The sequence below is a fragment of the Blautia faecis genome (assembly GCF_020554845.1).
In the GTDB taxonomy this organism is placed as follows: domain Bacteria; phylum Bacillota; class Clostridia; order Lachnospirales; family Lachnospiraceae; genus Blautia_A; species Blautia_A faecis.
Genome location: NZ_JAJCIA010000002.1, coordinates 1 through 56,205 on the forward strand (window position 1 = coordinate 1; position 56,205 = coordinate 56,205).

General features: G+C 43.6%; 55 protein-coding genes, 3 tRNA genes, 1 rRNA gene and 8 pseudogenes (1 of these 67 only partly in view). 49 read left to right on the forward strand and 18 right to left on the reverse strand.

The features are described 5' to 3' along the window. The 5 genes from LIZ66_RS01160 to LIZ66_RS01180 all read left to right on the forward strand — a co-directional run. Positions 1 to 756: ribosomal RNA gene (locus tag LIZ66_RS01160) — 23S ribosomal RNA — on the forward strand; the annotation flags it as partial. Positions 757 to 843: 87 nt separating this feature from the next. Continuing rightward, positions 844 to 916, forward strand: a tRNA-Asn gene (locus LIZ66_RS01165). 31 nt (positions 917 to 947) lie between these two features. After that, positions 948 to 1,019: transfer RNA gene (locus LIZ66_RS01170), tRNA-Glu, on the forward strand. 28 nt (positions 1,020 to 1,047) lie between these two features. Next, positions 1,048 to 1,118, forward strand: a tRNA-Cys gene (locus tag LIZ66_RS01175). A 164-nt stretch (positions 1,119 to 1,282) separates the two neighbouring features. Then, positions 1,283 to 2,623 carry an MATE family efflux transporter gene (locus LIZ66_RS01180; RefSeq protein ID WP_227201141.1) on the forward strand — a complete coding sequence of 447 codons (1,341 nt, stop codon included), beginning with the start codon at positions 1,283 to 1,285 and terminating at the stop codon, positions 2,621 to 2,623. Between the two features lie 70 nt (positions 2,624 to 2,693). Here the strand turns inward: LIZ66_RS01180 and LIZ66_RS01185 are convergent, their stop codons facing one another. From LIZ66_RS01185 to LIZ66_RS01225, 10 genes are all read right to left on the reverse strand, one after another. Then, positions 2,694 to 3,494, reverse strand: coding sequence for a hypothetical protein (locus LIZ66_RS01185; protein WP_173717580.1), 801 nt, complete (start codon positions 3,492 to 3,494; stop codon positions 2,694 to 2,696). Positions 3,495 to 3,751: 257 nt separating this feature from the next. Then, positions 3,752 to 5,401: an ABC transporter substrate-binding protein gene (locus tag LIZ66_RS01190; RefSeq protein ID WP_227201142.1), complete on the reverse strand. Its 1,650-nt coding sequence runs from the start codon at positions 5,399 to 5,401 to the stop codon at positions 3,752 to 3,754. Further along, complete coding sequence (locus LIZ66_RS01195; RefSeq protein WP_118583645.1) at positions 5,398 to 6,276, reverse strand: carbohydrate ABC transporter permease; 879 nt, start codon at positions 6,274 to 6,276, stop codon at positions 5,398 to 5,400. Before LIZ66_RS01195 ends, LIZ66_RS01190 begins: the two co-directional genes overlap by 4 nt. Before the next feature lie 161 nt (positions 6,277 to 6,437). Beyond that, on the reverse strand, positions 6,438 to 6,575 hold the full coding sequence (locus LIZ66_RS19695) for a DUF6783 domain-containing protein (protein WP_368357454.1): 138 nt from the start codon (positions 6,573 to 6,575) through the stop codon (positions 6,438 to 6,440). Next, positions 6,559 to 7,452 (reverse strand): carbohydrate ABC transporter permease, encoded by an 894-nt coding sequence (locus tag LIZ66_RS01200; RefSeq protein WP_173735907.1) that lies wholly within the window; start codon positions 7,450 to 7,452, stop codon positions 6,559 to 6,561. The genes LIZ66_RS19695 and LIZ66_RS01200 overlap by 17 nt, the downstream gene beginning before the upstream one ends. A gap of 12 nt (positions 7,453 to 7,464) precedes the next feature. Beyond that, complete coding sequence (locus tag LIZ66_RS01205) at positions 7,465 to 8,559, reverse strand: ABC transporter ATP-binding protein (protein WP_226838161.1); 1,095 nt, start codon at positions 8,557 to 8,559, stop codon at positions 7,465 to 7,467. 371 nt (positions 8,560 to 8,930) lie between these two features. Beyond that, entirely contained in the window at positions 8,931 to 10,187 is a 1,257-nt protein-coding gene (locus tag LIZ66_RS01210) for a DHHW family protein (RefSeq protein ID WP_148463142.1), read from the reverse strand. Between the two features lie 49 nt (positions 10,188 to 10,236). Then, positions 10,237 to 11,625, reverse strand: a complete 1,389-nt coding sequence (locus tag LIZ66_RS01215; protein ID WP_227201143.1) for an MBOAT family O-acyltransferase — start codon at positions 11,623 to 11,625, stop codon at positions 10,237 to 10,239. A gap of 13 nt (positions 11,626 to 11,638) precedes the next feature. Continuing rightward, entirely contained in the window at positions 11,639 to 12,217 is a 579-nt protein-coding gene (locus LIZ66_RS01220) for a DUF4358 domain-containing protein (RefSeq protein ID WP_227201144.1), read from the reverse strand. After that, the gene (locus LIZ66_RS01225) at positions 12,214 to 12,996 is read right to left on the reverse strand and encodes a GDSL-type esterase/lipase family protein (RefSeq protein ID WP_227201145.1); all 783 of its coding nucleotides are present in this window, start codon (positions 12,994 to 12,996) and stop codon (positions 12,214 to 12,216) included. The genes LIZ66_RS01220 and LIZ66_RS01225 overlap by 4 nt, the downstream gene beginning before the upstream one ends. 231 nt (positions 12,997 to 13,227) lie before the next feature. Between LIZ66_RS01225 and LIZ66_RS01230 the strand changes: the two genes are divergently transcribed. From LIZ66_RS01230 to LIZ66_RS01240, 3 genes and pseudogenes are all read left to right on the forward strand, one after another. Then, positions 13,228 to 14,070, forward strand: coding sequence for an HdeD family acid-resistance protein (locus tag LIZ66_RS01230; RefSeq protein WP_227201146.1), 843 nt, complete (start codon positions 13,228 to 13,230; stop codon positions 14,068 to 14,070). Further along, positions 14,058 to 14,852, forward strand: coding sequence for an arginase family protein (locus LIZ66_RS01235; protein WP_227201147.1), 795 nt, complete (start codon positions 14,058 to 14,060; stop codon positions 14,850 to 14,852). Before LIZ66_RS01230 ends, LIZ66_RS01235 begins: the two co-directional genes overlap by 13 nt. Positions 14,853 to 14,868: 16 nt before the next feature. Beyond that, positions 14,869 to 15,588 (forward strand): annotated as a pseudogene (locus tag LIZ66_RS01240) (prolipoprotein diacylglyceryl transferase); the annotation flags it as partial. Here LIZ66_RS01240 and LIZ66_RS19700 read toward each other — a convergent pair. Next, positions 15,474 to 15,710: pseudogene (locus tag LIZ66_RS19700) on the reverse strand (DUF6783 domain-containing protein); the annotation flags it as partial. The pseudogenes LIZ66_RS01240 and LIZ66_RS19700 sit on opposite strands and share 115 nt — an antisense overlap. On the opposite strand from LIZ66_RS19700, the gene LIZ66_RS18880 reads away from it, so the two are divergent. Continuing rightward, positions 15,648 to 15,794 (forward strand): DUF6783 domain-containing protein, encoded by a 147-nt coding sequence (locus LIZ66_RS18880; RefSeq protein WP_313717922.1) that lies wholly within the window; start codon positions 15,648 to 15,650, stop codon positions 15,792 to 15,794. The pseudogene LIZ66_RS19700 and the gene LIZ66_RS18880 sit on opposite strands and share 63 nt — an antisense overlap. 44 nt (positions 15,795 to 15,838) lie before the next feature. Further along, positions 15,839 to 17,551: a S8 family peptidase gene (locus LIZ66_RS01245; protein ID WP_118583664.1), complete on the forward strand. Its 1,713-nt coding sequence runs from the start codon at positions 15,839 to 15,841 to the stop codon at positions 17,549 to 17,551. Here the strand turns inward: LIZ66_RS01245 and LIZ66_RS18885 are convergent. After that, a pseudogene (locus LIZ66_RS18885) lies at positions 17,527 to 17,745 on the reverse strand (DUF6783 domain-containing protein); the annotation flags it as partial. The gene LIZ66_RS01245 and the pseudogene LIZ66_RS18885 sit on opposite strands and share 25 nt — an antisense overlap. On the opposite strand from LIZ66_RS18885, the gene LIZ66_RS18890 reads away from it, so the two are divergent. From LIZ66_RS18890 to LIZ66_RS01260, 4 genes are all read left to right on the forward strand, one after another. Further along, complete coding sequence (locus tag LIZ66_RS18890) at positions 17,662 to 17,841, forward strand: DUF6783 domain-containing protein (protein WP_334301196.1); 180 nt, start codon at positions 17,662 to 17,664, stop codon at positions 17,839 to 17,841. The pseudogene LIZ66_RS18885 and the gene LIZ66_RS18890 overlap by 84 nt on opposite strands. A 28-nt stretch (positions 17,842 to 17,869) precedes the next feature. Next, positions 17,870 to 18,172, forward strand: coding sequence for an STAS domain-containing protein (locus tag LIZ66_RS01250; RefSeq protein ID WP_173735902.1), 303 nt, complete (start codon positions 17,870 to 17,872; stop codon positions 18,170 to 18,172). Between the two features lie 196 nt (positions 18,173 to 18,368). After that, positions 18,369 to 18,779 carry an ATP-binding protein gene (locus LIZ66_RS01255; RefSeq protein ID WP_173770848.1) on the forward strand — a complete coding sequence of 137 codons (411 nt, stop codon included), beginning with the start codon at positions 18,369 to 18,371 and terminating at the stop codon, positions 18,777 to 18,779. Between the two features lie 145 nt (positions 18,780 to 18,924). Further along, positions 18,925 to 20,313, forward strand: coding sequence for a uracil-xanthine permease family protein (locus tag LIZ66_RS01260; protein ID WP_173735900.1), 1,389 nt, complete (start codon positions 18,925 to 18,927; stop codon positions 20,311 to 20,313). A 267-nt stretch (positions 20,314 to 20,580) separates the two neighbouring features. Here LIZ66_RS01260 and LIZ66_RS01265 read toward each other — a convergent pair whose 3' ends face one another. Next, the gene (locus LIZ66_RS01265; protein ID WP_226837590.1) at positions 20,581 to 21,810 is read right to left on the reverse strand and encodes a 6-phosphofructokinase; all 1,230 of its coding nucleotides are present in this window, start codon (positions 21,808 to 21,810) and stop codon (positions 20,581 to 20,583) included. A 47-nt stretch (positions 21,811 to 21,857) separates the two neighbouring features. On the opposite strand from LIZ66_RS01265, the pseudogene LIZ66_RS19705 reads away from it, so the two are divergent. The 10 genes and pseudogenes from LIZ66_RS19705 to rpsR form a co-directional block, all read left to right on the forward strand. After that, positions 21,858 to 21,938 (forward strand): annotated as a pseudogene (locus tag LIZ66_RS19705) (DUF6783 domain-containing protein); the annotation flags it as partial. Positions 21,939 to 21,951: 13 nt separating this feature from the next. Then, the gene (locus tag LIZ66_RS01270; protein WP_226837588.1) at positions 21,952 to 22,395 is read left to right on the forward strand and encodes a hypothetical protein; all 444 of its coding nucleotides are present in this window, start codon (positions 21,952 to 21,954) and stop codon (positions 22,393 to 22,395) included. A 100-nt stretch (positions 22,396 to 22,495) separates the two neighbouring features. Then, complete coding sequence (locus LIZ66_RS01275; protein WP_227227629.1) at positions 22,496 to 23,791, forward strand: vWA domain-containing protein; 1,296 nt, start codon at positions 22,496 to 22,498, stop codon at positions 23,789 to 23,791. Continuing rightward, positions 23,788 to 25,308: an ATP-binding protein gene (locus tag LIZ66_RS01280; protein WP_226837584.1), complete on the forward strand. Its 1,521-nt coding sequence runs from the start codon at positions 23,788 to 23,790 to the stop codon at positions 25,306 to 25,308. The genes LIZ66_RS01275 and LIZ66_RS01280 overlap by 4 nt, the downstream gene beginning before the upstream one ends. Positions 25,309 to 25,605: 297 nt before the next feature. Further along, a complete protein-coding gene (gene srtB / locus LIZ66_RS01285) occupies positions 25,606 to 26,472 on the forward strand; it encodes a class B sortase (protein ID WP_226837582.1) in 867 nt (288 codons plus the stop codon). A 139-nt stretch (positions 26,473 to 26,611) separates the two neighbouring features. Next, a complete protein-coding gene (locus tag LIZ66_RS01290) occupies positions 26,612 to 27,340 on the forward strand; it encodes an NAD-dependent protein deacylase (protein ID WP_187565727.1) in 729 nt (242 codons plus the stop codon). A gap of 55 nt (positions 27,341 to 27,395) precedes the next feature. Then, positions 27,396 to 27,590 carry a DUF951 domain-containing protein gene (locus LIZ66_RS01295; protein ID WP_173715669.1) on the forward strand — a complete coding sequence of 65 codons (195 nt, stop codon included), beginning with the start codon at positions 27,396 to 27,398 and terminating at the stop codon, positions 27,588 to 27,590. Between the two features lie 109 nt (positions 27,591 to 27,699). Beyond that, positions 27,700 to 27,987: a 30S ribosomal protein S6 gene (gene rpsF / locus LIZ66_RS01300; RefSeq protein ID WP_117851485.1), complete on the forward strand. Its 288-nt coding sequence runs from the start codon at positions 27,700 to 27,702 to the stop codon at positions 27,985 to 27,987. 74 nt (positions 27,988 to 28,061) lie between these two features. Further along, positions 28,062 to 28,514 (forward strand): single-stranded DNA-binding protein, encoded by a 453-nt coding sequence (locus tag LIZ66_RS01305; RefSeq protein WP_118583680.1) that lies wholly within the window; start codon positions 28,062 to 28,064, stop codon positions 28,512 to 28,514. A 42-nt stretch (positions 28,515 to 28,556) separates the two neighbouring features. Beyond that, entirely contained in the window at positions 28,557 to 28,823 is a 267-nt protein-coding gene (rpsR, locus tag LIZ66_RS01310) for a 30S ribosomal protein S18 (RefSeq protein ID WP_118583682.1), read from the forward strand. Positions 28,824 to 28,864: 41 nt separating this feature from the next. Here rpsR and LIZ66_RS18895 read toward each other — a convergent pair whose 3' ends face one another. After that, positions 28,865 to 29,002 (reverse strand): DUF6783 domain-containing protein, encoded by a 138-nt coding sequence (locus tag LIZ66_RS18895; protein WP_306797036.1) that lies wholly within the window; start codon positions 29,000 to 29,002, stop codon positions 28,865 to 28,867. Here LIZ66_RS18895 and LIZ66_RS18900 point away from each other — a divergent pair. The 5 genes and pseudogenes from LIZ66_RS18900 to LIZ66_RS01330 all read left to right on the forward strand — a co-directional run. Further along, a pseudogene (locus LIZ66_RS18900) lies at positions 28,940 to 29,131 on the forward strand (DUF6783 domain-containing protein); the annotation flags it as partial. The gene LIZ66_RS18895 and the pseudogene LIZ66_RS18900 overlap by 63 nt on opposite strands. Positions 29,132 to 29,141: 10 nt before the next feature. Further along, positions 29,142 to 31,196 carry a DHH family phosphoesterase gene (locus LIZ66_RS01315; protein WP_118583686.1) on the forward strand — a complete coding sequence of 685 codons (2,055 nt, stop codon included), beginning with the start codon at positions 29,142 to 29,144 and terminating at the stop codon, positions 31,194 to 31,196. Then, complete coding sequence (gene rplI, locus LIZ66_RS01320) at positions 31,193 to 31,642, forward strand: 50S ribosomal protein L9 (RefSeq protein ID WP_118583688.1); 450 nt, start codon at positions 31,193 to 31,195, stop codon at positions 31,640 to 31,642. The genes LIZ66_RS01315 and rplI overlap by 4 nt, the downstream gene beginning before the upstream one ends. Positions 31,643 to 31,706: 64 nt before the next feature. Beyond that, positions 31,707 to 33,035: a replicative DNA helicase gene (gene dnaB / locus LIZ66_RS01325; protein ID WP_118583698.1), complete on the forward strand. Its 1,329-nt coding sequence runs from the start codon at positions 31,707 to 31,709 to the stop codon at positions 33,033 to 33,035. A 188-nt stretch (positions 33,036 to 33,223) separates the two neighbouring features. Next, entirely contained in the window at positions 33,224 to 33,778 is a 555-nt protein-coding gene (locus tag LIZ66_RS01330) for a MerR family transcriptional regulator (RefSeq protein WP_173715668.1), read from the forward strand. Positions 33,779 to 33,846: 68 nt separating this feature from the next. Here LIZ66_RS01330 and LIZ66_RS01335 read toward each other — a convergent pair whose 3' ends face one another. After that, a complete protein-coding gene (locus LIZ66_RS01335; protein WP_118583690.1) occupies positions 33,847 to 34,017 on the reverse strand; it encodes a DUF362 domain-containing protein in 171 nt (56 codons plus the stop codon). Positions 34,018 to 34,314: 297 nt separating this feature from the next. Here LIZ66_RS01335 and LIZ66_RS01340 point away from each other — a divergent pair, with 297 nt between their 5' ends. Further along, a complete protein-coding gene (locus tag LIZ66_RS01340) occupies positions 34,315 to 34,518 on the forward strand; it encodes a DUF1858 domain-containing protein (RefSeq protein WP_117851487.1) in 204 nt (67 codons plus the stop codon). Here the strand turns inward: LIZ66_RS01340 and LIZ66_RS19710 are convergent. After that, a complete protein-coding gene (locus LIZ66_RS19710; RefSeq protein ID WP_368365937.1) occupies positions 34,480 to 34,686 on the reverse strand; it encodes a DUF6783 domain-containing protein in 207 nt (68 codons plus the stop codon). The genes LIZ66_RS01340 and LIZ66_RS19710 overlap by 39 nt on opposite strands. Between LIZ66_RS19710 and LIZ66_RS19715 the strand changes: the two are divergent. Then, positions 34,661 to 34,825, forward strand: a pseudogene (locus LIZ66_RS19715) (hypothetical protein); the annotation flags it as partial. The gene LIZ66_RS19710 and the pseudogene LIZ66_RS19715 overlap by 26 nt on opposite strands. On the opposite strand, the gene LIZ66_RS01345 reads toward LIZ66_RS19715, so the two are convergent. Next, entirely contained in the window at positions 34,785 to 35,564 is a 780-nt protein-coding gene (locus tag LIZ66_RS01345; protein ID WP_118581522.1) for an adaptor protein MecA, read from the reverse strand. The pseudogene LIZ66_RS19715 and the gene LIZ66_RS01345 sit on opposite strands and share 41 nt — an antisense overlap. 705 nt (positions 35,565 to 36,269) lie before the next feature. Here LIZ66_RS01345 and LIZ66_RS01350 point away from each other — a divergent pair. From LIZ66_RS01350 to LIZ66_RS01410, 13 genes and pseudogenes are all read left to right on the forward strand, one after another. Continuing rightward, positions 36,270 to 36,437, forward strand: coding sequence for a hypothetical protein (locus LIZ66_RS01350; protein WP_227200025.1), 168 nt, complete (start codon positions 36,270 to 36,272; stop codon positions 36,435 to 36,437). 418 nt (positions 36,438 to 36,855) lie between these two features. After that, positions 36,856 to 38,514: a glycosyl hydrolase family 18 protein gene (locus tag LIZ66_RS01355; RefSeq protein WP_148463157.1), complete on the forward strand. Its 1,659-nt coding sequence runs from the start codon at positions 36,856 to 36,858 to the stop codon at positions 38,512 to 38,514. A 191-nt stretch (positions 38,515 to 38,705) separates the two neighbouring features. Continuing rightward, positions 38,706 to 39,392: an N-acetylmuramoyl-L-alanine amidase gene (locus LIZ66_RS01360; RefSeq protein WP_226815392.1), complete on the forward strand. Its 687-nt coding sequence runs from the start codon at positions 38,706 to 38,708 to the stop codon at positions 39,390 to 39,392. A 109-nt stretch (positions 39,393 to 39,501) separates the two neighbouring features. Beyond that, the gene (locus tag LIZ66_RS01365; RefSeq protein ID WP_227200027.1) at positions 39,502 to 41,484 is read left to right on the forward strand and encodes a hypothetical protein; all 1,983 of its coding nucleotides are present in this window, start codon (positions 39,502 to 39,504) and stop codon (positions 41,482 to 41,484) included. Then, the gene (locus tag LIZ66_RS01370) at positions 41,468 to 43,741 is read left to right on the forward strand and encodes a DUF2298 domain-containing protein (RefSeq protein ID WP_226837578.1); all 2,274 of its coding nucleotides are present in this window, start codon (positions 41,468 to 41,470) and stop codon (positions 43,739 to 43,741) included. Before LIZ66_RS01365 ends, LIZ66_RS01370 begins: the two co-directional genes overlap by 17 nt. Before the next feature lie 63 nt (positions 43,742 to 43,804). Continuing rightward, positions 43,805 to 44,869, forward strand: a complete 1,065-nt coding sequence (locus LIZ66_RS01375) for an L-threonylcarbamoyladenylate synthase (RefSeq protein ID WP_148463160.1) — start codon at positions 43,805 to 43,807, stop codon at positions 44,867 to 44,869. Next, entirely contained in the window at positions 44,866 to 45,300 is a 435-nt protein-coding gene (rpiB, locus tag LIZ66_RS01380) for a ribose 5-phosphate isomerase B (protein WP_173770842.1), read from the forward strand. Before LIZ66_RS01375 ends, rpiB begins: the two co-directional genes overlap by 4 nt. A gap of 82 nt (positions 45,301 to 45,382) precedes the next feature. Next, positions 45,383 to 45,868, forward strand: a complete 486-nt coding sequence (locus LIZ66_RS01385; RefSeq protein WP_118581740.1) for a deoxycytidylate deaminase — start codon at positions 45,383 to 45,385, stop codon at positions 45,866 to 45,868. A 16-nt stretch (positions 45,869 to 45,884) separates the two neighbouring features. Then, positions 45,885 to 48,041 carry an LTA synthase family protein gene (locus tag LIZ66_RS01390; RefSeq protein ID WP_226837576.1) on the forward strand — a complete coding sequence of 719 codons (2,157 nt, stop codon included), beginning with the start codon at positions 45,885 to 45,887 and terminating at the stop codon, positions 48,039 to 48,041. A gap of 11 nt (positions 48,042 to 48,052) precedes the next feature. Beyond that, positions 48,053 to 50,095, forward strand: coding sequence for an LTA synthase family protein (locus LIZ66_RS01395; protein WP_226837574.1), 2,043 nt, complete (start codon positions 48,053 to 48,055; stop codon positions 50,093 to 50,095). 506 nt (positions 50,096 to 50,601) lie between these two features. Next, positions 50,602 to 52,041 carry a proline--tRNA ligase gene (gene proS / locus LIZ66_RS01400; protein ID WP_148463164.1) on the forward strand — a complete coding sequence of 480 codons (1,440 nt, stop codon included), beginning with the start codon at positions 50,602 to 50,604 and terminating at the stop codon, positions 52,039 to 52,041. 134 nt (positions 52,042 to 52,175) lie between these two features. After that, positions 52,176 to 53,516, forward strand: coding sequence for a CCA tRNA nucleotidyltransferase (locus LIZ66_RS01405; RefSeq protein ID WP_226837572.1), 1,341 nt, complete (start codon positions 52,176 to 52,178; stop codon positions 53,514 to 53,516). Positions 53,517 to 53,639: 123 nt separating this feature from the next. Then, a pseudogene (locus LIZ66_RS01410) lies at positions 53,640 to 54,521 on the forward strand (CotS family spore coat protein); the annotation flags it as partial. Here the strand turns inward: LIZ66_RS01410 and LIZ66_RS18905 are convergent. After that, a pseudogene (locus tag LIZ66_RS18905) lies at positions 54,418 to 54,669 on the reverse strand (DUF6783 domain-containing protein); the annotation flags it as partial. The pseudogenes LIZ66_RS01410 and LIZ66_RS18905 overlap by 104 nt on opposite strands. Between LIZ66_RS18905 and LIZ66_RS18910 the strand changes: the two are divergent. From LIZ66_RS18910 to yabQ, 5 genes are all read left to right on the forward strand, one after another. Continuing rightward, complete coding sequence (locus LIZ66_RS18910; protein ID WP_306467791.1) at positions 54,607 to 54,786, forward strand: DUF6783 domain-containing protein; 180 nt, start codon at positions 54,607 to 54,609, stop codon at positions 54,784 to 54,786. The pseudogene LIZ66_RS18905 and the gene LIZ66_RS18910 sit on opposite strands and share 63 nt — an antisense overlap. A gap of 25 nt (positions 54,787 to 54,811) precedes the next feature. After that, entirely contained in the window at positions 54,812 to 55,087 is a 276-nt protein-coding gene (locus LIZ66_RS01415) for an HU family DNA-binding protein (protein WP_117851504.1), read from the forward strand. A 72-nt stretch (positions 55,088 to 55,159) separates the two neighbouring features. Next, the gene (locus tag LIZ66_RS01420; RefSeq protein WP_173773275.1) at positions 55,160 to 55,399 is read left to right on the forward strand and encodes an RNA-binding S4 domain-containing protein; all 240 of its coding nucleotides are present in this window, start codon (positions 55,160 to 55,162) and stop codon (positions 55,397 to 55,399) included. 101 nt (positions 55,400 to 55,500) lie between these two features. Beyond that, positions 55,501 to 55,782 carry a sporulation protein YabP gene (gene yabP / locus LIZ66_RS01425; protein WP_118581555.1) on the forward strand — a complete coding sequence of 94 codons (282 nt, stop codon included), beginning with the start codon at positions 55,501 to 55,503 and terminating at the stop codon, positions 55,780 to 55,782. A 3-nt stretch (positions 55,783 to 55,785) separates the two neighbouring features. Continuing rightward, positions 55,786 to 56,205: the 5' portion of a spore cortex biosynthesis protein YabQ gene (gene yabQ, locus LIZ66_RS19720; protein ID WP_118581558.1), read on the forward strand. It continues 84 nt past the right edge of the window; the window shows 420 of its 504 coding nt (coding positions 1–420); the start codon lies at positions 55,786 to 55,788; its stop codon lies beyond the right edge, outside the window.

Here is a 56,205-nt window from a genome sequence, read left to right on the forward strand (position 1 = left end):
ACGCCAGTTGCTGCGGAGCCGCTGTTGGGATACCACCCTTGCAGTACTGGGCTTCTAACCAGCCGCCGTGAACCGGCGGTGGGACAATGCCAGACGGGGAGTTTGACTGGGGCGGTCGCCTCCGAAAGGGTATCGGAGGCGCCCAAAGGTTCCCTCAGAATGGACGGAAACCATTCGAAGAGTGCAAAGGCAGAAGGGAGCTTGACTGCGACACCGACGGGTGGAGCAGGTACGAAAGTAGGGCTTAGTGATCCGGTGGTATTAAGTGGGAATGCCATCGCTCAACGGATAAAAGCTACCCTGGGGATAACAGGCTTATCACTCCCAAGAGTTCACATCGACGGAGTGGTTTGGCACCTCGATGTCGGCTCATCGCATCCTGGGGCTGTAGTAGGTCCCAAGGGTTGGGCTGTTCGCCCATTAAAGCGGTACGCGAGCTGGGTTCAGAACGTCGTGAGACAGTTCGGTCCCTATCCGGCGTGGGCGTAGGATATCTGAGAGGAGCTGTCCTTAGTACGAGAGGACCGGGATGGACGGACCGCTGGTGTACCGGTTAGACTGCCAAGTCTACGGCCGGGTAGCCAAGTCCGGAAGGGATAAACGCTGAAGGCATCTAAGCGTGAAGCCCCCCTCAAGATGAGATGTCCCATTCGAAAGAAGTAAACCCCCTTGAAGACGACGAGGTAGATAGGGCAGGGGTGGAAGTGTGGTAACACACGGAGCTGACTGTTACTAATAGGGTGAGGGCTTGACCAACAATCGCAAGGTTTTGAAAAAGATTCTTGACAAATATTCCACAAGGATGTAACATGTATGTAGTTTTGAAGGTGCAAACCTTTATATTCCTCCTTAGCTCAGTCGGTAGAGCATTCGGCTGTTAACCGAAGTGTCGTTGGTTCGAGTCCAACAGGGGGAGTTTAATCGGAGCATGAAGCCCGATTTGATAAGGCTCCATGGTCAAGCGGTTAAGACACCGCCCTTTCACGGCGGTAACAGGGGTTCAAATCCCCTTGGAGTCATTCGCTTCGGCGAAGAACTAAATAATATGGTGCCATAGCCAAGTGGTAAGGCAAAGGTCTGCAACACCTCTATCCCCAGTTCAAATCTGGGTGGCACCTCTTAAAGCTCTTGATTTATTCAAGAGCTTTATTTGCGCACAAAATTCCGGTGCAAAATAGGTTTGGCTTGATCTGAAGGGGTGCGAGCTGCATTGAAAGTTCTGAACAGTTTCGAGGTGCAGTGCCGGAAGAAATTTTGGATTTGACGAAGGAGAAGAATTGAAATGAAAGAGGACAGACAGGACCTGACCACAGGCTCTATCTGGGGGAAAATGCTGCTTTTTAGTATCCCTCTGGTGCTGACCAACTTTTTGCAGGTGTTGTTTAATATGGCTGATATCGCGGTTATTGGTCAGTTTGCGGGCTCTTTATCATTGGGGGCAGTGGGATCCACTACTACGCTTGTAACTCTTTTTACGGGCTTTCTGATCGGTATGGGCGGCGGTACCAATGTTCTGGTGGCAAGATTTTTCGGAGCGAAGGATAAAGAAAGTACGATCAAGACGATACATACGGCTCTTTTGGTAAGTATGGCTGCGGGGATGATCGTACTGATCTTTGGACTGCTCTTTTCAAAGGGAATTCTGGAGCTGTTGAATACCAAGGAAGAACTTCTGGATGGTGCAGTACTGTATATAAGGATCTATTTTCTGGGAATGCCGGCAATGGCTCTTTATAATTTTGGTAATGCGGTGTGCAGTGCTTTTGGAGATACGAAGAAGCCTTTGTATTATCTGGGTGTAGCTGGTATTGTAAATATAGTATTGAATCTGTTTTTTGTAATTGTCTGTAAAATGGATGTGGCAGGTGTTGCAGCTGCAAGTATTATTTCCCAGTATTTATCTGCGTTTCTAATCCTCCGGGCTCTGGTAAAAGTGGGCGGGGATTATGCACTTCGTCTTTCCAAACTGAGGTTTGACAAGAGAATGGCAGGATACCTCATCCAGATCGGTCTTCCGGCAGGATTGCAAAACGGTATTTTTCAGGTGGCAAATCTGTTTATCCAGGCAGGCGTCAATACCTTTGATGCTACGATGGTGGCAGGTAATTCCGCTGCGGCAAATGCGGATGCTCTTTTGTATGACTCCATGGCTGCTTTTTATACAGCCTGCGGAAGCTTTATGGGGCAGAATTACGGTGCAGGGAAAAGAAAAAGAGTGCGAAACAGTTATCTGGTCAGCCTGGCTTATTCCTTTGGAATTGGAACCATAGGTGGTATTGCACTGGTTATATTCGGCAGACAGTTCCTGGGACTTTTTACCAATGATCCTGCGGTTGTGGATGCCGGAATGAAACGACTTACGATTATGGGTTTCAGTTATGGATTTTCTGCATTTATGGACAGTGCCATTGCAGCTTCCCGTGCTCTTGGAAAGAGTGTTATTCCTACGGTTATTGTAATTATAGGATCCTGTATTTTCCGAATGGTATGGGTAAATACGGTGTTTGCCCACTTTAAGACGATTCCGTCTTTATATCTGCTGTACATTTTCTCATGGGGAATTACGGCAGTGGTGGAAATTATATATTGGGTACATGTATACAGGAACACAAAAATCGGATAAAAAATCCCGGGCATACGTGCTTCATAAAGGAAGCTGTGCCCGGGTGTTTTTTGTCTGGAATTATGTGAAATTATTCAGCTGCTGTAACAGATGTAATGTGCGGGTTTACGCCCTCATACCAGTACAGGAAGCCTTCCATATCGATCTTATCGCCAATGTTCAGAGCTTCTACGGCTTTGTAAACATCGCTGTCTTTGTCACAGAGATAAGACTCTACTGTGAAAGTATAGGTTTCGCCGTTAAGGGAAACGTTGAAGTAAAGGTCATCTCCCTCAGAACCGGATCCATCGTAATTGTAAAGGTAAGCTACATCGTTTCCGTCAGCATCCTGTCCGGCAGCTTCTACGGTCATTCCCTTGAAAGATACCAGCTCGTTCTGATGATCGATCAGCTCGTCCTTACCAAGAAGATCTGTTACATCAAGCGGCTCTGCGATGTATTCGCCATCCTCAATCTCGAAAGAGGAAACATCTGCAACCTCAATCTCGCCAGACCATTCTGCCTTATATCCGGTTACTTTGATCTTGGTTCCCGGAACCAGCTTCTCATAGTCTTCTTCGGAGCATGGCATATTATAAATGAAGTATGCACCATCTTTGTCCTGGGTATAGAAGGTAGCTTTATCTTCCCACCAGGACTGCTTTGCCTGTACATAGGTCTCGATGGTAACTTCGTCATCAACAGCTGCTGCAAGGTATTCGTCATGGGTCATAACACCTTCGGATTTCACATCTGCATCTTCTGCAGTGCTGTCAGCTGCTTCTGTGTCATCAGCAGTTTCCTCTGCAGCAGTGGTATCCTCAGCCATAACAGCTGCCGGGAATGCAAATGTAAGAGAGAGCGCCATCAGTAATACAAGTCTTTTTTTCATAGTATCTCCTTTCTGGGTACGTAAATTCAGATGTCTGACAAGGTGAGTGTAAAGTCATCTGTCAAAAACGATTGTACACAATCACTTTTATTATAAACAAAATTATGGGGAAATCAAGCTTAAATATTACGCTTTTTTCGTTACTGTTCACTGGTAACGTTCCGCGAGGCGTTTTTTGTGAACAAAGTTCACAGAAAACCCGAGAATTGCGGCGCGAAATCATGCGAATGCATGATTTCTGTGCATCGCGAAGCGCGTTACTGTGAACGAAGTGAACAGTAACCTTTTTTCTTCTTTAATCGTTCAAGTAAAAGATAAAGAAGAATCAGACCCCAGACTACTGCCAGACTTCCAAGAAGAATTCTGGATTCTGCGGGAAGAGGTCCAAGCTCTTTTTTCCCGGAGGACTGCTCAGAAGAAATCTGATCCAGGTGATACAGGGAGGTAACATCGCTGTAAAGTTTATCAATATAGGCATCATCAATCTCCTGTTTTCTTCGGACAGATTTGGTCACGCTTTCAATCAGCTGTCCTGCAGCATCACGTAAAGAAGCGGAGCCGTTAAATACAGGGGTAACAAAAGTGTGCTCTACATTGTCAAGGAGCAGCCTGGAAGCTTTTATTTTTACATCGTAGTAAGTGGAATTGTCTTCCCCTTCCCTGGAAAGATAATCCTGATACTGGTCGGATTCCTGGGCTTTGCTGGTAACCGGCACATAACCTTCCGTTTCAGAATAAGCGGTCTGTACGTCATTTGTGAGCAGATACTGTGTAAAGAGCCAGGAGGCCAGCACTTCCTGAGGGTCTTTCTTATTGAAGATACATACAGAAGGTCCCTGTGAAATCATCTGCGGATTATCCGGGTCAAACTGTGGAATGGTCATAACCTCTGTTTCAAAATCCACCAGAGCATCAGAACTGATGTCCACAAGAGGGGCGTTTGTACCCATCCAGGTGGAGCCTGCTGTGGAATCTATGGCAAAGATACACTGCCCTGCATTCAGGAAGTTAGCCGGATAACTGGAAATTTTAAAAGTGGAAAAAGCACCGGTTTTTACATGCTCCGCGATGGTATCCAGCAGACTTGCCGTGGTGTTGTTAAAAAGCTGGATCTCTCCGCTGTCAGTGGAATATCCTGCATTTTTCTGCTTTAGCATTTCAATCATCATATTGTCTGTGGATTTGTCTATAAATGGAATCAGCACATTCTGATCGTTGACCTTGTAGGTTCCATCTGCATTTTGCGCCATGGCGGCTTCACTTACTTCCCACACAAAATCCCATGTGAGGGTTTCTGGAAGGGTGTATCCAAGCTTTTCCACATAGGTTTTATTTACATAGCAGGCTTCTGTGGAGCGCATGAAAGGCAGTGCATAATAGTGACCGGAAAAAGAACACTCCTGTAAAAAACGGGGAATGATCTCATCTTTTTTCACTGAGGCGAATTCAAGCTTATCACCGCCAAGTCCGTAGCTGGAATCTGCCATCAGATCGTCCAGAGGGACAACGGTATCGTTTCCTGTAAGGTAGGTGGCAATATGGTCCGGGTAGGTGATACATACGTTCGGAGTGGTGCCTGTGGCGATGTTGGTGATTACATCGTTGTAGATTTTGCCGTAGTCCGTGTAAAGCCGAAGATCTACGGTGATATTGGGGTACAGGGCTTCAAAATCGGATATTGCCTTTTTATAGATTTCGGTCTGGGTTTTGTTTGTGTCGTTTTTGGCCCAGAAAGTGATCTCGTAATCTCTGGAGGTGTCAAATTCCCCGGGAATGGTAAAGGCACTTTGGTCCTTCGCGCCATGACAGCCTGTAAGCAGAGTCACAGAAGAAAGGGCAGCCAGGGAAAAAAGCAGGAAGGGCTTTTTGTGGAACGCTCCAGGATGTTTTTGTCTGAATAGTCTCATCCTTTTGTACCTCCTCTTGAAACTCCTGACATAATCTTGTTTCTGAAAAGCAGGAACAAAATGATCAGGGGCAGGGAAATCACAACTACCGCCGCCATCATAGCAGGGACATTTTCACGACCGAAACCGTTTTCGCGAATCTCCTGGATTCCGTTGGAAACCAGATAGTAGTTCTGGTCATCGGTGATCAGTCTTGGCCAAATGTAGGAATTCCAGCATTCGATCACCTTCAGGATAGCAATGGTGACCATGGTAGGCTTACAGATGGGAATCATCACCTTGCAAAGGTATTTCAGATCTGAGGTTCCGTCCACTTTGGCTGCACGGTAAAGCTCATCCGGTACCTGTTCGAAATTCTCTTTCAGAAGATAAATATAAAATACAGAGGTGACAGATGGCAGGATCAGCCCAAGGAAGGTGTTCCGCATATCCAGGTTGGTGATGGTCACAAAATTGGTAATGATCACAAGTTCGTTTGGAATCATCATCAGGGAAAGGAATAAAGTGAAAGCCAGATTTTTCCCTCTGAATTCAAGCCTTGCGAAAGCAAAGGCGGACAGTGTGATCACAACCATCATAATAGCAGTGGTGGCAACTGTGAAAATCAGTGTGTTCAGCAGATATTTTCCCAGGGGCACTGCTGTAAAGGCATCTGCATAATTCTGCAGGGTGGGCGTCAGTGTAAAGAAGGTGGGAATGTGCTCTGCGTTGTAGGAACTGTAGCTTTTTACAGAGGTAAGAAGCATCCAGTAAAAAGGAAACAGTACGACCAGAGCCCAGATGGTAAGCAGCAGGTAGACAAGGATGTTTCCCAGGGAATGCCGTCTGGCGGCAGTATGCTCCGATTTTGTAAACTGAGTGGTATCTTTTTCCATGTTTTCTCCTTTATGAAGACTAGTACATCGTTTTCGAAATAACTATACCACTCACTTGTCTGTGAATCCGATTGCACAGGCATAAAAGTCTCGGCGTAGCCCGCTACGCCTGCGTTTTTATGCCTACACACTCGAATCCACATCCTACGCGATTGGTGTAGTTATTTACGAAACGATGTACTAGAGCGTGTTTGAAAAAGGCTTTCTGTAAAATGTACGTCACAATTTGTGAGAGATTTTGCCCGAAAATACCTTTCAGATAAAGAGGGTGAACCTTCACCGTTACGAGTAGTATACATGTTTTTTGCTTACAAGCAGGTTTATGCAGGTGATTGTCAAAACAATAACAAACAGCAGGATCGCTGCTGCTGAGGCATAGGACGGGTAGCCGCCGCCATTTCCGTAAAGCATGTCGTAAACATAGCCTACGATGGTGTTCATGCCAGCTGCGTTTAAGTCTGTGCCAAAAAGGGCAACTGAATCGCTGTAAGCCTTGAATGCACCGATAAAACCAGTGATGATCAGATAGAAAACAGTGGGAGAGATCATCGGTAGGGTGATCCGGATAAAAATACGGAATCTGGAGGTACCGTCTACCCGGGCTGCATTGTAATAATTCTGGTTTACAGAAGCCAGGGCACTGGTAAGGATCAGTACCTTAAAAGGCATAACGATCCAGATGGTATAAATACATAATACCAGCATCTTCGCCCAGTATGGTCCGTCAATAAAATCTACAGGTCCCTGTCCAAACAGCTTCAGCACCAGGTTTATCAGTCCGTCGGAATAAGCGGTTTTTTTGAAAAGAATCATGAATACCAGTCCAACGGCCAGTGTGTTGGTTACATATGGCAGAAAGTAAATGGTCTGGAAAAGTTTTTTCAGAGCCTTCACAGAACTTAAGGCAACGGAAATCAGAAGTGCCAGCAAAGTGGAAAGGGGCACTGTGATCACAACCAGGATAAAGGTATTCCGGATCGCCTGGAGAAAATATGGGTCATGAAGGACGTAGGAATAGTTGTACATACCTGTCCCATAGTAAGTCTGGGAAGCGGAATTATAGCCCTCTTCAAAGGAATAGATAAAAACATCGATAAGAGGGTAGACCATGAAAATACCCAGAAAAAGCATAGCCGGCAGAAGGTACAGCCAGCCTTTGAAGTTTCGTTTGTTCATAGGAGCCTCCCTTTAAAGGTCGATCCGTTCACCAGTATCATGCCGGAACAGGAAGATCTTGTTTGGCTTGATGGAAAAACGGACGGTTTTTGCATCAAGCCGGATCTGGGTGTCAGAGCTGATGATGGAGCGGATCACAGGATTTACGGAGGATGCATGGGTGGAGACAACAGAGATGTCACGTCCCATTACTTCCATGCCTCCAAGCTGGCAGCAGAGCGCTCCCTTCTCATCGGGGATAAATCCCTCCGGACGGATTCCCACAGAAACCGGCTGGTCGGAGATCCCAGGTGTGAGAAGAACCGCATTTTCACCGATGTAAAGGCTTCCGCCACGGATCTGCCCCTCAAATACATTGATGGGAGGGGTACCAAGGAATTTGGCAACAAACAGATTTACAGGGCTGTCGTAAACGTTCTGGGGCTTCCCGATCTGTTGTACCACACCATCCTTCATGACTACGATCATGTCGGAAATGCTCATGGCCTCCTCCTGGTCATGGGTGACAAAGACAGTTGTGATCTTTGTAGCCCGCTGGATCTTGCGGATCTCTTCCCGGGTCTGGAGGCGGAGTCTGGCATCCAGGTTGGAGAGCGGTTCGTCGAGAAGCAGTACGCGTGGCATTTTTACAAGTGCACGGGCAATGGCTACGCGCTGCTGCTGACCGCCGGAGAGCTCGGAAGGACGTCGGTCCATAAGCTCTGTAATCTGCACCAGACGGGCTGCATTCTGAGCCCGCTCATCCATCTGGGATCTGGAAAGCTTGTCCTTTCCTTTCAGATTCTGAAGAGGAAAGAGGATGTTCTGCTTCACTGTGAGGTGGGGGTAAAGTGCATAATTCTGAAATACCATACCAACGCCGCGCCGCTCTGGGGGAAATGAAGTCACATCATCATCGCCGAAAAGAATTCTGCCGCTGGTTGGTTTCTCCAGGCCGCAGATCATATTCAGGGTAGTACTTTTCCCGCAGCCGGAGGGGCCGAGAAGTCCGATCAGCTGACCGTCAGGAACTTCGAAATTGAAATCGCTTACAGCTGTGACCGGCTCCTGAGCCTTTCTTCCACGGGGCGGAAACTGCTTTGTGAGATGCTCTAATACTATTTTCATAATTTCGCTCCTAAATGTTTAATAAAGGTAACTGTCCAGTACCTTCACAGTTACCCGCTTCGCACTGCAGCGGAAAGCCTTTTTCAAACATGCGCTGGATGTCGCTGGAGGCGACCAGCCGCAGGCGGAGAATCCTGCTTGCAGGATTCTGTTTTATTGGGATTTCTGCGAACTGCGTTCCAAAAAACACTTTGCAGAAAATAGCTGCTTAATAAAGTAATTATAGCGAATTTGCATGAGTTGTACAATGAAATTTGGAAAAAAAATCCTCCTGCCTGTCTGGCAGAAGGAAATAAGACTAAAGTATGTCTGAAAAATCATTCCCACAAATTGTGACGCATATCTTGCAGAAAGCCTTTTTCAGATACGCTTTAAGCTTCTGGATTGTCAGCAGAAGCGTTGTCAGAAGAAGCAGAAGCAGTATCTGTGTTATCCGTTTCAATGCTGTCAGGTGTGGAATCTGTACTGCTCTGAGGCATAAGTGCAAGCTCCAGGGAAGTATCTGAATAGAATGTATTTGCATTATACAGATAAAGTACTTCCTGAATTTCCTCTACCTGCATCAGTTCTTCCAGATCGTCATAGAAATAACGAGGGTCTACCATAACGATCTTGCGGTAGTAAGGCGCCAGGAAAGGGATCAGGCTGTTTGCGTAGGAGTCTTTGATCACAAGTAAGGTACGGTTTTCCTCTGTAGGAGTGGTGATCACAACCTTGCCATGGTTTCCATTAAAGAACATGGCGTATTTGTCTCTGGTTTCCAGCTTGCTGGTATCGTAAAAGCTGGCTGTTTTTTTCTGTTCGTCTACATAATTTACAACAGAGGAAGGAACCGAGTCATCTCTTGGAAGAAAGACATCCATTTCTTCTTTCTCAGAAGCACGGAAACCGCTTTTGGCAGAAAGGGTTCCCTGGAAGCTCATGGAAACCGGGAGCTTGTCGTAGGAGATGGAAGAAGAATCGATTCCAAGTACCTTTGCAAGCTGCATATAAGCAAAGTAAGCTCCCTGAGTAGTCCAGTGATGGTCTGTGTGGTAATAAATTCCATCATCCTTGTGCTGGGAAAGGGTGTCACGCACATCCACGAAAGTGACACCTGCCTTTTCAAGAGCAGCGGCAGTTGCGTCCAGATAAGGATTCTGGTCAGTGGCAGCAGCCAGGGCAGGGAGCTTATCTGAAAGGATATTCACGGCATTTGGCGCGATCAGCGCATACTGGGGAAGATCAGAATGCCTTGCTGCAAAATCTGTCATAGCGTTTACAGTACGGTTCAGACGCTCCTGGGAGGGCGCTGTAAAATCCTCCATCAGGTAACCGTTTTTGCCAAGAAAAACACCGTTTTCTTCCGTATTTCCAAGGATACGCTGGGCTGTGGCGCGCAGTGTGATCCACCAGTCACGAAGGAAAAACTGGTCATTTACATAGGTTTCATAACCATCCGCAAATTTGCCGGATGTGAGCTGTGAAACGCTGATAGCCGGACGGGAGGCCAGCACACGGTTTTCCTTCTGGGAAAAGCCCCGGTCCGGAACTAAAAAATTGATTATCAGTACTGCCAGGATGAAGATTCCGAAAAGGCATCCGGTCAGGTGACAAAAATAGCGGTATCCGTTTGGTTTCTTTTTCATGGGTCCTCCAATTAATATGGTACCAGTTCAGGGCTTTTTCAAATTTACTCTAGAACTGCTGATACATAAATGGTGTGTAGGAACTGTAGATCATATACGCAATACAGAGGAAAAACAGGATTGCGTTTATCACTGCGGCAAGGTAAGTATTGCGTCTTGCAAGGCGCTTGAAATACTGATAAAGCCCCGGACGGCAGCTGATCACGGAAATGATCATCAGGATCAGTCCGGATTTCAGTGCATACAGGGAGGCACGGTCTGCGAAGCAGGAAGCTCCAAATCCAAACATGGATCCCAGCATTTTTCCTATGGCTGCAGGTGTGGTCTGGCTGAAAAATACCCAGCCGATGATTACGGCAAACATGGTATATAAATTGCGAAGCCAGACAGGTGCTTTCTCAAGAAAACGTCCAAGAAGGAATTTCTCTGCCAGAAGAAGGAGACCGTAGTAAACGCCCCAGAACACAAAGTTCCAGCTGGCGCCATGCCAGAGACCGGTGAGTGCCCATACCACAAGGATGTTGCGGATGTGCCGGCCTGTGGAAACACGGTTGCCTCCCAGTGGGATGTAGATGTAATCGCGGAACCAGCTTCCAAGAGAAATATGCCAGCGGCGCCAGAATTCAGAGACGCTGGTGGAAATGTAAGGATAATCAAAGTTCTTGTTGAAATTGAATCCCAGCATTTGTCCAAGACCGATGGCCATATCGGAATATCCGCTGAAATCGAAGTACAGCTCCAGTGTATATGCGCCAATGGCAAGCCAGGTTCCCACAAAGGAGGTGGTACCGGAAGCCTGAAGGGTGGTGTACAGAGCGGAAAGATTGTCTGCAAGGAGAACCTTCTTGGAAAGCCCCTTGATAAAGAGCTCTGCACCTGCACCCAGGCGCGTAGTGTTTATACTGCGGCGGCTGATGGATTCCGAAATGTCAGTGTAGCGGACAATGGGTCCGGCAGTCATGTGCGGAAACATGGTGCTGTATACGGCATATGGGAAAAATCCCTTGCAGGGTTCTGTTTTTCCCATATAGATATCCAGGATGTAGGACAGATTCTTAAAGGTATAGAAAGAAAGTCCGATGGGCAATGCAAGCTGCGGATAGGTAAGCTTCAGTCCTGTGACACCGCTGATGGTATCAAGAAGAAATCCCCAGTATTTGAAAAATCCCAGGATCAGAAGGTTGATCACTACTACGAAAATAAGGTTTCGCTTGCGGGACGGATCTTCATCGGTTATTTTCCCAAGCTCTTTGCCCATGTAATAATTGAAAAAGCTGGAAAACAGCATAAGAACCAGATAGGTAGGATCTCCCCATGCATAAAAGAAAAGGCTTCCTGCGAAAAGTACCGGATTACGAGCCCTGGCCGGCACGAAATAGTAGATCAGCAGAAATATGGGAAGAAAACAAAATATAAAAATTACACTGTTAAATACCATAACGTCAATTCTCCTATATCATGGATAATAAAGCCTGGCGAAGTTCCTGGGCGTTTTCACCGCAGAAATACCAGACATAGGCACCGCGCTTTTCTACAGAAGCTTCTCCGAGAAGTGCCATCTGATCAGTTCCATAGCCTTCGAAAATGTTCTTCTGACTTTCAAGATGAGCCTGAGCTGCTTCTAAATAGGCGCTTGCCTCAGAAGAAGAATTAGCCTTAACTACCAGAACTTCGTCTACAGACATGGGGGAGGCTGCTTTACGGAAAAAGTAGCTGTCTATGTCATTCTCATCAATCTGATAAAAACGGCGAAGACCGGAAACCCCTGGCTCACTAAGGTCCGTAACACCGGAAACCTGTTCAAGGGCAGCAGATATTTTGTCCATGGACACGTCTGCTGCGTAGTCGGACACATAGAGACGTCCCAGATAGACAACCAGGAAAATCACCATGACGGATTTTATGATAAGGGAACCGGTAAGCTTGAAATCAGAAAGGATGCTGGTTCCCTGCTTTTTATTTTTCTTCAGATTGCCACTCAGTTTGCCGGAAAAATCTGAGAGGATATTTCGTTTGGTATTCAGCTTCATACGAGACCTGCCCTTTCTGCCATATAAGTAAGCCATTTGGGGTAGTAATTGTAAACCATATGCTCACCATCCGGCTCATACATGCTTTCGTCTACAAGGAATGTATCGTCTATAAAAGTGCATCCCATTTCGTCACAAAAGTCCCTGAGTGCCTGATTAAAGCTGTCATAATAAGCAAGAGCAGGACTTTGGTCGATGGCGCTTTGCTGGATGGGAAGAATGCTGTTGATGTAAATGGCAGTATCCGGAAGAGCGTTCTGGATCTGTTTCACTTTCACACGGTAGGCGTCAATAAAAGCAGAGGAATCACCATTGTAAATTTCCAGGTCATTTGCTCCAAAGGACAGGAAAAATACGCTTGGATTCAGACTGATGGCGGTATTGATCTGGTCATCTGCATCGTCAATACGAAGTCCCAGCTTGGCAACTACAATACTGGTGTCAAGAAAACCATATTCTGCAATGGATTCTGTAATAGAGTCCCCTACAATAACAGTTCCCTGAAATGCCTGTTTAATTTGTACATCTGTGAGAATATCGCCAAGAACACCCTCCTCTGAGTCCGATCCGGTGGGCTTTTCTTTCTCGGAAAGTGCACGGATCTCATCCTCTATACTGGAGATATCGGCTGTTTCAAGCTTCTGAAGACGTTCAACTGTTTCCTGACATTGTTTGTCAGTATTGCCTGAACGAGAGCAAAAAAAAGCTACCCCTGCAGCCAGCACCACGACAGCTGGGATAACGGCAAGAATGGTTTTGTTGTTTTTAATATTTTTCAAAATTTAATTCTCCGATAAAAAATTAGATATAATGGAACTGTTCCCTGTTTGAACAGTTACGACATAATTCATTTTCCTTCGACATTCATTATAATACCACAGGGAAAAACTTCAAGTATAAAAATGGATTTTTTATATAGGAAATTATACTCTTTTTCCGGCTTTTTGTGGACGAATTTCACGAAATAGTTTATACTGTCCAAAAAGAACCGGAGGATAACAGGAGGTTAAATGATGGAAGAGAAGAAAAGCAAAATTTTAAGAGGACAGATTCCAACATCTGTATTTTATATTCTTTTTGGACTGTGTCTGGCATTGATGCCTGTAGAAACGGTGAACGTTCTGTGCAAGGTGGTATTTGGGCTGTTTTTGATCGGAGCCGGTGTTTATCACATTCTGATCTTTGTTCTGGAAAAGGATAATTCTACCATATTGGATCTTTTTTCCGGTGTGATCGTGTTGGTGATCGGTATCTTTTTGTTTATGAATCCAACTGTGGTTGTGAAACTGCTGACTCTTATGCTGGGAGCTTTTATTCTGGTGGACAGCATCTGGATGATGCGTGGCAGTATGAAACTGAAGAAGCGCGGGCAGGGCGTTTGGAAGGCATTTCTGGTTGAAAGTCTGATTTTTATAGGACTTGGAGTGCTGATCCTTGTAAATCCATTTTCTGAAATCAGGATGACCGTGCAGATTTCAGGATGTATTTTTGTGGCGAACGGAGTGCTGGATATTATTTTTTATCTGATTCTGAAACACGGGCTGAAAAAAGAGATTCAGGATGGATCAGCAGGTGATGGAAAGAATGAGGATAAAGTGACAGATGCTGATGTAGCTGTGAAAGAAGCTGAAACATTGGACTCAGGTTTTGAACCTGCGAAGAAGGTGGACACTGAGACAGTCGAAGCTGGTGCTGAAAATACAGGTGCTCAGGAAGAGCAGGCAGATCAGGCGGATCAGGAAGAACAGGCAAATCAGGAAGAACAGACTGATCAGGAAGAGCAAACCGATTTGGAAAAGCAGGCGGATCAGAAGCCGGAAGAAGAGGAAATTCTGGAGGAATGGAAGGATTGAAGCGGAACATTGTGATCATGGATTTTTCTGGAATTTACCAGGAAGAGCAGTTCTATGAGGGAGAACAGGTTTCCTGGATAGACCTGAGTGATATTTCAGGAACCAACTGCTACTGCGATGGAGATGCCCAGGCGCAGATTTTGGAACGAATGGAAAAATATCCGGTTTCCGGAATTTATTTTATTGATTCCGGAAATTATCATTATATGAGCAGAATCGGGATCGGGCGGGTGAAAGAGCCCTTCAACCTGCTGGTATTTGACAATCATACAGACATGCAGCTTCCTGCTTTCGGAGGGCTTTTGTCCTGCGGGGGCTGGATTGCAAGTGCACTGGAAGAGGTGGAAAAGCTTCAGGAGGTCTGGCTGATCGGGCCGGATGAGGAAGCGTATGGGCAGGTGGAAAAACCCTTTAAGGACAGAGTGCATTTTTTGTCCAGGGAGAGGCTGGCTGAGGCAAGGTCGCATATGGCTGAGAAAAAAGGTTCTGAGGAAGAATTGATCAGAAGCTTGGAAATTCCTGCAAATATACCGCTGTATGTCTCAATTGATAAGGATGTGCTCTGCCCGGAGGAAGCAGCCACTACCTGGAGCCAGGGGGATATGACTTTAGAAGAGATGCTGAAAGTACTTCTGGCATTGTGCTCTCATTTTGAAAAAGAGAATGGAAAAATCCTGCAGGTGGATATCTGCGGGGAATGTGATCCGGATAAGAGTATGGAAAGTCCTAAAAATGATCATGCAAACAAGGAACTTTTAAGGTTCTGGAAAAAATGGTTTTGAGTGGAGAGAATAATTTATGAAAAATGAACTTCTGCGGATTGGTCCATTTACGATCTATGGGTACGGACTGATGATCGCCATTGGAATTCTGTCAGCTTATTTTACCGGAGAATACAGGGCAAAAAAGCGGAAACTGCCATATGAACACGTTTTTTATCTGGTGGTATGGTGCGTAGTGGGAGGATTTCTGGGCGCCAAGATCCTGTATTGGATTACAGAATGGAAAAGTATCCTGGAAAATCCGGGGTTCCTGAGTGCTACTCTGACCGATGGCTTTGTGGTATTTGGTGGAATTGTTGGTGGAATTTTCACGGCGTATGTATATTGCAGGGTGAAAAAACTGGATTTTCTGAAGTTTTTTGATACGTTAATGCCTTCTGTAGCGCTTGCACAGGGATTTGGAAGAATTGGGTGCCTGCTGGCAGGATGCTGTTACGGAAAAGAAACGTCCGGTGCTTTTTCCATTACGTTTCATACGTCTGCTTTTGCACCAAATGGGGTGGCGCTGGTTCCTACGCAGATTTATTCCAGTATTCTTGACTTTCTTCATTATGGTTTGCTGCTCTTGATTTTGAGAAGCCAGAAAAAAGATGGAGAGACAGCGGCGGCGTATCTGATTTTTTATAGTGCAGGAAGATTTGTGCTGGAGTTTTTCCGCGGAGATCTGGCAAGAGGAAGTGTGGGAGTACTTTCTACGTCGCAGTTTATTTCGGTCTTTACATTTTTGGCAGGAATTGTGCTTCTGATACAGAGGAAACACGCTCTAGAGCGTGTTTGAAAAAGGCTTTCTGCAAGATGTGCGTCACAATTTGTGGGAGATTTTGCCCGGATGAGGGCGTCGTAGCGGGCTACGACAACCGAATTCGGGTGAAATATACCGCAAAGTGGGGCGTGCAGATTGCAGGAATGATTTTTCAAACAGGTTCTAAGTCATTGAAATGAAAAATAAAGCATACTCTTAAATGAAAAAGCTTTAAGGGGCAGTTATGGGAAATAAAGACGCGGGCAATTTGAGTATGCAGGAGTCAGTTTCACCGGCACAGAACGAGATGTATGCGGATTTTATTGTAAAATATATGGACGATTTTCAGGAAGACCTGGGCGATGTCCCAGGTTTTAGTTTTCAGAAAATAAACGGAATTTACGGGGTAGTTTATGCACCCTTGACAGAAATTGGAAGGTGGAATATCAATACGTATTCCTACAGTTCTATTCCAAAATGTTATACGCATATGGATCTTGGAGGCCTTAGTGCTTCCGGAATTACCCGGCTTCAGGAACAGCCCTACCTTCAGCTGAAAGGAAGCGGAACAGCTGTTGCGGTTGTGGATTCCGGAATTGACTATCGGAATCCGGTTTTTCAGAACGAAATGGGCAGCAGAATCCTTTGCATCTGGGACCAGACCTTAGAGGGAGATGGGAAAGAAGTGCCTTATGGTCGTGTCTTCTGGAAAAAGGATATTGATCAGGCACTGGCTTCCGGAAATCCTCTGGAAATTGTGCCCTCTGTGGATACGGATGGCCATGGAACCAGAATGGCTGCTATTGCGGCTGGAAATTATTTTCCTGAGGAGAATTTTTCTGGAGCCGCACCAGAAGCCATACTGATCATTGTGAAAGTGAAGCCTGCGAAAAAATATCTCCGGGAGTTCTATCTTTTCCCTGCAGAAGCGGAGCTTTTCCAGGAAAATGACATTATGATGGGAATGGATTTTGCAGTGCGAATTGCGAATGACAGAAGAATGCCTCTTTCTCTGTGCCTTGGAATTGGCAGCAGCCAGGGAGCACATATCGGGAAAAATCCACTGAGTCTTTATGTGGATTATATTTCCCAGTATTCGCTGATTTCAGTTTCTGTTGCAGCTGGAAATGAGGGAGCGGCAAGACATCATTACGCAGGCCGCCTTACAGAGAGAGAAAACCAGGCATTGGCGGAGCTTCGCGTTGGAAACAAGGAGCCAGGATTTACCATGGAATTCTGGGGCGAGCCGCCAGAAATTTATAATCTTTCTTTGCAGTCTCCTACAGGGGAAATTCTGGATATCAGCGCTTCACTGGGGGCGGTGACGCAGGAATTATCTTTTGTCTTTGTGGAAACAAGGGTGAAGGTAAATTATGTTTCTATTGAGAGGCAGACCGGATATACGCTGGTATATTTTCAATTTATCCAGCCGGTACCTGGAATCTGGCGTATTTTTGTTAGAGGAAGAGATGGGCAGAATGTAGGATTTCATATGTGGCTGCCGGTTCAGGGGCTGATTTCGGAGGAAACCTATTTTCTGGAACCATCGCCTTATAATACAGTGACGGCACCTGGAGATTCACTGGAGAGTATTACCGTGACTGCTTACCAGTATCGTGACAACAGCCTGTATGTCCAGGCAAGCAGAGGCTTTATGCCGGATGGAAATGTAGTTCCACAGGTAGCAGCCCCAGGTGTCCAGATCCGGATACCCCTGTTAAACGGTCTTTACGGAAATGCCTCCGGCACCAGCCTTTCTGCCGCTCAGACTGCCGGTGCGGCTGCACTTCTGTTCGAATGGGCGGTGATACGTGGGAATCAACCCTATTTTACCGGCTCGAGTGTGAAAAATTATATTACACGAGGGGCGGAGCGTGAAGAACGGATGCAGTATCCCAATCGGGACTGGGGATTTGGGAGAATGGATCTTTATCATACATTTGAGTTATTGGCGTGATAAAAAATTTGATAAAACTTGACACAAAATATTGATTCTTTGTATAATAAACCCATAAAATACGGAGAAATATATACGAAGAATGTTTTATCAGAGTGATTAGAGCGTGTTTGAAAAATCATTCCCGCAATCTGCACGCCCCACTTTGCGGTATATTTCACCCGAATTCGGTTGCCGTAGCCCGCTACGGCGCCCTCATCCGAGCGAAATCTCCCACAAATTGTGACGCACATCTTGCAGAAAGCCTTTTTCAAACACGCTCTAGGACGGACATAAGAGAAAAGCTGTGAAAATAATCTGATTTAAAAGGAGAAGAATATGAGCCTGAAGATTGAAAAGAAAAATGAAGGAACAAAAGATACTGTAATGCTGTCAGGAAGACTGGACACAACCACAGCTCCTGAATTGGATGTTTTTGCAGAGAAGGAACTGGCAGATACACAGGAACTGGTGCTTGACTTTGCAGATCTGGAGTACATTTCATCTGCTGGTCTGCGTGTGCTTTTGAAATTGCAGAAGGTTATGAATAAAAAAGGAAGTATGAAACTGATCCATGTGGGAGAAGTTGTAAAGGAAGTCTTTGAGATTACAGGGTTTACGGATATTTTAACAATAGAGTAACACGCGTTGCAGGTCTGGCTGGTTTTAGGGGGCAGAGAACTTACCATGTGAGGAACCGGTTCAGCGCGCATGTAAATAAAGGAATTCTGTGTTTAGTGCAGGATTCTTTTTTACATAGTTCAGGAAAAAAAGGTATGGTCGCCAGACGGGATGGAAACAGAAGCCTTGGTAGCGTATGTGAAAGGAGCTGTGAAATTTGAAAAGTATTACAGTGGAAGCAAAGATAGAGAATGTGGATAAAGTCACGGAATTTGTAAATGAAGTGCTGGAAGAAAAGGATTGTCCGTTGAAGGTTCAGATGCAGCTGGATGTTGCCATAGATGAGATATTTGGAAATATTGCTTATTATGCTTATGGGAAGGGCAGCGGAAATGCCACAATACAAATTGAAATGGAAGATAATCCGCCGAAAATCACATTGATTTTCATAGACCAGGGAACCCCTTATAATCCACTGGAAAACAAAGATCCGGACATTACACTGGACATTGAAGACAGAGAAATTGGCGGACTTGGAATTTTCCTGGTGAAGAAAACCATGGATGAGCTTTCTTATGAATACGTTGACGGACAGAATATTTTAACCATGAAAAAAGAACTGGCATAAGATAAAAAAACGAAACAGATAAATGTTTACAAAAAAAGGCTGGCTTTTTTGTGAATATTACATCCAAATATTTTGAGCCAACCTAATTGTTTTTGTACGCCTTATTTGGTATACTGTATAAAACAAAAGAAAGCAGGAAAATATTATGAAGAGAGGCAGTATTTTTGAAACGGATGGTATCCCGCGGATACAGGAAGCCCTTCCTCTTGCGTTGCAGCATGTTGTTGCAATGATCGTGGGATGTGTCACCCCTGCCATTATTGTGGCAGGCGCAGCAGGGCTTGAGAATAAGGACCAGGTCATTCTTATTCAGGCAGCTCTGGTAGTTGCTGCGCTGTCTACCTTGCTCCAGCTTTTTCCCATTGGGAAGAAGTACAGGATTGGTTCAGGACTTCCCATCATTATGGGTGTCAGCTTCGCATATGTACCAAGTATGCAGGCCATTGCGGACGGGTACGGAATCGACACCATTTTGGGAGCCCAGATTGTAGGCGGTGTTGTTGCCGTTATCATGGGCATTATGGTAAAAAAGATCAGAGTATTTTTTCCTCCATTGATCACAGGAACAGTGGTATTTACCATCGGACTTTCCCTGTATCCCACTGCGATCAACTACATGGCTGGTGGAACCTCTAATCCGGATTATGGCTCCTGGCAGAACTGGCTGGTGGCTTTCTTTACCCTTGCTGTGGTAACAGCCCTGAACCACTTTGGAAAAGGAATCTGGAAGCTTTCTTCTATTCTGATCGGTATGCTGGCCGGATATGTGGTATCCATTCCATTTGGGATGGTGGATCTTTCAAGCGTGGGCAAGGCAAGTGTGTTCCAGGTACCACAGCCGTTGCATTTCGGAGTGCATTTTGAGATTTCTGCATGTGTAGCCATCGGACTGCTTTTTGCAATTAATTCGATTCAGGCAATTGGTGACTACTCTGCAACTACCATCGGTGCTATGAACCGGACGCCAAAGGATTCAGAGCTTCAGGGTGGTATTGTAGCTTATGGTATTACCAATATTCTTGGAGCCCTGTTTGGAGGACTTCCAACTGCAACCTACAGCCAGAACGTTGGTATTGTCACCACGACCAAGGTTATCAACCGCTGGGTTCTGGGGCTGGCAGCTGCTTTTCTTGGAATTGCCGGATTTGTTCCGAAATTTTCAGCACTTTTGACCACGATTCCCCAGTGCGTATTGGGTGGTGCTACAGTTTCCGTATTTGCATCTATTGCTATGACAGGTATGAAGCTGGTGGCTTCTGCAGAAATGGATTACCGTAATTCCTCCATTGTAGGTCTGGCTGCAGCACTTGGTGTGGGTGTTTCCCAGGCAAATGCAGCACTTGCCACACTTCCTGCATGGGTGACTACCATTTTCGGAAAATCTCCGGTTGTGCTGGCGACGATCATAGCAGTCTGTCTGAACCTGATCCTGCCCAAGGCTAGGGATGAGGAGAAAGAAGAGAAAATTCATGACAGCCAGGTTCAGGAGAAACTGGAAGAAGATCATAAGATGTTTGGAAATGGTCAGGAATAAGGCAGAAGGAATCATGGATTTTTGCTGATTGTGTGAAAAATAAAGAAAAAGTAAGAACTCCTTTGTTCTGTAAGATCAGTTAGAGCCTTTTTTAAACACGCTCTAACTGATCTTATAGAGAAAGGAGTTCTTTTCTTTTTCGTGAGCCACAAGAAAAACATGTAGAATATGTTTCGCCCTGTTTAAATCATGATACAGTATAGGGGATTTTCTGCCGGCTCTGAACTCAGAACGGCGTGGTTATTTTGTTACTGTTCACTGGTAACGTTATTTTCTGTATACGCAGACCGGAAGTCCGTCTTCGCCCATAGGCAGCTCTACATTTCCCTGAATCAGCGGACGTGCATAATGAATGAAATCCTCTGTCACATCAGAACCGTCCTGGTTGATCCAGGAAAGGGGAACGGTTTTTTCCTCATTACAGATTTCATTGACATCCTCAAGTCCACATCTCATCTGGTAAACGCCCTCAGAGGTCTCCTGACGGATGAAAGATACCATTTTTCCAGTTTCGCCTTTCAGTGCAGCCTGAACGCCGAAAATACCGGCTGTAATGGCCTCCTGGCGGTCCGTGTCAGAGAGCATGGAGGTACTGCAGCGCTGGCTTACATTCAGTTCAATGGAGCGGGCTTTCACGCCAAGTCGGCTTCGCACCAGGTTTTCCAGATATTTGCCGCAACCTGCCAGCATTTTATGACCAAAAGTATCGGTGCCTACAGAATTGTCATATTCGCAGATAAAAGTTCCTTTATTATCATGAATGCCTTCAGAAACGCAGACAACAACATTACAGTTTTTTTCGAAGCAGGCTTCTGTTTTTTTCAAAAATTCTTCTGTATCAAAGGCTGTTTCCGGAAGATAAATAAGAAGCGGGTTATCGCCGATATATTTGCGGGCGAGAGCGCTGGCCGCTGTGAGCCACCCGGCATGACGTCCCATGATCTCTACGATGGTCACGGATTTTTTCTCATAAACATTGGCATCCAGGGTGATTTCACGGACTGTGGAAGCCACATATCTGGCAGCACTGCCAAATCCAGGAGTGTGGTCAGTATGCACAAGATCATTGTCAATGGTCTTCGGCTCTCCGATAATGCGGATGTCACTGCCAATCATGGCTGCGTAGCGGGAAAGCTTGCTCACAGTATCCATGGAATCGTTGCCGCCGATGTAGAAAAACCAGCCGATATTCATCTCCTCAAATTTGCGGAAAAGCTCCGGATATACCGGATCTTCCAGAGATTCCGGAAGCTTATAGCGGCAGGAACCCAGGTAAGCGCCTGGGGTGTAGGTAAGATATTCCAGCTTTTCTCCGGGAAGTGCTTCTTCAAAGTCAAGGATGGTGCCCTTCAGAAATCCTTCAATACCGTTTATCATGCCATAAACATGTCCGATTTCTTCTTGTTTTATGCCCTCAGAAACTACACCATAAAGGCTGCTGTTGATAACTGCAGTAGGTCCGCCGGATTGTCCGACGATCAAGTTCTTTTTTTCCATTTTAATGAAACCTCCTGTTGTTCTTAGCGCCTGTTTGAAAAAGGTTTTCTGCAAAATATACCGCAAATTGTGACGCGCATCTTGCTGGAATGATTTTTCAAAAACACGCTTTGGTATTTTTATTATAACAGGAGAGAGCGTATGTGGCAAATGAGAAAAATACGATTGTGGGAAAAGGCAGGATGGATTATAATAAGAAGCAGGGAAACTGCAAGAAAGCTGGGATTATATATGGAAAAAGAGCGTGATATGCGGTATGAAAAATTCCAGACAACAGGACAGGAGCGGATTCGGCTTGCCTGCGCATTGGAAGGATTTTTTTTAGCAAATAAGTGCGAAGAAGAGAAAAAAACTGCCTATGGCCAGTATCTGAAGCGAAGAATCCGCCCTGCTATGGAAGCTTTGATCCGGGAAGAGAATGTGGGGAAAATGGAGCTCTTGAAGAGTTTTGGCTGGTTTGGAGCAGAAGAACTGGAGAATTTTATCTGTACTGCCAGAAGAGAGCGAAAGCTGGAGAGCCTGGTGTGGCTGATGAGGTTAAAGGATCAGAAATACGGATATAAAGAGAAAAAATTTGACCTTTAGCAGGAAAGAAAGCGGAACTATGCAGGATAATAAAGAAAGAAAAATGTCTGAAAATACAGGCAGTTTCATAAAGAAAAAAAGGCAATACCAGGAAATGGGAATGAAAATCCTGCATATCTGCAGGAGTGAAATCTGTGCAAGATTTCCATTTTTTTCTTATGCATCAGCAGCCCTTTCGGCGGTCGTGGAGACAAACATGTTTCCGCGCAGCATGGGAAATGAGAGCTATTTGCAGTCCTGGAACCATGGAATTGGAACTGACGGTGAGAGGATAATAGCAGACCCTGTATTTCTGATCTATACGTGGGCAGAGAATCCAGAAAGGCTGAAAAGAGGCTGTCTGCACATGTTGTTTCACTGCCTTTACCAGCATCCTTTTTCTGACAAAAAGATGGAAGAAAGATTGTGGAATGTGGCTTGTGATCTGGCTGTGGAGCTTCTGATCTGGCAGAATATTCCGGAAAATTTATGGCAGTATCCGTCAGAAGAACTGCAAAAAAGAAGACAGATTTTTGAATTTATAGAGGGCAGAAATTGCTCTGCACAGGTACTTTATCAGCTTCTGAAACAGGAAAAACTCCCTTTTAATATTGAAGAGCTGGAATCTCTTTTTTCCTTTGATGATCATTCCCTGTGGAGTGTAAATCCATGGAAAAGGGAACAAAAACGGAGCAGGTGGGAAAAGATTCTTACATATACCACCCTTGGAAGGGAGCGGCAGAAGCATCGGATCGGAGCAAGTCCTGGAAGTAAAGAAGAGGAATTGGAAGAACTGTACAAAAGCCGATATGATTATCGGAAATTTCTCCGAAAATTTGCTTTTCCCAGGGAAGAAATCCAATTGGATGAGGATAGCTTTGATTATATTTTTTATAATTTTGGAATGGAGCAATATGGAAATCTGCCGCTGATCGAGCCGTTGGAATACAAAGAAGTGAATCGTCTGGAGGAATTGGTGATCGCCATTGATACCTCTGGTTCCTGTTCCAAGGAGCTGGTTCGGAGATTTCTTGGAGAGACTTACCAGATCCTCAGTACCAGGGAGAATTTTTTTAAGAAAATGAAAGTATATATTGTCCAATGTGACTGTTGTATTCAGTGGTACCGGGTGATCCATTCAGAGGAAGAGTGGAAAGAATATATGCAGAAGATAACCATACAGGGACGGGGAGGAACCGATTTCAGGCCTGTTTTTGAACTGATCAGAAAGGAACAGGAGAAGCGGGGATTGCGGAATCTGAAGGCTTTGATCTATTTTACTGACGGAGATGGGATTTATCCGAGACAGAAACCGGATTATGAAACGGCCTTTGTATTTGTGAAAAAGACGGAAAATATGAAACTTGTGCCGGACTGGGCTTATAAACTGGTTATCGGCGAAAGGATAAAAATATGAATATCAAAGACGCAAAAAATGAGATTATCCATACCCTTGCTGCTTATCTGAAAAAGGACGGGAATGGAGTTTATACCTATCCTTTGGTACGGCAGCGCCCGATCCTTCTGATCGGTCCGCCGGGAATCGGGAAAACTGCTGTTATGGAGCAGGTTGCAGCCGAATGCAAGGTGGGCTTGGTGGCTTACACCATCACGCATCATACTCGTCAGAGTGCAGTGGGACTTCCCAAAATTGTGACCAGGAATTACGGTGGTATGGAAACAAATATAACAGAATACACCATGAGCGAAATTATTGCTTCTGTGTATGAGTACATAGAACAAACGGGAAAAAAGGAGGGAATCCTCTTCATAGATGAGATCAATTGCGTGTCAGAGACGTTGGCCCCGGCTATGCTGCAGTTTTTGCAGAACAAGACCTTTGGAACCCATAAGGTACCGCAGGGATGGATTATTGTAGCTGCTGGCAATCCGCCTGCATACAACAAATCTGTCCGGGAATTTGACATTGTTACGCTGGATCGTGTAAGAAAGATTTCCATACAGGCAGATACAGATGTATGGCTGGAATATGCGGGGGAAAAGGGCATACATGGCGCAATTTTGTCCTATCTTTCCCTTAAAAAAGAGAATTTTTATATAGTGGAAAATACAGTGGATGGCAAGTTTTTTGTGACTGCCAGAGGTTGGGAGGATCTTTCCGAAATCCTGAAAAGTTATGAGGAACTACAAGTGGAAATCGGAGAGGAACTGATTGGAGAATTCCTTCAAAAAGAGGAAATTGCAAGAGATTTTGCCGGTTATTACAGACTGTATGAGAAGTATAAATCTGATTATCAGATACAGGAAATTCTTGATGGAAATGTAATTTCCGGGCAATTGAAGACTTGTTGCGATATGGGAAAAAAAGCATCTTTTGAAGAACGCTTTACTGTAACTGAAATGCTTCTTGAAGCTGTGACAGAAAGAATTTCAGTTTTTCAGAAAATAGATGAAAAGACAGAAAAACTATACGAAAATCTTAAATTGCTGAAGATTTTTTTGCAGGAAAAGAACAGTGTAGAAGCTATGGAACAGTTTGTTGCTTCCAGAAGAAAAGCACTAGATGCGAAAATCTGTTCAGAGCTTCTGACAGCAGAAGAAGCTGCCAGGGAAGAGGAACAGATCAGAATTCTGGAAGAGTATTTTTTCCAGTTGAAAGAGCTGCATATTTCTGACGTGGCAGAAGGAATAGAACAAATCGGCGAAAGGTTTGGCAATGTTTGCAGATTACGAAACGAGAAACTTGAGGAAACGAAGAAGATGCTGGAACAAGCCTTTTCTTTTCTGGAAGAGTGCTTTGGGGAAGGGCAGGAATTGCTGTTGTTTGAAACCGGACTGACAGGAGATGACAGATGCAGTATTTTCATCTCTCAGTATGGCTGTCCTTCTTATTTTAAACATTGTGAACTTTTGCTTTACAGCAAAAAAGAAAATGAGCTGAGGAAAGAGTGCAGGGATTTGCTGGAAGAATAAGTGAAGAATGTAGGAATTACTGATGCTGAAGGTATGACGTGTATAATACTCTGAGCACGAAATCATGCTTTGCATGATCTCGCGCCGCAATTCTCGGGTTTTCTGTGAACTTTGTTCACAAAAAACACCTCACGGAATGTTACCGGTGAACAGGAACTGTTGCTGTTCACTGGTAATATATCCTGAGACAGAGGTTGCAGGAAAATTTTATAGCCTATATAATATAGAGAGACTTTAAAAGTTTTATATATGCGAAACTTCAGATTATGTGAATGATATTGGTAGAAGGAGGTTGCCATGAGCGAAGATAAGAAACCCCAAAAGAAGAAAAAAGCAGGAGATATATTTCTCACAATTGTACTGATTGCTGCAATCTGTATATTTTGCTACGCGGCATACAATCTTTATCACATTTATACAGAGTATAAGAAAGGCTCAGATGAGTATAATGCGATTGCCCAGATGGCGGTGACAGAGCGTGATCCGGATCAGGACAGTACCAGTGAAAGTGAGGAAGCAGCAGGACCAGACGGACCGTCTCTGAAGGCCCCGCTAGATATTGATTTTGATTCTCTTCGAAGCATTAATACAGATGTGATCGGCTGGATCTATGTGGAGGCACTTGATGGTGTCAGCTATCCGGTGGTAAAGGGAACTGACAATGACCAGTATCTTCATCTGACATATGAGAAGAATTATAATTTTGCCGGAACTATTTTCATTGATTATGAGAATAAGGCAGATTTCAGTGACTGCAATACGCTGGTATATGGTCACAATATGAAGAATGGGACTATGTTTGGACAGCTGAAGAATTTCAGTAAGGATGATTCTGCTTACAATAAGAGCAAATATTTCTGGATCTTTACCCCGGAGAAGACTTACCGGTATGAGATTATTTCTGCGTATACCACAGCGGTAAACAGTGATACATATACACTGTTTAAGGGACCTGGACAGGAGTTTGTGGATTATATGAATAAAATAGTCTCCTATTCTGATGTTAAGACTACACCAGGTGAGTTGGGCGTAGACGACAAGATCGTTACCCTTTCCACATGTACCGGTAATGAGTCTACCCGTTATGTGGTTCAGGGAAAAAGAGTGGATACTTTGGATGTTGTGCAGAAATCAGACAGCACGAAGCAGACAGGTGATAATTAGAATCGGATCTTCTTGAAAAAAGCATGCAGACCTGTAAACGGCCGGGAAATTTCTGCAGGGCTGCAGAGGGATTTTGAGAGAGATATCGGAAAGCATATTACTGAAAAATGTGTACCGTATAATGATTGGAGGAATGGACATGAGTAAGGAAGTGGAAAGGCTTCAGGAGCTGATCGACCAGTACGATAATATTGTATTTTTCGGAGGAGCAGGAGTTTCTACGGAGAGCGGGATCCCGGATTTTCGAAGCCAGGACGGACTTTATAATCAGAAGTATGATTATCCGCCGGAAACTATTTTAAGTCATACCTTTTTCATGGGTCATCCTGAGGAATTTTATCGTTTTTATCAGGACAAGATGCTATGCGATACAGCGAAGCCGAATGCAGCTCATCTGAAGCTGGCAGAGCTGGAAGAAGCCGGAAAGCTGAAAGCAGTTATCACCCAGAATATTGATAATCTGCATCAGATGGCAGGCAGTAAACATGTACTGGAGCTTCACGGAAGTGTATACCGGAATTACTGTATGAGATGCGGAAAATCCTATGACTTTAAATATATGAAAGCAGCGGAAGGGGTTCCAAGGTGCTCCTGCGGTGGAATTATCAAGCCGGATGTGGTTCTTTATGAAGAAGGACTGAATGACTGCACTATCAATGAGTCTGTGCGTGCCATTTCCCAGGCGCAGGTTCTTATTATAGGAGGGACGTCCCTGGCTGTTTATCCTGCGGCAGGATTGATCGATTACTTTTCCGGAGAACATCTGGTAGTGATCAACAAGTCCCCGACACCAAGAGATCGGTATGCAGATCTTTTGATCAAGGAGCCTATCGGACAGGTGTTTTCCCAGATAAAAGTAAAAAAATAGTGTGCTGAAAAAGGTTCTAAAGCAGAAATGAAGCAGGTAAATAAGGAGTTTATATATGGCAGCAGTTGTTTATGAAGTTGGAGATATTGTTACATTGAAGAAGGGTCATCCATGCGGCAGCAAAGAATGGGAAATCTTAAGAGTAGGTGCAGATTTTCGCCTGAAATGTATGGGCTGTGGACACCAGATCATGGTACCGCGGAAGATGGTGGAGAAAAACACAAAAAATCTTCAAAAAAAGGAAAAATAATGCTTTACAGCCTGAAAAAAGTATGTTAAAATCAAAAATCGTGATATATAAAATATCCTTGCTCTTTGACAGGCAAAGGGCCAACAGACCATAAGGAGGTAAGACAAGCATGAACAAGTACGAGTTAGCATTAGTTGTTAGCGCAAAAGTTGAAGACGAAGTACGTGATGCAGTAGTTGAGAAAGCTAAAGGATACATCACTCGTTACAATGGCGTTATCACAGACGTTGAAGAATGGGGTAAGAAGAAATTAGCTTACGAGATTCAGAAAATGCATGAAGGCTTCTACTACTTTATTCAGTTTGAGGCAGACGCACAGTGTCCGGCAGAAGTAGAAAGACATGTACGTATCATGGACAACGTATTAAGATACTTAGTTGTCAGAAAAGACGCATAATCTTTTTGCATAATCGGATTTAGAAAGCACCATTAAGAGCCCGTTCACTTAGTATATTAAGAGAGGTAAGAAGAATGAACAAAGTAATTTTAATGGGACGCTTAACAAGAGATCCTGAGGTAAGATATTCCGCAGGAGAGAATGCACTGGCAATTGCCAGATACACATTAGCGGTAGACAGAAGATTCCGTCGCGATGGAGAAGCAAGTGCTGATTTCATTCAGTGTGTTTCTTTTGGACGTACGGCAGAGTTTGCTGAGAAGTATTTCCGTCAGGGACTGAAGATTGCCGTTACAGGTCGTATTCAGACCGGAAGCTATACCAACCGTGATGGACAGAAGGTTTACACTACAGAGGTTGTTGTGGAAGATCAGGAGTTTGCTGAGAGCAAGGCTTCCAGCGACAGTTATGCTGCTTCCCATCCGCGCACAAGTGCACCGGAGGCATCTATGCCGAACCCGGGAACCGCTGCAGAGGGCTTTATGAACATTCCGGATGGCATTGACGAGGAATTGCCATTTAACTAGAGCTTAGCTCTTAGAACTGAATAAAACAGGAGGAAAACCAACATGGCTTACAATAATAGAAGCGAAAGACCAGATTCTCCAATGAAGAGAAGAGGCGGCCGCAGAAGAAAAAAAGTTTGCGTATTCTGTGGTAAAGAGAATAACGAGATCGATTACAAGGATGTAGCAAAATTAAGAAAATATGTTTCCGAGAGAGGAAAAATCCTTCCTAGAAGAATCACAGGAAACTGCGCGAAACATCAGAGAGCTCTGACTGTTGCTGTTAAGAGAGCACGTCATCTTGCTATGATGCCATACATCCAGGACTAATTTGGAAGTGTTTACCGCCATCCGGAAGGATGGCGGTTTTTCTATCTAGAGCGTGTTTGAAAAACCATTTCCGCAATCTGCACGCCCCACTTTGCGGTATATTTCACCCGAATTCGGTTGCCGTAGCCCACTACGGCGCCCTCATCCGGGCAAAATCTCCCACAAATTGTAACGCACATCTTGCAGAAAGCCTTTTTCAAACACGCTCTAATCTTCTATGGAAAAATACTCAGAAATCTGTTATACTATCTGGCAAAGGCGTATTTTGCCTGTCACTATGTAAAAGGTACCTGAGGATTTGTAAGTGAGGATAAACTTATGAATAAAAAACTGAAATTCAAGGGATCCATGAAGCAGTTCATGAGGTGGCCACTGTATCTGACCATTCTTCTTATATGGCTGGATATTCTTATTTTTATGGTAAGTGTGAAAGCAGGAATTCTTGCTACACTTGGAATTGTGGTATATATTGTGGCAGCACTTCTGCTTACCCGCTTTCACAGGCCGCTGATTCTCAATGATCTGATCGCGTTTGCCAATCAGTATGAATCTCTTGAGAAGCGTCTTCTGGATGATCTGGCTCTTCCTTATGCCATTATGGACACCAATGGAAGAATGATCTGGTCCAACAAGGTATTTGCAGAGCTTACCGGGAAAGAACAGCTGTATAACAAGCACATTACCACTATTTTTCCGGAGATCACACCGGATAAACTTCCTGTACCTGAGAAACAGGAGATCACAGAGATGAGCACCAACTTTGGTGACAGGATCTATCGTGTTTCCATGCAGCTGGTTACTATGAAAGATGTGGTAAATGAAGCCCGTATTCTGGAAAATGTGGATGCAGACATTAATCTTGTGGCAATGTTTTTCTATGATGAGACAGAGCTTCAGGAATATATTCAGAAGAATGAGGATGATAAGCTGGTAGTTGCTCTGGCATATCTGGACAATTATGAAGAAGCTCTGGAAGGTGTGGAAGAAGTCAGAAGATCCCTTCTGATCGCACTGATCGACAGGAAAATCACCAAGTATTTTTCCAATTTTGACGGACTTGTACGCAAGCTGGAGCGGGATAAATACTTCCTGATCATGCGTCAGAGTTCCCTGGAAGCATTGAAAGAACAGCGTTTTCATATTCTGGATGAAGTTAAGACGGTCAATATTGGTAATGAAATGGCAGTCACCCTAAGTATCGGTATTGGTCTGAACGGCGCAAACTATCTGCAGAATTATGAATATTGCCGTATTGCCATTGAGATGGCTCTTGGACGCGGCGGTGACCAGGTAGTAATTAAGAATGGAGATTCCATCGCCTATTTTGGCGGAAAATCCCAGCAGGTGGAGAAAAATACCCGCGTAAAGGCCCGAGTGAAGGCACAGGCGCTGAAAGAGTTTATGAGCACCAAGGATCGTGTTGTGGTTATGGGACATAAGATCACAGACGTAGATGCCCTTGGGGCTGCAATCGGTATTTATCGCGCAGGAAAGACCCTTGGCAAGCCGGTCCATATTGTAGTAAATGATCCGACCACATCCATCCGTCCGTTGATGGCGGGGTATATCAATAATCCGGATTATGAGCCTTCCATGTTTGTAGATTGTGCCCAGGCAAAGGATCTTGTGGATAATAATACAGTTGTGGTTGTGGTGGACACAAACAAACCAAGTTATACAGAGTGTCAGGATCTTCTTTATCTGACCAGGACGATCGTGGTGCTGGATCATCACAGAAGAGGCAGTGAAGTGATACAGAACGCAGTACTTTCCTATGTGGAGCCATATGCATCCTCCACATGTGAGATGGTTGCCGAGATCCTTCAGTATTTTGACGAGGATCTGCGTCTTCGCAGCCTGGAGGCGGATTGTCTGTATGCAGGTATGGTAATTGATACCAATAATTTTACTACACGCTCCGGCGTGCGTACTTTCGAAGCAGCTGCTTATCTTCGGAGAAATGGCGCAGATATTACAAGAGTCCGCAAAATGCTTCGGGATAACATTGATGCATATAAGGCAAGAGCGGAAGTTGTCCGCACTGCCCAGATTTACAGAAATTGTTTTGCAATAGGAAGATGCCCCAGCGAGGGGTTGGAAAGTCCTACAGTAGTAGGAGCCCAGGCCGCAAATGAGCTTCTGAATATTGCAGGTGTGAAGGCTTCTTTTGTTCTTACTCCATATAATAATGAGGTGTATGTAAGTGCCCGTGCCATTGATGAGGTCAATGTGCAGGTTATGATGGAGAGAATGGGCGGCGGAGGTCATCTGAACATTGCCGGAGCCCAGGTGAAGGCTACAGAAGATGAGACAGAGAAAATGATCAAAGATATTATAGATCAGTTATACCAGGAAGGAGAATTCAAAGAATGAAAGTAATTTTACTGGAAGATGTAAAAGCCCTTGGAAAAAAGGGAGAGATTGTAAACGTCAGTGACGGATATGCAAGAAACATGATCCTGCCGAAGAAGCTTGGACTTGAGGCAACTCCAAAGAACTTAAATGATCTGAAGCTTCAGAAGGCAAATGAAGAGAAAGTTGCCCAGGAGAATTTAGAAGCTGCCAGAGCTTTTGCCAAGAATCTTGAAGATAAAGAGGTTATTCTTACTCTTAAAGTGGGAGAGGGCGGAAGAACATTTGGCTCTGTTTCCACAAAAGAAATTTCAGAAGCTGCCAAGAAACAGCTGAATCTCGATATAGAGAAAAAGAAACTGGTACTTCCAAACCCGATCCGCAATCTTGGCGTAACAAATGTACCGGTTAAGCTTCATCCTAAGGTAACCGGAAGCCTGAAAGTATGGGTAAAGGAAGAGGCATAAGGGCTACTGTGAAGAAGTGTAAACAGTAATGCATAAAGCTGCAGGAGAGGATGTTTTTTACGAAATGGAAGAAGCATTGATCAAGAGGATACTTCCTCACAGCATTGAAGCGGAACAGTCCGTTATTGGTTCCATGATCCTGGACCGTGATGCCATTCTGGTAGCATCAGAGATTCTTACAAGTGATGACTTTTACCAGAGCCAGTATGGTATTATTTTTGATGCCATGGTGGAGTTATGTAATGAAGGAAAGCCGGTGGATCTGATCACTCTTCAGAACCGTCTGAAAGAGAAGGAACTTCCACCAGATATCAGCAGTATGGAATATGTAAGAGATCTGATTTCTGCAGTTCCCACTTCTGCCAACGTAAAGTATTATGCCAATATTGTCAGCGAAAAGGCTGTCCTTCGAAGACTGATCAAAGTGAATGAGGAAGTGGAAAATGCCTGCTATATGGAGAAAGAAGGCACACAAATGATCCTGGAGGAAGCGGAGAAGAAATTGTTTAATGTTCTTCAGAGACGCTCCAGTGATGAGTTTGTGCCTATCCAGCAGGTGGTTTTGAATGCGGTGAACAATATTGAGAAAGCTTCCAAGATGAAGGGAACGGTAACTGGTATTCCTACCGGTTTCGTGGATCTGGATTACAAGACCTCCGGAATGCATGCTTCAGACCTGGTGCTGATCGCAGCCCGTCCGTCTATGGGAAAAACTGCTTTCGTTCTTAATATTGCCCAGTATATGGCATTTCGTAAGGACGTTACGGTAGCGATATTCAGTCTGGAGATGTCCAAGGAGCAGCTTGTAAACCGTCTCCTTGCCATGGAATCTCATGTGGATTCCCAGAATATGAGAACTGGTAATCTGAAAGACGAGGATTGGACCAAGCTGGTGGAGGGTGCAGATATTATCGGACGCTCTAATCTTATTATTGATGATACCCCCGGTATTTCCATTTCCGAGCTGCGTTCCAAGTGCCGAAAATACAAATTAGAGCACAATCTTGGAATTATTATGATTGATTATCTTCAGCTGATGAGTGGAAGCGGACATTCTGATTCCAGACAGCAGGAAATTTCCGATATTTCACGTTCCCTGAAAGCACTTGCCCGTGAGATCAGCGTTCCGGTCATTGCACTTTCACAGCTCAGTCGAGCTGTAGAGCAGCGCCCGGATCACAGACCTATGCTTTCTGACCTGCGAGAGTCGGGAGCTATTGAGCAGGATGCTGATATGGTAATGTTTATCTACCGTGATGATTATTATCATAAGGATACGGAGAAAAAGGGAATTGCTGAGATCATTATAGCGAAACAGAGAAACGGTCCTATTGGTACCGTTGAGCTGGTATGGCTGCCTCAGTATACACAGTTTGTAAATATGAAAAAATAAGGAAATGCTGATTGATTATGGTATTTCTTCGAAAAGGCCGGCATGTTATGTCGACCTTTTTTTCTTGCATTTGAAAGACCTTTTGTTATAATAAAAACAGTGAATTATGCTATTGTCCATACGGATGCTGTCTGGCAGCCAGACCGATTTGTTTTGTGGACAGCAACAATTTCATGAGGAGGGGTAGTATGGAAAAATGCTATACCGTGGCTGAGACTGTGAAGCTGACAGGGGTGAAATCTTATGTCCTTCGTTACTGGGAGGATGAACTTTCCCTTCCTATTCGCAGAAATGAGCTGGGGCATCGCTGCTACACCCAGGATGATATTCAACTGTTTTTGAACATTAAAGAACTAAAGAACAGAGGCTTGCAGCTTCGGGCGATACATGATCTTCTTCCAAAACTTACAAAAAAAGAAGGAATGGAAGTAATCGTGCCGGAAGAAAAGGATAAAATACATTTACTGGAATCTGAGAGTATAGAAAAAGAAGAGAATGAAACAAGAGATACACTTCGGGAAGAACTGCTGGAGAATGTTCAGAATTTTAAAGCGGAGCCAGATAAAAAGATTCTGGAGTTTCAGGAGATATTAGAACGTCTGATTACTCAGGAGCTTCATGCCAAAAAAGAAGGAGAAGACAGGTGGCGCACTCTGGATGCAGCCATCAGGAGACAGCAGATGGCAAGAAGAGAAGCAGCTGCATCTTCGGAGAAGAAGGGAAAAAAGAAAAACGGAGTGTAGAATGTGTTTGAAAAAGGGGAGCTCCATAGGAAGCTCCCCTTCATGCTATCATCACTTATGTGGGAAAATCAACCCTCGCTGATAGCGCCTGTAGGACAGGCATCAGCACAAGTTCCGCAGTCCATGCAGGAATCTGCATCGATTACGTAATGATCATCTCCCTGAGAAATAGCACCTGCTGGGCACTCGCTCTCGCATGTTCCACAGCTTACGCACTCGTCAGAAATTACATATGCCATTGTTATATCCTCCTTTAATCTCTTTAGTTCCCTTATGATTACTGTTCACAGAGTGAACAGAAACCCTTTCTGGGATATGAGTCTATTCTAATATATATGTCAAAGGATATCAAGTACAAAATTATAAACAAAATTTTAGAATTGTGACGGTTGCGCAAATGTGTATTTGGTATTATAATAGTGGAACGTGGAGAGTTACTGCCGGTTTTGATGTAATGGCAGGGAATTTTTTACGAGAGAAGCAGTTGCTGGTCAGGTATGAACAGTAACTCGATATAAAAAAGGAGGAAACAGATCATGGCACAGGTGACAAAAGATATGCTGATTGGTCAGCTTCTTCAGTTAGATCCTAATATGGCTGGTATTCTTATGGCATCCGGTATGGGATGTGTAGGATGCCCATCCGCACAGATGGAATCTCTGGAGGAGGCTGCTATGGTACACGGAATTGATGCTGATGTTTTAATCCAGCAGCTGAACGATTATCTTGCAGGCCGTTAGTATATAGTTTCTTGACGGGCTGTTCCGGTTGAGAAGGTAACCCCGACAGAGTATATACGAACTTATAATAAAAAGGACTGGCGATTTGCCAGTCCTTTTTAATAAGGTTTTAGAGCGTGTTTGAAAAAGGCTTTCTGCAAGATGTGCGTCACAATTTGCGGGAATGATTTTTCAAACACGCTCTAGCCTGTTCAAAATGTCTGCGCAGCGTGCAGGCATTTTGGAATTGTCAGGCGGAGAATCCTGCAGGCAGGATTCTTTTTATTTCAGATTTTTGCAAGCTGCTGCAAGGCTTTGCGAGAAATAAGCTCACCATGTTCCTTTAAATGAGCTTCTCCGGCAGCATTAAAAGCGCGTCCGCTGCCGTATTCAGAAAGAATATTGCATACTTTATTGAATTCTTCTGCTGTGCAGGAGGATTGATGTACAATCAGCTGGTAAAGGGAATTTTCATCCTTGTAAAGAGTATTGACGCCTTTATAGAATCCATCCAGTCCATGTGCGGCAGCAATGACATCATCCAGAGTATGGAAAGTATAGAGCCGTATCAGGTTTACCGAAACTTTCCGGGTATTGGAAACAGATTCAGAAGCTTCCGTACTTCTGGAAGTCCTGGAAGCTCCAGATTCTTTGACCTCCTTGTTACTGGAAGAAGCTCCCTGAGAGGCTGCTTTCTGTGTCTCCTCATATAATTTCTGGAAGATATCGATGATATTATCAGCACCATCGAAATGAAGGGTATCCTGCTTGGTTTTCTTATATGGTGAAAATTTGGAGAAACGAGTGTCAAGTTCTTCGGGATCCTCTACCTTGGTGACAATCAGAATGACACTTTCACCGTTTACGGGAATTGCCTCGATCATCAGCGGGATATTATCAGCTTCAAAGCCAAATTCAATCTGAGCCTGCTGCATCATTTCACGGAAAAGCTTCTTGGCTTTATCTGTGCCGTAGGCAAGCTCGCTGATACGGATCTGGTGGCTGTCCAGATCTTCCTTTGTAAGAGTACAGCGGATTTGATTGTCACTGATTTTTTCTATTTTCATATGATCACATCCTGTTCTTGGAAATAGTGTTTATTATTAAAAGATTACCATAATCAGTTGTTAATGCTCACTTCGCGAATAACAACACACTTCGCGATGCACAGAAATCATGCATTCGCATGATTTCGCGCCGGGTTTCCCAGGTTTTCTGTGAACTATATTCACAAAAACACCTCGCGGAACACTACCAGTGAACAGTAACAATCAGCTATCTTGATTCCTCATTGTATAATATATGTTTCAAAAGTGCAATAGGAAAAAAAACAGGTAATTTCAGTTTGTAAATTTCAGTTGCAACTTATTAAATTTTTCGAAACAGAATGGAAAAAAAGAATAAACTGGTCAAAATCTATTGCATAATGGAAAATGAATCCGTATAATGGGGAACAAGAAAAAAGAAATGGATCTGTGACTCACAAGCAATTGAGAACAGAGATAACACAGATTCGTATTAAATATTAACATTAACATCTATTTTTTCTAAAAACAGCGTCGATTTATCATGCAGCGTATCAGCTGGGGCGGTGTTTGCATTCCCTGAAGATGAAATGAGCTCACATTCCGTCTCTTTTTTCTGCAAAATGATTCAGGTGTTTTCTGAATCCATAAAGGAGGAAAGGAGGTTAGGACACGAAGCGTATATCACGATCAGGAAAGGAAGAATCCTGCAGATCGCTGGAGGGTGAGCTGAATCAGTATGAAGAATTGGGAATTGCTCTTTATCTGGAAGGGCTGCCCAGTGATGCCAGAGCCATTGCAAAAGCCTGTCAGATTGCAGATGGCGGAGGATATATGCGGGATTATACAGAGGACGAGAATGGGCATATAGCCCGTGTGGATTTCGATTTTGTAATCGATGATCAGCAGTTGTAAACCATGAATATTCAGTACATACCGGAATTTCTTCAAGACCAGCAGTTTCCCCCTACTCATGCTTTGGCAGGAAGAAATTTCCGGTGTTGCTGATTGCAGGAATGATTCTAGTACATCGAATATTAAGTAATTGCCATATTGACTTGTCTGATTTTTCATCTGCTGCGTTGTCGTCAGTCGCCGTAGCCACCGCTACGCCTCCTTCCTCCGCCTTGCATATGAGAAAATCATCCTACGTCAATATAGCAGATACTTAATTTTCGATGTACTAGATACCAACATTCAATAATGTAAACAAATTGTAAAAAGTCGAATTATGTAATACAATCCTGAAAAAAAATATGTTATAATGATAATTGACTGTGGAAAAGTCCGCAGCAGATATCAATTAGACGTTCACTGAGAGGATAAATATTTTATGAAGAGAAGAATTAATCCTGTAGTAGTGGTATGCATGCTGATCGCAGCAGTTACCCTGATCGGAATTGTTACAACCCTGATCATGCGCCGCATTCCTACCAGGAAACAGATGGATTTGACTGAATATTATGGACAGACAGACGATTCAGAAGCCGTAATTATAGTAGGTACCCAGATTCTGGAGCAGAAGGCAGTTATGTCTGGCGAACAGCCATATCTTCCTGTAGACGTGGTGGATAGTTATCTGAACCAGAGATATTACTGGGATGAAGAAGGTCAGCAGATTCTGTACGCTACTCCGTCGGAGCTGATTTATACACCTGCTTCCGCTGAGGCGGGCGGTGATGTATGGCTGAAGGACGGAACCGCTTATCTGAGCCTTGATTTTATAAAGAGATATACAGATCTGGATACTTATGTGTACCAGCAGCCAAACCGTATAGCGATTCAGAAGGATTTTTCAGGCGTATCAGTTGTCACAGCAACTAAGGATACATATGTGCGCTACCGTGGAGGAATCAAATCAGAAGTACTGTCCAGGGTAAACAAAGGAGATAATCTGATCCTTATGGAAGAACTGGAGAACTGGGATCAGGTAGCCACATGGGATGGTTATATCGGATATATAGAGAAGAGCAGTGTAAGTGATATTCAGAATCTGAATATGGACAGAGAAGCAGTTGGGGAATCTTATACTTATCTTACCATGGACCAGCCAGTGAATCTGGTATGGCATCAGGTAATGTCCACAGATGCCAATGCAGGACTTTCGGAGGCTATTCAGAATATGACCGGAGTGAATGTAATTTCACCAACCTGGTTCTATGTAACTGACAACAATGGTAATATTATCAACAATGCTACAGCTGATTATGTATCTCTTGCCCATGAAAAAGGGCTGAAGGTATGGGGACTTGTGGACAATTTTACGCAGGACATCAGTACTTATGAGGTATTGTCCAGAACAAGTTCCAGACAGAATCTGGTTTCACAGTTGGTGAATGCAGCTGTTGGAGCTGGAATTGATGGAATTAATGTGGATTTCGAGCAGCTTAGTGAGGACGTGGGCGTTCATTTCCTGGAGTTCCTCCGGGAGCTTTCTATAGAATGCCATAAGAACAATCTTGTTCTTTCCGTAGACAATCCGGTTCCAGAGGATTTCACCAGTCATTATGACAGGGCTGAACAGGGCAAGGTAGTAGATTATGTCATTATTATGGGATATGACGAGCACTACGTTGGATCCGAGGAAGCGGGCTCAGTAGCGTCTCTTCCATGGGTAGAGAAGGGAATTCAGGATACTATCGCTGAAGTTCCGGCGCAGCGTGTGATCAATGCAGTTCCATTTTACACAAGATTATGGAAAACAGAAGCTGGCAGCTTATCCAGTGAGGCAATTGGCATGGATACTGCCCAGGAAGTAGTAAATACAAATAATGCCCAGGTATACTGGGACAGCGATGTAAGTCAGAATTATGGAAGCTTTGAGAAGGATGGATGCACTTACCAGATCTGGATTGAGGATTCTCAGTCTATTGCAGCGAAGGTACAGCTGGTACAGAAATATAATCTTGCCGGTGTGGCAGCATGGAAATTGGGATTTGAGAATAGCAGTATCTGGCAGGTGATCACAGATAATCTGTCTGCGTCTAATTAAAACAGGTACTATTTTGCGAAGCATATTGCTGTGAGGGTACTGAACAGTTACGCCTTTTTCAAACATGCTCTAATACACGAATGATAAAAACACTCTCTGAGACATATAAATAATGTGAAGGTCGTGAACAGCGACAAAAGACGAAAGTTTAACGATAACATTATATATTATATGCCAGGGGGTGTTTTATATTGAAAAAGCATATAGTGGAGCTGATTATGGGATGTCTTTTGCTGATATGCTTTTATTATCTTTCCCGCGAGGCGGCAGCAGTATCGGTAGAGATGAATCAGAAGCAGGTAATTGTGGTGGATTGTGGTCATGGAGGAATGGATCCAGGTATGATCGGGATAGACGGTCTGAAGGAGAAGGATGTAAATCTTGCCATTGGCCTGAAAGTGAAAAGTGCATTGGAAAAGAAAGATTTTCAGGTGGTTATGACCAGGGAAACAGACGTGGGATTATACGATGAAGACTCTAATAATAAGAAAGTACAGGATATGCAAAAAAGGATTTTTCTTATTCAGGAAGTAAAGCCTGTACTTGCAGTAAGTATCCATCAGAACAGTTACGAAGATTCTGGGGTGAAGGGGCCTCAGGTTTTCTATTATCGGGACTCTGTTAAGGGAGAAGAACTGGCGGAAATAATTCAGGAGAAACTGAATGATTATCTTGAGGTGGAGCGGCCAAGGCAGGCGAAAGGAAATACTACTTATTATCTTTTGAAACGAAGCCCGGGGATATTGAATATTGTGGAGTGTGGATTCCTTACGAACCCGGAAGAAGCCGGAAAACTGTTACAGGATGATTATCAGGAAAAAGTAGCGGCAGCAGTGGCTGACGGTGTGGAAGAATACATAAAAAATAATGAACAATGAGAATCCTCTGTTAATGAAAAAACATTTCAGTTTATCAAAAACTATACACTTTTCAGAAGCTGTGGATTCTGCTATACTGGACTGGAAAAAATAAGCGAGGGAAAATACCATGTTAGGATGTGTTTATCTGATTCTGGCAGCATTATTGGGTAGGGAAGTTACCCATAATTTTTTGCCGGAACAAAGAATGAGAGAAAAAGGAATCACGCCCTTGTGGGTGACTTTTGCAGCGTCATTTGGAAGTGGTGTGCTGCTTATGACCTGGGCTGTCTATATAGCAGCATGGCTGCTAAGCGTGTACTCTGAAGCGGAGAACCCCCTCTTTGGAGCAAATCTGATGGTGATGGCAGCTGTGGGGATATTTTTGCTCTTGTGCTGTTATAGAAGAAAAGGTTCTTTTGGGAAATTTATTAAAAGACTTTCCGGCGAGGTTCCTCCAGCGAAAGAAATCGTGTTCTTATTGATTTTACTGGCGGGAATTACCTGGATCATGGTATTTGTATTTCATGTTAGTGACGGATATTTGTATTCCGGATTTACTGTATTTGGAGATTATGCCCCTCATACAGCGATGATGAGATCATTTTCGCTGGGAAATAATTTCCCCACGCAGTATCCTCATTTTGGTGGTGAAGATGTAAAATACCATTTTATGTTTCAGTTTCTGACAGGAAACCTGGAATATCTTGGAATGAGAATTGATATAGCGTACAATGCCGTAAGCAGTCTGTCACTCTGGTGCTTCTTTATCATGCTGTATTCTATGGCGAAAAGGTTCTTTGGCAGTATGAGTGCCGGAGTGCTTTCTGTTTTGTTTGTTGTATTTCGAAGTGGAACTGCTTTTTTCAGATTTGCATATGAACATTTACAGGCTGGTGATTTGTGGGAGACTCTGGCCGGGAATACTGCTTTTATTGGATATACCCCCAATGAGAACTGGGGACTTTGGAATTTTAATGTATATTTGAATCAGCGGCACTTGGGATTTGGTCTTTTGATGGCTGCGCTGGTATTATGGATTTTCCTGGACTGGGTGGAAGAAAGCTGTGCAGAGAAAGATAAGGGAATATTGTGGCTGAAGAACAGATTTCTTACAAAAAAAGCATGGATGTTTAAGAAACCTGATACAGCTCTTTTTGCCGGAATGCTATTGGGTCTGTGTTCATTTTGGAATGGAGCTGCTGTAATTGCATGTCTTCTGATTCTTATGGGATTTGCCTTTTTTTCTGATGGAAAACTTGACTATCTGATTCTGGCAATCGTGACAGTTGTGTTCTCGGAAATTCAATCTAAAATGTTTGTATGGGGAAGTGTTGTATCACCTTCTGTATATTTTGGATTTCTGGCAGAAAAGAAATCACTTCCAGGCATAGCTGTATATTTATTTGAAATAAGCGGCATTGTTTTCCTTGGCGTTTTAGTACTGCTGTTTTTTCTGAAAAAAATGGAAAGAGCAGTTGCAGTGAGTATACTTTTCCCAACAATCTTTGCATTTGTGGCGTCTCTTACACCAGATATAAACGTGAATCATAAATATATTATAATATCTTATGCATTCCTTGCTGTTTTCTGGGGTGGAGCTGTAAGCAGATTGTTCCATTGGAAAGGTGCTGTTGGGAAAATTTTGAGTTTGATTCTGGCACTTAGTCTGACCATAACAGGAATTTATGATTTTGCAGTAATCCTAAAAGATAATGATTCAGGACATCGGGTTTCTGTGAACCTGAACAGTGGACTGACCAGCTGGCTTGCAGAAAATCTGAAAAAAGACGATCTGATTTTGACACCGGAATACAGTATAAATGAAGTCACTATGTCAGGGGTTATGATGTATCTGGGATGGCCTTATTATGCATGGTCCGCAGGCTATGACACTTATTACAGGGCTGCCAGGGCAGTAGAAATCTATACAACAGCCAGCGCACAGGTACTAAAGAAAACAGTTGAGGAAGAACAAATTACATATATCCTTTTTGAGGAAGGTATGAAATTTGAGGAGAAAGAATGCCGCGAAGATGTGATTGCGGATACATATCCTCTGGTGTATCAGTCAGATGACGGGAGAATAAGAATTTATGGAACAAAAGAATAAGAAAAAAATCAGTACACAAACAATAATTAAACTTCTGCTGGCGGTGGTGCTGCTTGGCCTATCTGCATTTTTACTGAAAGGTGATGTGTGGACTTTCTGGACTTGGTGGCTTCTGGCGGGAGTGATGGGATTTGCTGCAATGCCTGTTACAGGAAGACTGTTCTGGCGTTTTGAGGACAAAGGATGGATTTTTTCTAAGGTACTGGCGATTGCTGCAACAGGTTTTCTTACCTGGTTTTTGACAGCTATCAGACTAATCCCTTTTAATGCCCTGACTTGTGCTGCTGTAACAATCCTATGCGCAGTTATCTGTTTTTTCCTTCTTCGAAAGGAATCAAAAGAAAAGACAGAATGTTTTCCAGTTGACAGGATTTCTCTGATTTACTGGGAAGAATTATTGTTTTTCCTTGCATTTCTTATGTGGACATATCTGGCAGGATTCCGCCCTGCTGCATATGGAACCGAGAAGTTCATGGATTATGGTTTTATGGAAGCTATGATGAGAAGCACCACACTTCCGGCAAGAGATCTGTGGTATTCAGAAGGACATATTAATTATTATTATGGCGGTCAGTATTTTGCTGTTTTTCTTACCAAGCTTTCCCATACAAAGGTGGAACTGACTTACAATCTTATGCGTACCTTTGTAGCCGGACTGGCTTTTGCAATGCCATTTTCCCTTGTTTACCAGATGATGTCAGACCGTATGAAGGGACTGCAAAAAAGCGAAAAAGTAATAAAAGGACTTCCTTTTGCAGCTGGATTTACAGCTGGTACAGCTGTTTCCATTGCAGGAAATATGCATTACGTAATTTATGCGCAGATCATTCCCCTGATTGAGAAGCTGACAGGTAAGGAAGTGAGCAGCTACTGGTTTCCGGATGCTACCCGCTATATAGGATATAATCCATATCGTGAGGAAGACCGGACGATACATGAATTTCCCTGCTATTCTTTTGTACTGGGAGATCTTCATGCTCATGTGGTAAATATTATGTTTGTACTTCTTGTAATAGCACTTCTTTATGTATGGCTAAGGGGTGTGCGCAAGAAAACAGTACCGGTTGAGACTTCCATGAAAGATGGAAAATTCTGGAAAGAGCAGCTTCTTATGCCTCATCTTCTGGTAATCAGTGTGCTTCTCGGAATGTTTCAGTGGACAAATTTCTGGGATTTTGTGATTTATTATGTAGTAACTCTTGGAACGGTGCTTTTTGCCAATATTATCCGTTTCCAGGGAAAAATAAAGAAAATCATGGTTGTAACTTTTGCACAAATGGCAGAAATCTATCTGCTTGCCTATCTTGTGATCCTGCCATTTACCTTACAGTTTGACACTATGGTGGATGGAATAGGAATTGCCAAGTACCATTCCTATTTCTACCAGCTGCTGGTTCTCTGGGGACTTCCGGCAGTTCTTACCATTACATTTGTAATTTCTATTCTCTGGGAAAAGCTGCGGGGGATGGAGCACAAGAGCCTGTACCGTCTTATGAAAGCTATCCGCACGGCAGATCTTTTTGCCATTATTATGGGACTTTGCGCTATTGGTCTGGTGGTAATCCCGGAATTTGTTTACGTGCGTGATATTTATGAAAATGGAAATGCCAGGGCAAACACTATGTTCAAGCTTACTTATCAGGCATATATTATGTTTGCACTGACTATGGGATATGGAATTTACAGACTTCTGGCTGTTAGCAGACAGAAAGTATTTAAGATCATTTCCGGAATCTGTCTGTTTTTCCTGATCTGGACGGTAGGATATTTTGGAAAAAGTGTGGATTCCTGGTTTGGAAAGGTTTTGAATCCGTCAGGCTATCAGGGGCTTTATGCTCTGGGCTATCTGGATACGGATTTTTCAGAGGATGTGTCTGCAATCCAATGGCTAAAGGAGAATATTAAAGGGGCTCCGGTAGTGCTGGAGGCAAACGGTGACAGCTACAGCGGTTATGAGCGTGTTTCTGCAGCTACAGGTCTTCCAACAATTCTTGGCTGGTATGTACACGAATGGCTCTGGAGGAATGATACAGATGATCTGAACCGGAAACAGGCAGATATTATGAGTATTTATACTTCACAGGATGAGACCCAGGTAAGAGCTCTTCTTACGGAATATGGTGTTTCCTATATCTTTGTGGGCTCTAAAGAAAGAGAGAAATATGAGGACAGCCTGAATAATGCACTTCTTCAGTCACTTGGAGAAATTGTATTTATGGATGAAGATTCCGGCACTTATATTGTTAAGGTGGATTGACAAGGTTTTTAAACTGGTGTTATATTAAAGAATACTGAAAAATTAATAGAAAGCTGGACTAAAATGAAAGCAGAAATTGTAGCTATGACGGCAGATGCTATCGACCATGCGGCACTTGCCAGAGGCGGAGAGATATTGAAACAGGGAGGACTGGTGGCATTCCCTACAGAAACTGTTTACGGTCTTGGAGGAAATGCACTGGATCCTATGGCTTCGAAGAAGATATATGCAGCCAAGGGACGTCCTTCGGATAACCCGTTGATCGTTCATATTGCAGATTTAAATGCGCTGGTTCCAATTGTAAAGGAAGTACCGGAGAAGGCGAAGATACTGGCAGAGAAATTCTGGCCTGGTCCCCTGACTATGATTTTTGAGAAATCAGACCTGGTTCCATTGGAGACAACTGGTGGTCTCAACAGTGTAGCTGTGCGTTTTCCAAGTGATCCCATTGCAGCGGAGCTTATTTTGCAGGCAGGGGGATACGTGGCAGCGCCAAGTGCAAATACTTCCGGACGGCCAAGCCCGACTACAGCACAGCATGTTGAGGAGGACTTAGGGGATGCCATTGAGATGATCATTGATGGAGGTCCTGTGGGAATTGGCCTGGAGTCAACGATTGTAGATTTTACCGAGGACGTGCCGGTGGTTTTAAGACCCGGTTATATTTCACTGGAAATGCTCCAGGAGGTTCTTGGTGATGTGAGAATGGACAAAGGTCTTATAAAGCCTGATAGTAAAGTTCATCCCAAGGCGCCGGGAATGAAATATCGGCATTATGCACCGAAAGCAGATCTTGCAATTGTGGAGGGCCCCACAGAAGAAGTAATAAATGCCATTAATCAGTTTGTAAAGGAAGATCAGGCAAATGGACTTCAGGCGGGGATTATTGCCACAGAGGAGACTATTTCCAGATATCCCTGTGGAACTGTGAAGTGTATTGGAAGCAGAGAGGCAGAGGAAACCATTGCTCATAACCTTTATGAGGTGCTGCGTGAATTCGATCAGTGCCAGGTAAGCAAAATTTATTCCGAAGCTTTTTATACCCCAAAAATGGGACAGGCAATTATGAACCGGCTTCTAAAAGCAGCCGGTCACAAAATAATCAATATAAGGAGAGAAGAACAATGAGAGTAGCATTAGGTAGTGATCATGGCGGATTTGAACTGAAACAGGAGATTATCAAATATCTGGAAGAAAAGAATATTGAGTATAAGGATTACGGCTGCTACAGCACAGAATCCACAGACTATCCGATCTATGCAAAGAAAGTTGCACATGGGATTCTGGAAGGAGAGTGTGAGCTAGGAATCCTTGTATGCGGAACTGGTATTGGTATTTCTATCACTGCAAACAAAATTAAGGGAATTCGTGCAGCAGTATGTACAGACTGTTTTACTGCTGAAGCAACCAGACTTCACAATGACGCAAATATCCTTGCGCTTGGAGGTCGTGTAGTTGGACCTGGACTTGCAGTTAAGATTGTGGATACTTTCCTGAATACACCATTTTCAGGAGATGAGAGACATATCCGCCGAATTGCTCAGATCGAGACAGAATAGGAAGGAGAGCTCTTCTATGGAGAACACAAATCAGAAAAACACCGGGAATATACAGATCGCGCCTGTAAGTGCTGCATCAGATCTGAACCACAAAAGAGAAGGTTACCTTACCTGGGACGAATATTTCATGGGAGTTGCCATGCTTTCCGGCATGCGCTCCAAGGATCCCAATTCACAGGTAGGAGCGTGTATTGTCAGCGATGATAATAAAATTCTTTCCATGGGATATAATGGTTTCCCAAAAGGCTGTTCCGATGATGAATTTCCCTGGGCAAGAGAGGGAGAGCCTCTGGATACCAAATATCTGTATGTGACCCATAGCGAGCTCAATGCAATTTTAAACTACCGTGGAGGAAGCCTTGAGGGAGCGAAAATGTATGTAACTCTTTTTCCATGCAATGAGTGTGCCAAGGCAATCATCCAGGCAGGAATCAAGACTCTGGTCTATGATTGTGACAAATATGCAAGCACTCCGTCAGTCCTTGCTTCCAAGAGAATGCTGGACTCCGCCGGTGTACGCTATTATCAATATAAGAGAACCGGACGCGAGATTTCGCTGACGGTGTAAGTTAAAGAGGTTTGTTGTGGAAAATACGAAAGAAAATACAGATTTGAATATGGGCAGAGCGAAGAATGACAGATGGAAAAAGATACTGGGAATCATTTTGAACATTGCTTTGCTTCTGCTTATAGATGGATTGTTGGTATATACTTTTATTAACGAAGGAAATCGTATATATAAAGGAACAATCATTAAAATATTACTAATTGTTACAGGAAATATTTTGTTTCTTGTTCTTCTGTTCTGGGGGGAGAAAATCTGCAGTGCAATAAAAAATACCACTTTTTTGAAAATAGCAGATGTCATATTGCTGCTTGCAACTCCTGGAATTGTATTTATGCTTGTCCAGATGGTCACCTGGGTGTCGGGATATAAGAATAAGGCAGTGTCAACATTTAAAGGCCTGGTTAAGATGTCATTACTGATGGAGCAGCCTTATTTGACACTGAATCTTATTATTTATGCAATATTTTTTATAATACTTATTATTTTATTCAGGAAAATCAATATTGCTTCTTCTACGTTGTGTTACCTTTTTATAATCCTTGCAATGGTAAACTATTATGTAATGGAATTTCGTGGAGAACCATTCCAGCTTCTTGACATTGTAGGAATGGGAACGGCAGCAGAAGTTGTTGGAGAATATAGCTTCAAAATCAAACTGATGCTTGGAATTCCACTGATCTATGCCCTGGTATTTGGTGAGTTTGTACTGAAATTCCAGAAACTGGAGCTTGGAAAAAAGAGCAGAAAGAATACAGCTGCCCGGTTTGGTGTACTGGCTGTGATCGTGATTACATTATGTTTTACCATAAGACCTATCCTCCAGAAGCTTGACGCTGTTACTTTATGGCAGATTAACCGTATTTATAAAGAACAGGGCTACATTTCCTCTCTTGTTAAGGAAATCAGGTATTTTTATATCGAGCAGCCAGAAGGCTATTCTGTTGGAAAAACCGTAGAACTGGCACAGGAAATTGAAGATGGGGAAAATATTGTTTCAGAGACAGACAAGAGTGAGTCTGAAGAAAGTGTTGATAATACAGCTGCAGATACTTCTGAAACAGTAACACCGAAAAATATTATCCTGATTATGAATGAAAGTCTTACAGATTTTGAAAATGTAGGTGAAATAAAGTCAAATGTAGAAATTTTGCCATACATAAGAAGCCTTAACAAAAATGTAAAACATGGACAGCTTCATGTACCTACATTCGGAGCCGGAACTGCACGCTCTGAATATGAGGCTCTTACAGGAAACAGTATGAGCTTTTTGCCATCCGGAAGTGTTCCTTATCAGCTTTATGTGCGGGATCCGGAGTATGGTCTGGCAGATATCCTGAAATCCCAGGGATATTACACAATTGCCATGCATCCCAACAAGGCTCATAACTGGAACCGGGCCTCTGTTTATCCATGCATGGGATTTGATGAATTTATCAGCCTGGAGAACTGGGGAGAGGAACACAGAGAGCTTCTTCGAAATTATGTAAGTGACAAAGCAACATTTGAAAAGATCATCAGCCTTTATGAAGAGAAGGATGCGGATGAAAAATTATTTACATTCTGTGTAACCATGCAGAATCATGGCGGTTATACAGTAGAAGACAGAGCTGGATTTGAACCTACTGTAAAGCTTGGATATGATACAGAGTATCCTCTGGCTGAAACGTATTTATCGTTGGCAAGAGAGTCTGATTCAGCATTTAAGGAATTGCTGGAGTACTTTGAAAAAGTAGATGAGCCTACCATGATTGTTATGTTTGGGGATCACTGGCCTAAGATTGAAGAAGAATTTATGGCGAAACTTTTAGGCGGCAACAGGCAGAGCCTGGGACTTGTTGAAAGCCAGCAGTCCTATACAACTCCCTATGTGATCTGGACAAATTATCCATCTGAGACAGTAGAGGAAGATTTCAGTGCTAATTATCTGGGAAGCTATATGCTTCAGCTGGCTGGTCTTGAAATGCCAGGCTACAACCAGTTCCTTATGAATCTGAAAGAGCAGCTTCCAATCATCGGAGTTGGTGCTGTTTGCGACAAAGATGGAAACTGGTATGCAAATGATGCACTTCCGGATGATTACAAAAAACTGATGACGGATTACAATATTCTGGAATATAACAACCAGTTTGAGAAAAAGGATGTAATAGAGAGCTTGTTTACTATTGGCAATTAAGAGGTGCGTTTATGAAAAAACTGTCACAAATGTTTTACAACCTTTTGTTAATGGCAGTAATTGATGGGTTGCTGATCTATACAGAGCTTGGAACAGCCCATCCTTTTCAGGGAGATACCAAGAAAATATTGCTGATTGCCATTGGTGATCTGATATGGATTTTATTGGTTTTGTGGGGAGAAAGACTAAGTGATGCCTGGCATACCTGCAGAATATCAACAGCAGCGGATGGAATTTTACTGATTCTGTCCGCTCCTGTTATGATAGGGGCAGTGCAGATGATCACCTGGCTTTCCGGAAAAAGAAATAAATCAGTGAATTATCTGGGAAGTCTTCTGAAAAAGGTTACTTCCCTATCTTTTATGAATCTTATAGGGAATCTGATCGTCTGTTATGTTATTCTTGGTATATTGATCCTGCTTTTTCGAAAAATAAAGACAGCTTCAGCTGTATTTTGCTGGCTTCTGATTTTGCTGGCATTGATCAATTTCTTTGTAATGGAATTCAGAGGAGAAGCTTTTTTTCTGTTGGATATCACAGGAATTGGAACTGCTGCAGATGTTGCAGGAGAATATGAGTTTAAAATACCTCTTATGCTTGGCATTCCGTTAACGTATTCTATGGTATTTGCCCAGTTTATCCTGAAATTTCAGAGACTGGAGTTAGGAAAAAAAAGCAGAAAAAATTTGATTGTGCGGTTAGCCTTTTTAGCTGTGTTTGTTGTGGCAATGGCAGTGGGATTTCGGCCTTTGATCATGAAGCAGGAAAATGTTTCATTGTGGAATGTAAACAAGGAATATCAGAATAAAGGACTGGTATATACTTTTGCAAGAGAATTCCGGTTTGTTTTTGTAGAAGAACCGGAGGGATATTCCGTGGATGCGGTAAAGAAAATTGCAGAAAAAACTGAAGGTGATCCGGCTGAAAGGCAGCAGGAGCCAGATGTAATCCCTGAGAATATTATTATGATCATGAATGAAAGTCTTGCGGATTTCGAGAGCATTGGGAGTGTCAGATCAGATGTGGAAATATTGCCGTATATTCACAGTATTGATAAAAATGTAACACATGGAAGTCTGCATATGCCCACTTACGGTGGCGGAACAGCAAGATCTGAGTATGAGGTACTTACCGGAAACAGTATTACGTTTCTTCCTTCTGGCTGTGTTCCTTATGAACTGTATGTCCGGACTCCGGAGTATGGAATGGCAGATATTCTGAAATCTCATGGATATTATACAATTGCCATGCATCCCAATAACGGACATAACTGGAACCGCGACCAGGTATATCCGCAGATGGGCTTTGATGAGTTTTTGAATCAGGATAACTGGGGCGGAGAATATCAGGATAAACTGAGAGGCTTTGTAAGTGACCAGTCTGTTTTTGACAAGATCATCAGCCTGTATAAAGAAAAAGAAACAAATCAAAAGTTGTTTACTTTCTGCGTAACCATGCAGAACCATGGCGGATATTCCCAGAGCACTCTGAAGGGATACGAACCAGATGTAAAACTGAATTATGAAACAGAATATCCGGAGGCACAGACGTATCTGTCACTTGCCAGAGAGTCGGATAAAGCGTTTCAGAATCTTGTAGAATATTTTGAAAAGGTAGACGAGCCGACCATGATCGTCATGTTTGGAGATCACTGGCCTAAGCTGGAAGAAGGCTTTTTAGCAGAAGTTCTCGGAAAAGACAGGGAGAAGCTGGACCTTTTTGAAAGCCAGGTGACGTATACAACTCCATATGTAATCTGGACAAATTATTCTTCCGAGACTGCAGAAGAGGATATCAGTGCCAATTATCTGGGAAGTTATGTGCTGTTTAAGGCAGGGATTTCCCTTCCGTTTTATAATCAGTTCCTTATGAAACTGAAGAAACAGCTGCCGGTCATTGGTGTTGGTGCAGTGTGTGATCAGGAGGGGAACTGGTATGCTTCTGAGGATCTTCCGGACAATTACAGACAGTTTTTGAGCGATTACAATATCCTGGAATATAACAACCAGTTTGAGAAAAAAGATGTAATAGAGAGCTTGTTTACATTGAAGTAATAAAAAAGTACCCGGACAAAACAGATGCGGTGGATGGTAACTCTGGCTGTTACTGTGAACGGAGTGAACAGTAACCTCTGGCTGTTTTTTGTCTGGGTATTTTCTGTTTCGCCACTTGACATATGGGAAAATTTCGCATAAAATAAACAAGACTTAACGAGCAAATTAAATAAATGAAGTGGCAATGAAGAGAATAGTACATGAGGAGCAATCTCAGAGAGAAATCCAGGCCGACAGGCAATGGTGTGAGGATTTTGTGCGCAAGTCATGGAACCGGCCTCAGAGCTCCGCACAATTGAAGTGCGGCGTCTGTCCTACGTTATCAGGATAATTGAGTGAGCAGTGGAGCAGTCATTTCCAGTGTTAATCAGGGTGGTACCGCCGAAGCCTTTCGGTCCCTTTTGCAGGGATGGAAGGTCTTTTTTTATGTGTTTTTCAAATAATACATGGAATTTACCAGATTTCCCTGGCGTTTAAATATTAGAAAATCAAAAAGGAGAAAAATCATGGCAAAAGAAAAGAAAATGGTAGAAGCTATCACATCCATGGATGTGGATTTTGCACAGTGGTATACCGATGTTGTAAAAAAAGCGGAACTTTGCGGCTATACAAGTGTAAAGGGATGTATGGCAATCAAACCGGCAGGATATGCAATCTGGGAGAATATCCAGAAAGAGCTTGACCGCAGATTCAAAGAGACAGGCGTAGAGAATGTATACATGCCAATGTTCATTCCGGAATCCCTTCTGGACAAAGAGAAGGATCACGTAGAGGGATTTGCACCGGAAGTTGCATGGGTAACACACGGCGGACTTGATCCTCTTCAGGAGCGCCTTTGCGTACGTCCTACATCCGAGACTCTGTTCTGTGATTTCTATCAGAAAGAGATTCAGTCCCACAGAGATCTTCCGAAAGTATATAATCAGTGGTGCTCAGTAGTTCGCTGGGAGAAAACAACCCGTCCGTTCCTTCGTTCCCGTGAGTTCTTATGGCAGGAAGGACATACTGCCCACGCTACAGCTGAGGAAGCAAAAGAACGTACCATCCAGATGCTGAACCTGTATGCAGACTTCTGCGAGGAAGTACTTGCAATCCCGGTTATTAAAGGTCAGAAGACAGAGAAAGAGAAATTTGCGGGTGCAGAGGCTACTTACACAATCGAGTCTCTGATGCATGATGGAAAAGCACTTCAGTCTGGAACCAGCCATAACTTTGGTGATGGATTTGCAAGAGCATTCGGCATCCAGTACACAGATAAAAACAACCAGCTTCAGTATGTACACCAGACATCCTGGGGAATGACAACTCGTATGATCGGTGCTCTGATCATGGTTCATGGAGACAACAGCGGACTTGTTCTTCCACCAAGAATTGCTCCGGTCCAGGCTGTTGTAATCCCGATCCAGCAGAGAAAAGAGGGCGTTCTGGAGAAAACAGAGGAGCTGACACAGATTCTGAAAGCAGCTGGAATCCGTGTAAAAGCAGACGTTACAGACAAGAGCCCGGGATTCAAATTCGCAGAGCAGGAAATGCGTGGTATTCCGGTAAGAATTGAGTGCGGTCCGAAGGATATCGAGAGCGGACAGGCTGTTATCTGCCGAAGAGATACCAGAGAGAAATATATTGTGAAGTTCGAAGAACTTGCTGCTAAGGTTCAGGAAGTTCTGGACACCATGCAGAAGGAAATGCTGGAGCGTGCAAGAGCCCACAGAGATGCTCACACCTATGTAGCAACAAATTATGAAGAATTCAAGGAGACCATCAACACAAAACCTGGTTTTGTAAAAGCTATGTGGTGCGGCAACCGTGAGTGCGAAGATAAGATCAAAGAAGACGTTCAGGCAACATCCAGATGTATGCCGTTTGAGCAGGAACATTTAAGCGATGTCTGTGTATGCTGTGGAAAACCTGCCAAGAAAATGGTATACTGGGGACGTGCTTATTAATAACAAAAGGGATTGCTGTTTATTTTGCAATCAGTAGTCAAAAAGGGGCAAAATTATTTTGCCCCGCTTTGTTTTTCAAGGCAGAGAAGTGTATGAGGAGAAGTTTTGTTTTAAATCAGAGGCAGGTGATAAAGATGGTATTTGAAATTCCACAAAAAGTTGAAATAATTATAAATATTCTGGAAAAAGCTGGTTATGAGGCCTATGCAGTAGGCGGCTGTGTCCGCGATGCCCTTCTGGGAAGAACTCCAAATGACTGGGATATCACAACCTCAGCCAAGCCGGAGCAGGTCAAAGCCCTGTTTCACAGAACCGTAGATACAGGAATCGCTCACGGAACCGTAACAGTGCTGCTTGAAAAAGAGGGATTCGAGGTTACCACCTACCGGGTGGATGGCGAGTATGAAGATGGCCGTCACCCGAAAGAAGTAACCTTTACGGCCTGCCTGGAGGAAGATTTGAAGCGTCGGGACTTTACCATCAACGCCATGGCCTACAATCCAAGGAAAGGGCTGGTGGACCTTTTTGAAGGGCAGAGAGACCTGGAAAACAAGGTGATCCGCTGTGTTGGTGATCCTCTGGAACGTTTTACAGAAGACGCTCTTCGCATTATGCGTGCTGTACGTTTTTCTGCGCAGCTTGGCTTTTCCCTGGAAGAAGAGACCCGAAAAGCTCTTTCTGTGCTTGCACCAAATTTAAAACATGTAAGCGCAGAGCGGATCCAGGTGGAACTTGTAAAACTTCTGGTGTCCCCTCATCCGGATTATCTGCGGATTGCCTATGAAGCGGGAGTTACCAGGGAATTTCTGCCGGAATTTGACCGCTGTATGGAGACACCTCAGAACACTCCACACCACTGCTATAATGTGGGAGAACACATTCTCCACAGCCTTTTGTATGTGAGGGCGGATAAGGTGTTAAGGCTGACCATGCTCCTTCACGACATTGCCAAACCTGTTGTACGAAAAACAGACGAAAACGGCAGGGATCATTTCAAAACACATGCTTCTGTGGGAGAAAAAATGTCCAAGGAAATTCTGCGCCGCCTGAAGTTTGACAATGACACTATTTCCAGAGTGAGCCGTCTGATCCGCTGGCATGATCTGCGCCCGACTCCAGCATCGGCTGAGGTGCGGAAAGTCATCAATGTAGTTGGGGAAGACCTTTTTCCCATGTGGATGGAAGTCCAGTATGCGGATAACAAAGCGAAAAGTGATTACCGTGGGGAAGAAAAAGCTGCTCGTCAGGCCGGAGTTCGAATGACCTGGGAAGAAATTATGGAAAAAGGCGAATGTGTTTCCATGAAAGGTCTTGCAATTACTGGCAGTGACCTGATCGCAGCCGGAATGAAGCCTGGAAAAGAAATGGGAAGTGTGCTCCATGAGCTTTTGGATGCTGTTCTGGAGAATCCGGAACTGAACAAGAAAGAATCACTTCTTTCCCTTGCTTTTGCAGCCGATAAAAAACTTCTTTAGAATAACATATCCCTCCCACTCATAAGATAGAAGGTATCTGAAGACATTTGGCATATGTGAGTGACGGGGGGATTTTTATTGTATGATTATGGTCTTAGCACCCTGACCCAGTATGGAATTGAAGTGAAATCTTCGTCCAGGACCCGGGGAGCATTGGTATGTCGTACAGAACAGGGAATTCTGCTCCTCAGAGAGTTTCACGGCTCCGAAAAAAAACTGCTTTTTCAGCAGGAAGTGTTAAAAAAACTTTCCCAGGAAGGCTGTCTGGTTGATACTTTTATTGAAAATCAGGAAGGCTCTTTGGTTACCAGAGATAAGGATAATATTCCCTATACCCTTCAGAACTGGTATGAAGGCAGAGAGTGTGACACCAAGTCCAGGGAAGATATTATAAGAAGTGTGCAGATTCTGGCAAGGGTACATAAATTTATGAATATGCCTGTGGAGAAAGCCTATATGGCGCGTTCCCTTGCAGATGAATATGCAAGGCATAATCAGGAAATCCGCAAGATCCGTAAATTTATCCGCCAGAAAGGTGCCAGTGCCAGATTTGAAAAGGAATTTCTGGGCAGTGTACAGTGGTTTCTGGAAAAAGGGGAAAAAGCACTGGAAATGCTTGTAAAGTCGGACTATGAAAAACTAAGGGACAAGGCGGGCGAAGAGGGGCTTCTATGTCATGGCGAATATAACCAGCACAATGTTCTTCTTTGTAAAAATCAGGCTGCTGTGACAAATTTTGGTCACTTCAGCTTTGATGTGCAGATCAGCGACTTGTATTGTTTTATGCGAAAAATCCTGGAAAAATATAACTGGGATGTATTTCTGGCCAGACGGATGCTGGAGCAATATGACAAAATACGTCCTATTTCTTCGGAAGAATGGGAAAACCTGCAAATCCGTTTCACATATCCGGAAAAATACTGGAAACTGGCAAATTACTACTTTTCTCACAACAAAGCATGGATTTCCGGCAAGAATACAGAAAAGCTGGAAAAGGTAATTGCCCAGAAGAAAATATGGGGGGATTTCCCTGAAAAATGCTTTGGAAAATCCCCTTTCTAGAGCGTGTTTGAAAAAGGCTTTCTGCAAGATGGGTGTCACAATTTGTGGGAGATTTTGTCCGGATGAGGGCGCCGTAGCGGGCTACGGCAACCGAATTCGGGCAAAATCTCCCGCAAAGTGGGGCGTGCAGCTTGCGGGAATGATTTTTCAAACACGTTCTAGCGCAAAAACCTTGACAATACAGGGCAAAAGGTATATATATAGATAGAAGAATCTTTAGAGGAGGAAACACCATGAATAAGACTGAATTAGTAGCAGCTATGGCGAAAGAAACCAATCTGTCCAAGAAGGACGTTGAAGCTGTTTTAAAATCATTCATCGACGTTGTATCAGAAGAACTGAAAAAAGGTGAGAAAGTTCAGTTAGTTGGCTTTGGTACATTTGAAGTCAGCGAGAGAGCTGCCAGAGAGGGAAGAAATCCTCAGACTGGTGAGACCATGAAGATCGAAGCTTCCAAGGCTCCGAAATTTAAAGCTGGTAAAGCTTTAAAAGATATGGTAAACGCATAATCGCGTAAGCTTTTACAGGAGGAACTTTATAGTTCCTCCTTTTTTAAACACGCTCTGATATAGGAGAGTATTATGAGATTAGATAAATTTTTGAAAGTATCCCGCCTTATTAAGAGAAGAACTGTGGCAAATGAGGCATGTGATGCAGGAAGAGTGCTTGTAAATGATAAGCCGGCCAAGGCTTCTGTTCAGGTGAAGACAGGAGATACTATTGAGATTCAGTTTGGAAGCCGCAATGTGAAGGTGGAAGTGCTGGATGTGAAAGAGACTGTGAAGAAGGAAGAAGTTGAGAATCTGTACAGGTATGTTTAAGAGTTCTGTGAACGAAGGAAACAGTATTACTTAAGCAGGTTCTAATTTTAAAGAAAAATTCATAGATTATCTGTGAACCCACATATTTGGGAGAGAGGGATTTGGAAGAAAAGGTTGTGAACATTTCCCATAAGCTGATACTGGATAACAGGAAAGAAGCATCTGTCACAGGTGTGAAGGATGTGATTTCTTTTGATGAAAAGGAAATCCTTCTTCAGACTGCTGACGGGAAGCTGCAGATTCGCGGCAGCGGGCTTCATGTAAAAGGACTAAACCTGGAAAAAGGAGAAGCTGCTCTTGCCGGACATGTGGATTCTCTTGTCTATTTGTCTAAAGATTCCCCACGAAAAGAAGAACCATTATTTACAAGGCTGTTCCGTTAAGCTATGAGCATATATATCTACAATGAGATCTGGCTTTTCGTCCGGGCTTTTGCAGGGGGTGCGGTGCTGATCCTTTGCTACAGCCTGCTTCAGGAAATAAGAAGGCTCATTTTCTGCAGTCCGGCAGCAGGAGGGATTTTGGACCTTCTTTATTGGGTGTGCGCAGGACTTCTGGTATTTGCAGGAATTTACCGGATCAACCAGGGAATCCTGCGTAGTTTTCTGTTTTTGGGAATTATATCAGGGGCATTTCTTACATATCTGACAATAAAACCTTTATTTGAAAAAATTTGTTATATAATCCTGGAGGTTCCTGTCAGATTCGTAAAAAAAACTTCAAAAAAATATATAAATTGGTTGCTATTTTTTTGTAAACGTTGTAAAATTTTAGTTAAGCAATCTGCAAATCAGTACAAAAATAGT

What these genes read in the sequence shown, in the direction of transcription:
- LIZ66_RS01315 (WP_118583686.1), top strand. Translation starts at nt 29,142, where the DNA reads ATGAATAAAAAACTGAAATTCAAGGGATCCATGAAGCAGTTCATGAGG.
- LIZ66_RS01345 (WP_118581522.1), bottom strand. Translation starts at nt 35,564, where the DNA reads ATGAAAATAGAAAAAATCAGTGACAATCAAATCCGCTGTACTCTTACA.
- LIZ66_RS01210 (WP_148463142.1), bottom strand. Translation starts at nt 10,187, where the DNA reads ATGAAAAAGAAACCAAACGGATACCGCTATTTTTGTCACCTGACCGGA.
- rpsF (WP_117851485.1), top strand. Translation starts at nt 27,700, where the DNA reads ATGAACAAGTACGAGTTAGCATTAGTTGTTAGCGCAAAAGTTGAAGAC.
- LIZ66_RS01290 (WP_187565727.1), top strand. Translation starts at nt 26,612, where the DNA reads ATGAGTAAGGAAGTGGAAAGGCTTCAGGAGCTGATCGACCAGTACGAT.
- rplI (WP_118583688.1), top strand. Translation starts at nt 31,193, where the DNA reads ATGAAAGTAATTTTACTGGAAGATGTAAAAGCCCTTGGAAAAAAGGGA.
- LIZ66_RS01220 (WP_227201144.1), bottom strand. Translation starts at nt 12,217, where the DNA reads ATGAAGCTGAATACCAAACGAAATATCCTCTCAGATTTTTCCGGCAAA.
- LIZ66_RS01370 (WP_226837578.1), top strand. Translation starts at nt 41,468, where the DNA reads ATGGAACAAAAGAATAAGAAAAAAATCAGTACACAAACAATAATTAAA.
- proS (WP_148463164.1), top strand. Translation starts at nt 50,602, where the DNA reads ATGGCAAAAGAAAAGAAAATGGTAGAAGCTATCACATCCATGGATGTG.
- LIZ66_RS01205 (WP_226838161.1), bottom strand. Translation starts at nt 8,559, where the DNA reads ATGAAAATAGTATTAGAGCATCTCACAAAGCAGTTTCCGCCCCGTGGA.
- LIZ66_RS01355 (WP_148463157.1), top strand. Translation starts at nt 36,856, where the DNA reads ATGAAGAGAAGAATTAATCCTGTAGTAGTGGTATGCATGCTGATCGCA.
- LIZ66_RS01275 (WP_227227629.1), top strand. Translation starts at nt 22,496, where the DNA reads ATGAAAATCCTGCATATCTGCAGGAGTGAAATCTGTGCAAGATTTCCA.
- LIZ66_RS01230 (WP_227201146.1), top strand. Translation starts at nt 13,228, where the DNA reads ATGATGGAAGAGAAGAAAAGCAAAATTTTAAGAGGACAGATTCCAACA.
- LIZ66_RS01335 (WP_118583690.1), bottom strand. Translation starts at nt 34,017, where the DNA reads ATGGCATATGTAATTTCTGACGAGTGCGTAAGCTGTGGAACATGCGAG.
- LIZ66_RS18895 (WP_306797036.1), bottom strand. Translation starts at nt 29,002, where the DNA reads ATGTGCGTTACAATTTGTGGGAGATTTTGCCCGGATGAGGGCGCCGTA.
- LIZ66_RS01405 (WP_226837572.1), top strand. Translation starts at nt 52,176, where the DNA reads ATGGTATTTGAAATTCCACAAAAAGTTGAAATAATTATAAATATTCTG.
- LIZ66_RS01330 (WP_173715668.1), top strand. Translation starts at nt 33,224, where the DNA reads ATGGAAAAATGCTATACCGTGGCTGAGACTGTGAAGCTGACAGGGGTG.
- rpsR (WP_118583682.1), top strand. Translation starts at nt 28,557, where the DNA reads ATGGCTTACAATAATAGAAGCGAAAGACCAGATTCTCCAATGAAGAGA.
- LIZ66_RS01305 (WP_118583680.1), top strand. Translation starts at nt 28,062, where the DNA reads ATGAACAAAGTAATTTTAATGGGACGCTTAACAAGAGATCCTGAGGTA.
- LIZ66_RS01365 (WP_227200027.1), top strand. Translation starts at nt 39,502, where the DNA reads ATGTTAGGATGTGTTTATCTGATTCTGGCAGCATTATTGGGTAGGGAA.
- LIZ66_RS01180 (WP_227201141.1), top strand. Translation starts at nt 1,283, where the DNA reads ATGAAAGAGGACAGACAGGACCTGACCACAGGCTCTATCTGGGGGAAA.
- rpiB (WP_173770842.1), top strand. Translation starts at nt 44,866, where the DNA reads ATGAGAGTAGCATTAGGTAGTGATCATGGCGGATTTGAACTGAAACAG.
- dnaB (WP_118583698.1), top strand. Translation starts at nt 31,707, where the DNA reads ATGGAAGAAGCATTGATCAAGAGGATACTTCCTCACAGCATTGAAGCG.
- LIZ66_RS01415 (WP_117851504.1), top strand. Translation starts at nt 54,812, where the DNA reads ATGAATAAGACTGAATTAGTAGCAGCTATGGCGAAAGAAACCAATCTG.
- LIZ66_RS01295 (WP_173715669.1), top strand. Translation starts at nt 27,396, where the DNA reads ATGGCAGCAGTTGTTTATGAAGTTGGAGATATTGTTACATTGAAGAAG.
- LIZ66_RS01260 (WP_173735900.1), top strand. Translation starts at nt 18,925, where the DNA reads ATGAAGAGAGGCAGTATTTTTGAAACGGATGGTATCCCGCGGATACAG.
- LIZ66_RS19695 (WP_368357454.1), bottom strand. Translation starts at nt 6,575, where the DNA reads ATGTATACTACTCGTAACGGTGAAGGTTCACCCTCTTTATCTGAAAGG.
- LIZ66_RS01245 (WP_118583664.1), top strand. Translation starts at nt 15,839, where the DNA reads ATGGGAAATAAAGACGCGGGCAATTTGAGTATGCAGGAGTCAGTTTCA.
- LIZ66_RS18880 (WP_313717922.1), top strand. Translation starts at nt 15,648, where the DNA reads ATGTGCGTCACAATTTGTGGGAGATTTTGCCCGGATGAGGGCGTCGTA.
- LIZ66_RS01190 (WP_227201142.1), bottom strand. Translation starts at nt 5,401, where the DNA reads ATGAGACTATTCAGACAAAAACATCCTGGAGCGTTCCACAAAAAGCCC.
- LIZ66_RS01200 (WP_173735907.1), bottom strand. Translation starts at nt 7,452, where the DNA reads ATGAACAAACGAAACTTCAAAGGCTGGCTGTACCTTCTGCCGGCTATG.
- LIZ66_RS01195 (WP_118583645.1), bottom strand. Translation starts at nt 6,276, where the DNA reads ATGGAAAAAGATACCACTCAGTTTACAAAATCGGAGCATACTGCCGCC.
- LIZ66_RS01375 (WP_148463160.1), top strand. Translation starts at nt 43,805, where the DNA reads ATGAAAGCAGAAATTGTAGCTATGACGGCAGATGCTATCGACCATGCG.
- LIZ66_RS01185 (WP_173717580.1), bottom strand. Translation starts at nt 3,494, where the DNA reads ATGAAAAAAAGACTTGTATTACTGATGGCGCTCTCTCTTACATTTGCA.
- LIZ66_RS01265 (WP_226837590.1), bottom strand. Translation starts at nt 21,810, where the DNA reads ATGGAAAAAAAGAACTTGATCGTCGGACAATCCGGCGGACCTACTGCA.
- srtB (WP_226837582.1), top strand. Translation starts at nt 25,606, where the DNA reads ATGAGCGAAGATAAGAAACCCCAAAAGAAGAAAAAAGCAGGAGATATA.
- LIZ66_RS01340 (WP_117851487.1), top strand. Translation starts at nt 34,315, where the DNA reads ATGGCACAGGTGACAAAAGATATGCTGATTGGTCAGCTTCTTCAGTTA.
- LIZ66_RS01215 (WP_227201143.1), bottom strand. Translation starts at nt 11,625, where the DNA reads ATGGTATTTAACAGTGTAATTTTTATATTTTGTTTTCTTCCCATATTT.
- LIZ66_RS01395 (WP_226837574.1), top strand. Translation starts at nt 48,053, where the DNA reads ATGAAAAAACTGTCACAAATGTTTTACAACCTTTTGTTAATGGCAGTA.
- LIZ66_RS01235 (WP_227201147.1), top strand. Translation starts at nt 14,058, where the DNA reads ATGGAAGGATTGAAGCGGAACATTGTGATCATGGATTTTTCTGGAATT.
- LIZ66_RS18910 (WP_306467791.1), top strand. Translation starts at nt 54,607, where the DNA reads ATGGGTGTCACAATTTGTGGGAGATTTTGTCCGGATGAGGGCGCCGTA.
- LIZ66_RS01270 (WP_226837588.1), top strand. Translation starts at nt 21,952, where the DNA reads ATGTGGCAAATGAGAAAAATACGATTGTGGGAAAAGGCAGGATGGATT.
- LIZ66_RS01280 (WP_226837584.1), top strand. Translation starts at nt 23,788, where the DNA reads ATGAATATCAAAGACGCAAAAAATGAGATTATCCATACCCTTGCTGCT.
- LIZ66_RS01250 (WP_173735902.1), top strand. Translation starts at nt 17,870, where the DNA reads ATGAGCCTGAAGATTGAAAAGAAAAATGAAGGAACAAAAGATACTGTA.
- LIZ66_RS01420 (WP_173773275.1), top strand. Translation starts at nt 55,160, where the DNA reads ATGAGATTAGATAAATTTTTGAAAGTATCCCGCCTTATTAAGAGAAGA.